Annotated in this window: 51 protein-coding genes and 1 other annotated feature (1 of these 52 cut by a window edge); of the genes, 18 read left to right on the top strand and 33 right to left on the bottom strand. The window is 52.2% G+C overall.

Annotation, left to right across the window (positions count from 1 at the left end):
* Positions 1-257 precede the first annotated feature (257 nt).
* Entirely contained in the window at positions 258-2,858 is a 2,601-nt protein-coding gene (locus tag NNO08_RS10305) for an autotransporter domain-containing protein (protein WP_271456666.1), read from the top strand.
* A 165-nt stretch (positions 2,859-3,023) separates the two neighbouring features.
* On the opposite strand, the gene misL is transcribed toward NNO08_RS10305, so the two are convergent.
* Positions 3,024-5,804, bottom strand: coding sequence for an intestinal colonization autotransporter adhesin MisL (gene misL / locus NNO08_RS10300; protein WP_271456665.1), 2,781 nt, complete (start codon positions 5,802-5,804; stop codon positions 3,024-3,026).
* Positions 5,805-5,878: 74 nt separating this feature from the next.
* Positions 5,879-6,496, bottom strand: a complete 618-nt coding sequence (locus NNO08_RS10295; protein ID WP_271456664.1) for a helix-turn-helix transcriptional regulator — start codon at positions 6,494-6,496, stop codon at positions 5,879-5,881.
* Positions 6,497-7,071: 575 nt separating this feature from the next.
* Between NNO08_RS10295 and NNO08_RS10290 the strand changes: the two genes are divergently transcribed.
* From NNO08_RS10290 to NNO08_RS10280, 3 genes are all read left to right on the top strand, one after another.
* Positions 7,072-7,860, top strand: a complete 789-nt coding sequence (locus tag NNO08_RS10290; protein WP_271456663.1) for a winged helix-turn-helix domain-containing protein — start codon at positions 7,072-7,074, stop codon at positions 7,858-7,860.
* Positions 7,844-8,308 (top strand): hypothetical protein, encoded by a 465-nt coding sequence (locus NNO08_RS10285; RefSeq protein WP_271442793.1) that lies wholly within the window; start codon positions 7,844-7,846, stop codon positions 8,306-8,308. Before NNO08_RS10290 ends, NNO08_RS10285 begins: the two co-directional genes overlap by 17 nt.
* Before the next feature lie 344 nt (positions 8,309-8,652).
* The gene (locus NNO08_RS10280) at positions 8,653-10,149 is read left to right on the top strand and encodes a C69 family dipeptidase (RefSeq protein WP_271455775.1); all 1,497 of its coding nucleotides are present in this window, start codon (positions 8,653-8,655) and stop codon (positions 10,147-10,149) included.
* A 36-nt stretch (positions 10,150-10,185) separates the two neighbouring features.
* Here NNO08_RS10280 and NNO08_RS10275 read toward each other — a convergent pair whose 3' ends face one another.
* Positions 10,186-11,088, bottom strand: coding sequence for a LysR family transcriptional regulator (locus NNO08_RS10275; RefSeq protein WP_271456662.1), 903 nt, complete (start codon positions 11,086-11,088; stop codon positions 10,186-10,188).
* A 104-nt stretch (positions 11,089-11,192) separates the two neighbouring features.
* On the opposite strand from NNO08_RS10275, the gene NNO08_RS10270 reads away from it, so the two are divergent.
* The 3 genes from NNO08_RS10270 (at position 11,193) to NNO08_RS10260 (ending at position 13,682) form a co-directional block, all read left to right on the top strand.
* A complete protein-coding gene (locus NNO08_RS10270) occupies positions 11,193-12,200 on the top strand; it encodes a zinc-binding alcohol dehydrogenase family protein (RefSeq protein WP_271449767.1) in 1,008 nt (335 codons plus the stop codon).
* A 16-nt stretch (positions 12,201-12,216) separates the two neighbouring features.
* A complete protein-coding gene (locus NNO08_RS10265) occupies positions 12,217-12,507 on the top strand; it encodes a putative quinol monooxygenase (RefSeq protein WP_271449771.1) in 291 nt (96 codons plus the stop codon).
* 494 nt (positions 12,508-13,001) lie between these two features.
* Entirely contained in the window at positions 13,002-13,682 is a 681-nt protein-coding gene (locus NNO08_RS10260) for a hydrolase (protein ID WP_202037376.1), read from the top strand.
* Positions 13,683-13,752: 70 nt separating this feature from the next.
* Here NNO08_RS10260 and NNO08_RS10255 read toward each other — a convergent pair whose 3' ends face one another.
* Positions 13,753-14,529, bottom strand: coding sequence for an SDR family NAD(P)-dependent oxidoreductase (locus NNO08_RS10255; protein ID WP_271456661.1), 777 nt, complete (start codon positions 14,527-14,529; stop codon positions 13,753-13,755).
* A 147-nt stretch (positions 14,530-14,676) separates the two neighbouring features.
* On the opposite strand from NNO08_RS10255, the gene NNO08_RS10250 reads away from it, so the two are divergent.
* Positions 14,677-15,621: a LysR substrate-binding domain-containing protein gene (locus tag NNO08_RS10250; RefSeq protein ID WP_271454467.1), complete on the top strand. Its 945-nt coding sequence runs from the start codon at positions 14,677-14,679 to the stop codon at positions 15,619-15,621.
* A gap of 25 nt (positions 15,622-15,646) precedes the next feature.
* Positions 15,647-16,549, top strand: coding sequence for a carboxylate/amino acid/amine transporter (locus NNO08_RS10245; RefSeq protein ID WP_271441409.1), 903 nt, complete (start codon positions 15,647-15,649; stop codon positions 16,547-16,549).
* Positions 16,550-16,577: 28 nt separating this feature from the next.
* Here the strand turns inward: NNO08_RS10245 and nlpA are convergent, their stop codons facing one another.
* The 10 genes from nlpA to NNO08_RS10195 form a co-directional block, all read right to left on the bottom strand.
* Positions 16,578-17,396: a lipoprotein NlpA gene (gene nlpA / locus NNO08_RS10240; protein ID WP_271456660.1), complete on the bottom strand. Its 819-nt coding sequence runs from the start codon at positions 17,394-17,396 to the stop codon at positions 16,578-16,580.
* Positions 17,397-17,519: 123 nt separating this feature from the next.
* Entirely contained in the window at positions 17,520-18,458 is a 939-nt protein-coding gene (locus NNO08_RS10235; RefSeq protein WP_271456659.1) for an Rpn family recombination-promoting nuclease/putative transposase, read from the bottom strand.
* 210 nt (positions 18,459-18,668) lie between these two features.
* Positions 18,669-19,412, bottom strand: coding sequence for a 2-dehydro-3-deoxy-phosphogluconate aldolase (gene dagF, locus NNO08_RS10230; protein ID WP_271456658.1), 744 nt, complete (start codon positions 19,410-19,412; stop codon positions 18,669-18,671).
* A complete protein-coding gene (gene dgaE, locus NNO08_RS10225) occupies positions 19,399-20,508 on the bottom strand; it encodes a D-glucosaminate-6-phosphate ammonia lyase (RefSeq protein ID WP_271456657.1) in 1,110 nt (369 codons plus the stop codon). Before dgaE ends, dagF begins: the two co-directional genes overlap by 14 nt.
* Before the next feature lie 3 nt (positions 20,509-20,511).
* Positions 20,512-21,372 carry a PTS system mannose/fructose/sorbose family transporter subunit IID gene (locus NNO08_RS10220; RefSeq protein WP_005121522.1) on the bottom strand — a complete coding sequence of 287 codons (861 nt, stop codon included), beginning with the start codon at positions 21,370-21,372 and terminating at the stop codon, positions 20,512-20,514.
* A complete protein-coding gene (locus NNO08_RS10215) occupies positions 21,369-22,118 on the bottom strand; it encodes a PTS mannose/fructose/sorbose/N-acetylgalactosamine transporter subunit IIC (protein ID WP_003023960.1) in 750 nt (249 codons plus the stop codon). The genes NNO08_RS10220 and NNO08_RS10215 overlap by 4 nt, the downstream gene beginning before the upstream one ends.
* A gap of 25 nt (positions 22,119-22,143) precedes the next feature.
* The gene (locus NNO08_RS10210; protein ID WP_202037369.1) at positions 22,144-22,629 is read right to left on the bottom strand and encodes a PTS system mannose/fructose/N-acetylgalactosamine-transporter subunit IIB; all 486 of its coding nucleotides are present in this window, start codon (positions 22,627-22,629) and stop codon (positions 22,144-22,146) included.
* Positions 22,630-22,641: 12 nt separating this feature from the next.
* A complete protein-coding gene (locus NNO08_RS10205) occupies positions 22,642-23,067 on the bottom strand; it encodes a PTS sugar transporter subunit IIA (protein WP_202037368.1) in 426 nt (141 codons plus the stop codon).
* A gap of 120 nt (positions 23,068-23,187) precedes the next feature.
* Positions 23,188-25,986: a transcriptional regulator DagR gene (dagR, locus tag NNO08_RS10200; protein WP_271441415.1), complete on the bottom strand. Its 2,799-nt coding sequence runs from the start codon at positions 25,984-25,986 to the stop codon at positions 23,188-23,190.
* A 90-nt stretch (positions 25,987-26,076) separates the two neighbouring features.
* On the bottom strand, positions 26,077-26,493 hold the full coding sequence (locus NNO08_RS10195) for a GNAT family N-acetyltransferase (protein WP_271456656.1): 417 nt from the start codon (positions 26,491-26,493) through the stop codon (positions 26,077-26,079).
* A 129-nt stretch (positions 26,494-26,622) separates the two neighbouring features.
* Between NNO08_RS10195 and NNO08_RS10190 the strand changes: the two genes are divergently transcribed.
* Together NNO08_RS10190 and NNO08_RS10185 are read left to right on the top strand one after the other, a co-directional pair.
* Positions 26,623-26,916: a YicS family protein gene (locus tag NNO08_RS10190; protein WP_202037365.1), complete on the top strand. Its 294-nt coding sequence runs from the start codon at positions 26,623-26,625 to the stop codon at positions 26,914-26,916.
* A 94-nt stretch (positions 26,917-27,010) separates the two neighbouring features.
* Positions 27,011-28,393 carry a glycoside hydrolase family 1 protein gene (locus tag NNO08_RS10185; RefSeq protein WP_271456655.1) on the top strand — a complete coding sequence of 461 codons (1,383 nt, stop codon included), beginning with the start codon at positions 27,011-27,013 and terminating at the stop codon, positions 28,391-28,393.
* Between the two features lie 46 nt (positions 28,394-28,439).
* On the opposite strand, the gene nepI is transcribed toward NNO08_RS10185, so the two are convergent.
* The 3 genes from nepI to NNO08_RS10170 all read right to left on the bottom strand — a co-directional run bounded on the left by nepI (position 28,440) and on the right by NNO08_RS10170 (position 30,854).
* Positions 28,440-29,633 carry a purine ribonucleoside efflux pump NepI gene (nepI, locus tag NNO08_RS10180; RefSeq protein WP_271449761.1) on the bottom strand — a complete coding sequence of 398 codons (1,194 nt, stop codon included), beginning with the start codon at positions 29,631-29,633 and terminating at the stop codon, positions 28,440-28,442.
* Between the two features lie 144 nt (positions 29,634-29,777).
* Positions 29,778-30,302 (bottom strand): SRPBCC domain-containing protein, encoded by a 525-nt coding sequence (locus tag NNO08_RS10175; RefSeq protein WP_271456654.1) that lies wholly within the window; start codon positions 30,300-30,302, stop codon positions 29,778-29,780.
* A gap of 99 nt (positions 30,303-30,401) precedes the next feature.
* Positions 30,402-30,854 carry a DUF1198 family protein gene (locus tag NNO08_RS10170; protein WP_271441420.1) on the bottom strand — a complete coding sequence of 151 codons (453 nt, stop codon included), beginning with the start codon at positions 30,852-30,854 and terminating at the stop codon, positions 30,402-30,404.
* Positions 30,855-30,959: 105 nt separating this feature from the next.
* Here NNO08_RS10170 and NNO08_RS10165 point away from each other — a divergent pair, with 105 nt between their 5' ends.
* Positions 30,960-31,865 carry a LysR family transcriptional regulator gene (locus tag NNO08_RS10165; RefSeq protein WP_271449759.1) on the top strand — a complete coding sequence of 302 codons (906 nt, stop codon included), beginning with the start codon at positions 30,960-30,962 and terminating at the stop codon, positions 31,863-31,865.
* A gap of 42 nt (positions 31,866-31,907) precedes the next feature.
* Here the strand turns inward: NNO08_RS10165 and uhpT are convergent, their stop codons facing one another.
* The 7 genes from uhpT to ivbL form a co-directional block, all read right to left on the bottom strand.
* On the bottom strand, positions 31,908-33,299 hold the full coding sequence (gene uhpT, locus NNO08_RS10160) for a hexose-6-phosphate:phosphate antiporter (RefSeq protein ID WP_271441422.1): 1,392 nt from the start codon (positions 33,297-33,299) through the stop codon (positions 31,908-31,910).
* Positions 33,300-33,440: 141 nt separating this feature from the next.
* Positions 33,441-34,769: an MFS transporter gene (locus NNO08_RS10155; RefSeq protein ID WP_271449758.1), complete on the bottom strand. Its 1,329-nt coding sequence runs from the start codon at positions 34,767-34,769 to the stop codon at positions 33,441-33,443.
* A gap of 9 nt (positions 34,770-34,778) precedes the next feature.
* On the bottom strand, positions 34,779-36,281 hold the full coding sequence (uhpB, locus tag NNO08_RS10150) for a signal transduction histidine-protein kinase/phosphatase UhpB (protein ID WP_271456653.1): 1,503 nt from the start codon (positions 36,279-36,281) through the stop codon (positions 34,779-34,781).
* Positions 36,278-36,871, bottom strand: a complete 594-nt coding sequence (gene uhpA / locus NNO08_RS10145; RefSeq protein ID WP_005121502.1) for a transcriptional regulator UhpA — start codon at positions 36,869-36,871, stop codon at positions 36,278-36,280. The genes uhpB and uhpA overlap by 4 nt, the downstream gene beginning before the upstream one ends.
* A 156-nt stretch (positions 36,872-37,027) precedes the next feature.
* The gene (gene ilvN, locus NNO08_RS10140) at positions 37,028-37,318 is read right to left on the bottom strand and encodes an acetolactate synthase small subunit (RefSeq protein WP_003023914.1); all 291 of its coding nucleotides are present in this window, start codon (positions 37,316-37,318) and stop codon (positions 37,028-37,030) included.
* A 3-nt stretch (positions 37,319-37,321) separates the two neighbouring features.
* Positions 37,322-39,010, bottom strand: coding sequence for an acetolactate synthase large subunit (ilvB, locus tag NNO08_RS10135; protein WP_271456652.1), 1,689 nt, complete (start codon positions 39,008-39,010; stop codon positions 37,322-37,324).
* Between the two features lie 107 nt (positions 39,011-39,117).
* A complete protein-coding gene (gene ivbL / locus NNO08_RS10130) occupies positions 39,118-39,216 on the bottom strand; it encodes an ilvB operon leader peptide IvbL (RefSeq protein ID WP_003827118.1) in 99 nt (32 codons plus the stop codon).
* A 520-nt stretch (positions 39,217-39,736) separates the two neighbouring features.
* Between ivbL and tisB the strand changes: the two genes are divergently transcribed.
* The 3 genes from tisB to emrD all read left to right on the top strand — a co-directional run bounded on the left by tisB (position 39,737) and on the right by emrD (position 42,161).
* A complete protein-coding gene (gene tisB, locus NNO08_RS10125) occupies positions 39,737-39,826 on the top strand; it encodes a type I toxin-antitoxin system toxin TisB (RefSeq protein ID WP_003840643.1) in 90 nt (29 codons plus the stop codon).
* A gap of 123 nt (positions 39,827-39,949) precedes the next feature.
* Complete coding sequence (locus tag NNO08_RS10120; protein ID WP_271441426.1) at positions 39,950-40,783, top strand: DMT family transporter; 834 nt, start codon at positions 39,950-39,952, stop codon at positions 40,781-40,783.
* Positions 40,784-40,976: 193 nt separating this feature from the next.
* Positions 40,977-42,161, top strand: a complete 1,185-nt coding sequence (emrD, locus tag NNO08_RS10115; RefSeq protein WP_271441427.1) for a multidrug efflux MFS transporter EmrD — start codon at positions 40,977-40,979, stop codon at positions 42,159-42,161.
* On the opposite strand, the gene NNO08_RS10110 is transcribed toward emrD, so the two are convergent.
* Both NNO08_RS10110 and dsdC read right to left on the bottom strand, forming a co-directional pair.
* Entirely contained in the window at positions 42,088-43,170 is a 1,083-nt protein-coding gene (locus NNO08_RS10110; RefSeq protein WP_271456651.1) for a cellulase family glycosylhydrolase, read from the bottom strand. The genes emrD and NNO08_RS10110 overlap by 74 nt on opposite strands.
* A gap of 78 nt (positions 43,171-43,248) precedes the next feature.
* A complete protein-coding gene (gene dsdC / locus NNO08_RS10105) occupies positions 43,249-44,175 on the bottom strand; it encodes a DNA-binding transcriptional regulator DsdC (RefSeq protein WP_271456668.1) in 927 nt (308 codons plus the stop codon).
* Positions 44,176-44,403: 228 nt separating this feature from the next.
* Between dsdC and dsdX the strand changes: the two genes are divergently transcribed.
* Both dsdX and dsdA read left to right on the top strand, forming a co-directional pair.
* Positions 44,404-45,741 (top strand): D-serine transporter DsdX, encoded by a 1,338-nt coding sequence (gene dsdX / locus NNO08_RS10100; protein WP_271456650.1) that lies wholly within the window; start codon positions 44,404-44,406, stop codon positions 45,739-45,741.
* A 17-nt stretch (positions 45,742-45,758) separates the two neighbouring features.
* Positions 45,759-47,081, top strand: a complete 1,323-nt coding sequence (dsdA, locus tag NNO08_RS10095; protein ID WP_271456649.1) for a D-serine ammonia-lyase — start codon at positions 45,759-45,761, stop codon at positions 47,079-47,081.
* 12 nt (positions 47,082-47,093) lie between these two features.
* Here the strand turns inward: dsdA and NNO08_RS10090 are convergent, their stop codons facing one another.
* The 6 genes from NNO08_RS10090 to ibpA all read right to left on the bottom strand — a co-directional run bounded on the left by NNO08_RS10090 (position 47,094) and on the right by ibpA (position 51,272).
* Positions 47,094-47,624, bottom strand: coding sequence for a radical SAM protein (locus NNO08_RS10090; protein ID WP_271456648.1), 531 nt, complete (start codon positions 47,622-47,624; stop codon positions 47,094-47,096).
* A complete protein-coding gene (locus NNO08_RS10085; protein ID WP_137382181.1) occupies positions 47,621-47,983 on the bottom strand; it encodes a DUF202 domain-containing protein in 363 nt (120 codons plus the stop codon). Before NNO08_RS10085 ends, NNO08_RS10090 begins: the two co-directional genes overlap by 4 nt.
* Positions 47,973-48,320: a YidH family protein gene (locus NNO08_RS10080; protein ID WP_005121491.1), complete on the bottom strand. Its 348-nt coding sequence runs from the start codon at positions 48,318-48,320 to the stop codon at positions 47,973-47,975. The genes NNO08_RS10085 and NNO08_RS10080 overlap by 11 nt, the downstream gene beginning before the upstream one ends.
* Before the next feature lie 229 nt (positions 48,321-48,549).
* Positions 48,550-50,211, bottom strand: coding sequence for a putative transporter (locus NNO08_RS10075; protein WP_137382182.1), 1,662 nt, complete (start codon positions 50,209-50,211; stop codon positions 48,550-48,552).
* 124 nt (positions 50,212-50,335) lie between these two features.
* The gene (gene ibpB, locus NNO08_RS10070; RefSeq protein ID WP_005121488.1) at positions 50,336-50,764 is read right to left on the bottom strand and encodes a small heat shock chaperone IbpB; all 429 of its coding nucleotides are present in this window, start codon (positions 50,762-50,764) and stop codon (positions 50,336-50,338) included.
* Positions 50,765-50,858: 94 nt separating this feature from the next.
* Positions 50,859-51,272 (bottom strand): small heat shock chaperone IbpA, encoded by a 414-nt coding sequence (gene ibpA, locus NNO08_RS10065; protein ID WP_040231504.1) that lies wholly within the window; start codon positions 51,270-51,272, stop codon positions 50,859-50,861.
* Positions 51,266-51,338 (bottom strand) — a sequence feature (ROSE (Repression Of Heat Shock gene Expression) occurs in the 5'-region of heat shock genes and acts as an RNA thermometer to modulate expression.). (Overlaps the previous gene by 7 nt.)
* Positions 51,339-51,577: 239 nt before the next feature.
* Between ibpA and NNO08_RS10060 the strand changes: the two genes are divergently transcribed.
* On the top strand, positions 51,578-51,910 hold the full coding sequence (locus tag NNO08_RS10060) for a YceK/YidQ family lipoprotein (protein ID WP_170974358.1): 333 nt from the start codon (positions 51,578-51,580) through the stop codon (positions 51,908-51,910).
* A gap of 1 nt (position 51,911) precedes the next feature.
* Here the strand turns inward: NNO08_RS10060 and NNO08_RS10055 are convergent, their stop codons facing one another.
* Positions 51,912-52,356: the end of a DUF3748 domain-containing protein gene (locus tag NNO08_RS10055; RefSeq protein WP_271456647.1), read on the bottom strand. The gene runs 782 nt beyond the window's last position; 445 of the gene's 1,227 nt are visible here — the last part of the coding sequence; the start codon falls outside the window, past its right edge; its stop codon occupies positions 51,912-51,914.

Raw genomic sequence — 52,356 nt, 5'->3', positions numbered from 1 at the left:
GTTACAGATAGTTTTGATTTATTTGCATGATGAATAATTTCTTTGCTGTTCAAAAAACAGCCACATCAATTTACCTCATCAATGTATATGGCTGAGAATTAACTTTAATTTGTTTGTTTTATGATGAACATCAATTAATTAAGGGTTAATACAATGTTTCAAATCGCATCGTTAAGACTATTCTCAATTCATACTCACTACGAGACTATCTCCTTTATCAATTTATTCATCAGAATAATTATCCTGGAGAGCTTCAAATGCGCCATAAGTCTCGTCGTACCTTGCTATCACAATGTATCATTTTATCCCTGACCTCTATTTCTGGTTATGCGTTAGCTGATTCGTCAATGGCCAGCAGTGGTAGTGATCCTGTGGTTAGTGGTTTGACTCAATATTCAACATCGGGTTATCACTATAACAGCGATACCACTGATGCAGTCATGACCGGAGGGCAAAGTAAGACTAATATTTACCTGACTGATAACTCCAGAAATAGCAACGGCCATCGGGGTGACAATGATACTCAATCATTGACAGTCAATGGTACGAATATGGACGGCTATTACATTCAGGCATATGATGGTGGAACAGCAAATATTACTCTAGAAAATGGTACGACTGCCGATATGATTGAGGCAGGTGGCCACGACGTCAGTACAAACGTTAATATTACCGTTGATAACTCAACATTAGCGGGTGAAAACAACGCCGACGATGCTAATTATATTAAGAACGATAAAAGCTACATGGGTGGCGCATCCATTTTCGCTGACTCTGGTTCAACTGAAGGCTCAAACGATATCGCGGTAGAAAACGGTAGCCAGCTGGGTGGTGCCATTTATAGCGTAACCGGGGGGAACAATACTATTGATGTCTCTGGTGGCAGTACCGTAAACGGTGCAATTTATGCGTTCAATAATACTACTTCTGGTCGCAACAACATTACGGTAGATGGCAGTACTGTTACTGTTGATGCAAACAATAGTACATTGCAGGGCTACTTCGAAGGTACTGCAGAGAATAACTATGCCGACAGCGTTTATGCAGGCAATAAAGACGCAGCAGAGATTAATGCGTCCCTTCAAGGACAGACCATTGCAATGGGTGTTTATGGGACACAGGCCTCCAATATTGCTCTAAATAATAGTACCGTAACCGGTTCTATTGCTGTTATTGGTGATAATTACTCCACAGCCTCCACAGCCCAGATCTCTCTGGATGGTAGCATCCTGAATGGCAGTATCAATTCCGCAGATGAAAACAGCACTACCGTTCAATTGAACGCTTCCACTGTAAACGGCAACATCACTACCGGCGCGGGTGATGATACGGTGACATTAACCAACAAATCGACAGTGACGGGTGATGTTGACGGTGGCGCAGGTACCGATACTCTTTCTATGGATGCTGACAGTTCTATTAACGGGACAATTAGCAATTTCGAAACCATCAATACGACAGACAACAACAATATCGATATTACTAGCACCGATAGCGCCACCTGGAATATTCAGAATGGTTCTACATTACAGTCAGACACCACGGGCAGCAATGTACAGGTCAATATGACTTCTGACAGCCATGTTGATTTTGGTGAAGTTGACGGCACCAATGACAGCCTGACGGTGACCAGTATTGCTCCGTCCAGCGCAAGCCAGCAAGATGAGACGATTGCGACCTTCACGACCACCTCTGGTAACGCTGATAATCCTGACAGTGCCGTTGAAGCCCAGTTCAGCAATGGTAAACAGCAGGTCGAAAGCCGTAGCGGTGCGTACAACTACGACAACTCTCTGACTATTGAGCAAGCAGCACAGCTGAAGAGCGCCCGTCTTACCGCGCCTGCCGGAACGGCCTATAACGTCCAGCTCGACAGCTCTCGTGGGGAACTGGCCAGCGACGTACAGGGCGCGATTGCCGGTCTGGATGCTGCTAAACAAGCGGGCCGCATGGTGACCGACGACCTGGCTAACCGTCTGGATCAGGTACACCTGCAAAGCCTGTACGGCCACGTTGCAGACGGCGCGCAGATCTGGGGCGACTTCCTGTACCAGAATGGCGATTACAGCGATGACGTCGACTACAAAGACATCACCCAGGGCGTACAGGGCGGTGTTGACTGGACGTCTCGAATGGCAAACGGTGACAGCTTGACCGGAGGTATCGCGCTGGCCTGGACCCGCAGTCGCGACCAGAATAACAACGGCAGCTCAAACAGCTTTAACAATACCGTGTACGGCAACTACTACAGCGTGTACGGCGGCTGGCAGCAGGCGTTGCACGACAACCTGTGGAGCATGTTCGTTGATGGTAGCTTCAGCTACGGCGATATGCGCTACAACATGTCTGCCAGCAACGTCAAAGATAACACCAGCGGCATGACCGAAGCGCTGAGCGGCTCTTCTGACGGCAACCTGTACACCACTCAGGTTCGTACTGGTGTGAACGTACTGCTACCGGGCGATACCGTCCTTCAGCCATATGCTACCCTGGGCTGGGATAAGGCCGATGAAAACAGCTTCTCCGATCAGGAAGTCACCTTCGGCGACAACCAGGTTTCCGAATGGAATACCAGCGTCGGTATGCGCGTTACGACAAAACTGGCCGACCTCAACAAAAACGTCGAGCTGTACCCATGGGTGGATGCCCGTTACCAGACTGAGTTCAGCGATAATACCGATATTACTGCAGCGGATTATCACAACAGCGACGGTAACAACATGTCGATGGGGATCTTCGGTGCTGGTATCAACACCACCATCGGTAAAGATTTCTCACTCAACACCGGAGTGTACTTCGGTACGGGTGATGTAGATAACGATGCCAGCGTTCAGGCCGGTATCAGTTACCACTTCTAATCTATCCAGGAGTTTATTGCTCCTTTCGGCGGATGAACGAGTAAGCGTGACTTGCACGTTCACCTTGTGCCGGATGGCGCTTGCGCTTATCCGGCCTACAATTCGCGCAAAAAATAAAGCCGCCGATCGGTTAATCAGCGGCTTTTTCTTTTATCAGCAATGACGTCAGAAGTTATATTTCACACCCAGCATACCGCGGGTATCGCTGTAGCCTTTGTCACCAACCTGTTGGGCCACGTTGCTCCACACGTTGAGGCGCGGGGTGATTTGGCCTTCAACACCCACTTTCAGCTCACCAATGTTCCTGGTACCGCGCATATCGCTGCTCACATCGTCCATTTTCACACTGGTCGTCTGCGTATTATGGATCCAATTGGCTTCCACGAACGGCTGGAACTCACGAGATTTACCGTCATCGATGGCGTTATGGCCGTTGATATAGGCCTTCACACCCAGACGGGTCATCAGGTTACCATTAGTATTGTCCTTCACGCGGGTACCGTTCGCTTCGCGGTGATTGTCGGCCTGCACGTCCATCCACACCACCTGCGCTTTTGGTTGCAGCCAGTAGCTATTGCGCTCACTTTCGCCCAGCTTGAAGCTATAACCGGCCTCGACCGAAGCGGTTATTCCGCTGGATTTATATTTCTCCGTCGCCTGCTCCTGTCCCATCACTTTGTTATCAAACCAGTTGTACAGCGCCCAGGTATCCACATAGGTACCTGACTTGTCAGCCTCATTGGCATACCAGGTACCGTACAGTCCCACACTGTAGCCAGTAACCTGACCACGCGAATAGTAGCCGGTCAGGCTGGACTGCGTACGGCTCTGGCTGTTGGCATAACCGGCCATCGCGCCAATGTGCCAGCGATCAAGACCATCACTACTCCACTGTGCCAGGTCACCCCCCAACTGCATCACATAGCTGTTACTTTGGGTTTTTAGCTGCCCGCTACTCTCTTTGAAACGGGTATGGGCACCAACGTTACGCAGCCACAAACTGGTGACTTTTTTCTCGCCCGTCAGCATGTCGGTGTACTGTGTTTCGCCCAGGCGATCGTGCAATCGGGTCATAAACAGCGTGTTAGCGGCATAGTTGTTCGCCAGATAGCTACCCGCTTCCGGGCGGTACTGCTGCTCTGTAACAGGAGGTGCAACAGGTTCTTCCGGTTCAGGAATAATCGGGTCCACAGGATCGACCGGGTCTGGGTCAACAGGATCAGGGTCATGCGGATCGACGGGGTCCGGGTCTTCCGGCTCCGGCGGAGCAGGAATAAAACTGGTCAGATACCAGTTGTTACCCTTCTGCACCACGTTATAGTCGTATGCGCCAGCAACAATACGACCCGCCTTCTCAAAGGTAGCGTCAGAATTGCCCGCAACGTCGATTATCTCAATACCTTCAACGGTTTGCGCCCCGGCCCCACCAATGTTGTTTACTGCCACAAAAGCATTGCCTGTGGTGTTGCCAAGCACCTTCAACTTATCGGTTTCAGAGGTATCGTCATTCAAAACTGTGTTGAAAACCAGCTTACCGCCGTTCCCGGTGAAATCTTCATTAATAGTAAGCGTCTGCCACGGCTCACCGTCAGCATGGCCAAAGTTCACGACTGCTCCACCGTTCAGCGTCAGGTCAGTAAGCGTTGAGCTGTTGGTCATGTTCCAGGTCGCGTCGCTCATTTTAAGCGAGATAACGCCCGTCCCGGCAGTGGCGCTGGTGATGTATGACGCGCCTTCCCACAGCGAGTTATCGGTCATATTGAGCGTAATGGTACTGTTTTGCTGTGGCAGGCTGCTGGTTGCGGCAGTCGCGCCGGCGGCGTGAATATCGCCGTCGATAAGAAAACGTCCGCCAGCAGAACCATCCACAATGCCACCCGTTTCGGTGCTGATGGCATAGCTTTCGTTGCTGTTGTCGCCCGCCATGGTAATGGCGGCACCGCCTGCGAGGTTTATCGCGCCGCGTGAAGCTGCATACAGGCCGCGCGGGGCTTTGCTGTATGACGCCGCTTTCGCCGAATTGTTGACGTTGATTGTTGCATTTTCGCCGAGATTCACGGTCGCGTTGGTGGAATAGACCGCGTGTGCACTAACGCCGTTGACCGTAATCGTCGCGTTATTGCCCAGTTCCGTTTTCGACGATGAGGCGGCATAAATCCCAGTGGAGGAAGCACCCGACGTCTCGATGGTGGCGTCATTGCCAAGCAGGATCGAGGAACCGCTCTGCCCGGTGCGAAGACCTTCTGAACTGTCACCTGTCGTCACAATGTGTGCCCGGTCGCCGACCACAATGGTATTTTTGGCCTCCGTTACGTCTTTCATCGCGTTTGCTGTGATACCACGTCCCTGGGAACCGGTGGTTTGAATATACAGATCGTCGCCGACGTAAATGCTGGCCGAGCCTTTCCACCCCTGACTATAGGAGTTGTAACCGGCGTTAATACCGTCACCATCCTGACCGTCGACATAAATGCTGGTACGATCCCCGGTGATGATAAAGACCGGGTTATCCGGCGTATTGGCCCCGTGTGTGCGGATACCGTCAACTTCTTTACCATTATTGGCGGCATTCTTCGACTGCGTGCGAATCGTCAGGTCGTCACCGAAAATAACGCCCGGACTACCCGTTGTACTGTTCTGAATAACGGTAATAGAGTGCTCAAAAGCTTCAGCGCCGGGTCCATTAATCGTTAATCCATTGCCATAAACGGGAATAGTGCCCGCACTCCATTGATAAACATAATTCGGCATGGCGCTGGTTTTTGCGAAATTCACATTTGCCTGAGCTGGGATTATAGCCTGCAATTCCGGGGGTAGACTGCTCACCAGCCCGCTAGAAGGAAGACTATCAACGTCAACCCAGGCGGCATGGGTTGAAAATATCATTGAGGCCAACGCGGCTGATACCGATATGGCAATACGTGAGTAATTCCTGGGGTTTAGCATAATAGCCTCCTGCTTTTGGGCGTAGAGCGTCCGTCACATCGCCATGATGTGAAAATAATAAAATGAAAATAGATTTATAAAATATTAGAAAGAATTTTATGAATACTTAGACCGAGCTTATCTTCAAGCCGAAGTTTATATACATATATTCTTTTAACATCTATATTGTCTATCTTGGTTATTTGCTGAATACTAATACCTGAAACAAATCGCTTGAGTAATATCATTTCCGTGTAGTTTAGTGAGCGTCCGCGTTTGCTATTGGCGAGATGGCCAGTGAACAGTCGGCGGATTTTCTGGTTCTGGACATCCTCATCATCGTCAGAATAAATAATACCTTGTATTTTATTACTTTTTGCAAGCCAGTAATTGGCTAGCGGCGTCAGGATCCTGTCAGATATCAGAACGATATGCATACCACTTTGCGTCAGGCGATCCACCCAGTGCGGATCGGCAAACAGGCGCAAATTCGGGAATGAAAAATCAATAAAAATAAACCCATGAGATAAATAGTTCTGATTATTAAGCAGGAGTTTTTCGATAATTCCTGTTTTCAGAAAACGATTTCCCTCTGGCCAGATTGCAAAGGCGGCACGGTGACAGTACTGTGCCCGTACCGCAGCATCCGGAAATAATTGACAGGATAATTCACAGCTTATGCAACGAACACTCTGTAGCGGTTTTATCTTCATCAACGATGACCCCTGCTATTTTTCCCTAAATATTTCATTGGTAAATAAATGTGTCAATCCAACACATTGTGAGTTCCATGTCAGTTAATAACAGTGAGTCATTAGAAATGTTATAAACTCCTGATGAGTAAATTAACATTGGCTATAAATAACATGATACAGCGTAGTATTCCGACGTTTTATATCGGATTATTCGCCAGTTCATTAGGATTTTTATGCATAAACCCGGACTATAGGATAAATCCGAATATAGCACTATTTGCTAAAATACAACCTTAATGAACGATACTTATTAATAACACAATTCTGATAACTCAATCACCCATGTGATGCTGGGGATAAATATAATTGTCATTCAGATAAAACTGTAATGAATTCTTATTATTTCACCTTAGCTAATTCTCACCTAAGAAATAATATCGATAACTATTTGTATTTAAAGGGTTTTAATGATTAACAAAAAATTCTTATCCTCGATCATGTACAAAGATAGAGGCGCGCTATCAATTTGCATGTAGTATTAAAAGGTGCACTACAGCACCCCGTGGTACGTTACGTGACAGAGGGCCGGGCAATTGTACCTTATCAATCAGTTGGTCGAATTCAATCCTGATAACAAAAGTCTGGTCAACCGGCAGACCGGGCATGCAATTCAACTGCAACTTCCTGCCTCGCTGTGTTTTCTCTATTTAATTACTCACGCGAGTGACATTGTTTCTCAGAACACGCTGATAAAAGTAGGCTGGGGAGAGAGAAATAATGTCACGACGACCAATACCCTCTACCAGGCTATTCTGACACTACGTAATGCATTGGCGGATGTCGGGTTGCCCCGTGATACGGTGAAAACTATTTCCCGCCGCGGACTTACATTGAATGAAAATACGCAGGTAGAGACAATTACGCTTTCTCCTGGTGATGTTTCTTTGTCAGCCAGTATTCCAGGACATAACGACCCTGAGGTAATACTCCCCCCGGCACAAACAACGCTGGTCGCCTGGTGGAATCTTTTATTTACCGCCAGCGCGGTTATCGTCATCCTGATTATCTGGCTGGTGTGGTATCAGACGCGCCCGGCCATGCCGTTTAACAATTTTGTGTCCATCTCTATGCAGATTCCATCGCGTCAGAACTGCAAAATTTATTATTCACCAAATGAGCAAGATCACGAGGGCTATTTCAGCCTGATGCAGTTACATCCCGAGCTCTGTGAAAAAAACAAACATGTGTTTCTTACCGGTTACCGTAAAACAGAAAGAGTAGTGGCATTTGTATGCGATAAAGATGCGCGGGTAGATGCTCGCGCATTTTGTACCACCCATTACTACTGGATGCACGAGACAAGAAATGAAAAAAACACGTAATCGGACCCTGCTCGTAGCCGTGCTGGTCGTGATGTTCGGTTCAGGTGCCTGGTTATGGCATTCGCGGTATGCTGACCAGCCACTGAATTGTGTGGGAAACGTTGAATGGAATATTGGCAACAAGCGTTTTACCGGCACAGTATCGTTTCGCATGCGCAATGATGAAGGGCTGGCGACCATCACCGGAAAGTTATATGGGCATAACACCACGGATATCAGCAGAAACATTTATTTTAGCTATACCCGGCAGCACGATGCGCGATTACTGCAGGCGATGCAGGTCGTAAAAACCTTCGCTGACACAGCAGATGAGGCCGATATCAACAATACTCTGCCAGGGTTTTATCGCCAGACCGGACGGAGTCTGAGCCTGGTGATGGAGGAGTATAAAGGCGCATGGATTTTTGCAAGTTCAAGTGTTCCCTCACTGTACTGCCGCAAAAAGTAACATCAGATTCAGATACAAAAAATACAGTTTCTCCGTGGTGATGCATATTTGTCATCATTGACTTACGAGACATGTGTCACTGAATCCACCAATAACCCATTGCTATTCTTTCCCCCGAATCAGGAAACCTCCTGAATACCTTGATATTCATTGCGTAATAATTAAGCGAAATGGACGCGTTATTTCGTCCCGAAGACTTCAACAGACCAATGGATATTTGGAGAAAACGTGGGCAGGGACGTTTATCTCTCCGGCGAGCAATGTCTGACCATTCAGACGTTATCGCATTTCAGGAAACAATGTGTTTCCGATGTATTTATGGCGCACTTATTGAGGGATATTTAATGTTTACGTTTAAAAAGTGCCTGATTGCACTTTCTATTAACCTGGCCGTCGTTTCATCGGGTTTTGCCTGTACAACCCTGCTGGTTGGCAATGAAGCATCAGCAGATGGATCGATGTTGGTTGCCCGTAGTGCCGACAGTGATGCCCTGAAAGCTCAACATTTTGTCATTCATCCGGCCAAAAAGAATCAGACCGGTGTTTACAGCACCAAAGCGCATAATGGCGCAAATGATTTTACCTGGCCCCTGCCGAAAAACTCCCTGCGTTATACCACCGTTCCTAACTGGAAAACCCAACTGCACGGCGCAACCGGGTTTAACGAACTGGGTGTTGGCGTAAGCGGTACAGAATCTATTTTTGCCTCGCCAAAAGCACTGGCAGTCGATCCGTACGTTGAGGATAAAGGGATCACCGAAGACGATATCCCGGACATTCTGCTGTCACAGAGTAAAACCGCACGGGAAGCCGTAGCACTGCTCGGCCATATCGTTGAAACCGCCGGTGCAGGTGAAGGCTTTGGGGTCGCCGTCGTGGATGATAACGAAATCTGGTATCTGGAGACCGGTAGCGGCCACCAGTGGATGGCGCAGCGTCTGCCCAACAATCAGTACTTTGCTACCGGTAATCAGGGACGTTTACAGGATTATGATCCTAAAAACCCGGACATGATGGCATCGAAAAACCTGGTTGAGTTCGCCACTGAAAAAGGTCTTTACGATCAGGCAAAAGATGGCAAATTCAACTTCTCCAAAGTCTATACCCGTGATGATGAACGCGACCGTAACTATAACGATCCCCGTGTCTGGACCATCCAGAAAGAGTTCAATCCTTCTGTAAAACAGGATATGGCTAACGGTCGTGAATTCCCGGTCTTCATGACGCCAGAGAAGAAAATGACGCTGGATGATGTGAAGGCGGTACTGCGTAATCACTATGAAGGCACCAGCCATGACCCCTACACCAACGGCCTGAACGGTAAAGAGCCGTGGCGCCCTGTCAGCGTGTTCCGTACCTACGAGGCACACGTCATGCAGGTACGTCCGTGGTTGCCAAAAGAGATTGGTGAAACGACTTATATCGGTTTGGGTATGGCCGATCTCACCGCTTTCGTTCCGTACTACAGCGGTCTGAAAGCCTATCCGGCCAACTATACGATGGGTACAGATAAGGCGGACGATCAGTCTATTTACTGGAAATATCGTAAATTGCAGACGCTGACGATGACCGATTATCCGAAGCTCGCGCCAATCGTTAAAAAAGCCTACAAAGCGTGGGAAGATAAAGTTGCGAAGGAGCAAAAAGAGGTCGAAGCAGAATATTTGAAGATGGCGAAAACTGATAAGCCTGCTGCGGATAAGATGCTGAATGACTTCAACTTGCGCATCATGGCCGATGCTGAGAAGCTGACGGAAGACCTGACCAATCAGCTGTTCACCCTCCGCACCAAAGACATTCAGTCTGATATTTTCTTTGCTAACGCCGCGAAGAAAGACTGAGTCACGACGCGATAATAGGCTGGCGCAAAGCGCGTATTAGCGTTGCGCCAGCATTTCACACCGCGCCTTTACCGCCTCGTGCAACAGGCGCACCGCCGTTGAAAGCTGCTTCCGATGCGGGCATATCATATTCAGTGGGACTTTTTCTCCCTGATAATCCGGCATCAGCAGTTGTAATCGACCGTCACGCACATCTTCACTCACATCCAGCCACGACTTGTACGCTATCCCCTCGCCGGCAATCGCCAGTCGGCGGATCACTTCAGCATCGTCGCTCATAATGGTGCCGTTGACTTGCACACTGCTCACCTCACCGTTGCGCGTAAACGTCCAGCGATCATGCAGCCGCCCACGCAATACAAAGGTCATGGCATTCAGTTGTGCTAAATCATCCGGACATTGCGGCTCACCGTTTTGCAAAACCCACTCCGGAGAAGCCACCAGCACACGTCGGTTGCCCGATGCAACGGGCAGCGCGATGTAAGACGCATCTTCTGTATTGCCGTAGCGAAACGCGACATCGACGGGGTCTTTAAAGACATCCGTGACCTGGTCGGAGAAAAAGATCCGCAGACGCAGCGCAGGATAACGGCGTCGAAATGACTGAAAAACCGGCAGCAACAAATTCCGCCCGAGATCGGAAGGAACGGCTATTTGCAGCGTGCCTGAAATTTCATCTTCCGGCGTCTGGATTTTTTGTAACCCGGCATGCATCACATCCAACATCTGGCGGGCATAGGGCAACCAAACCTCGCCTTCCGGCGTCAGCCGCAGACTGCGTGTGGAACGGGCAAACAAGCGGATGGTGAGCGTGGATTCCAGACGCTTGATGGCAGAACTGACCTGAGCGGGCTGGACGCCAGCTTCGCGTGCGGCATCGCTAAAACTATTCAGCGCCGCGGCGCGGACAAACAACGTGAGATCTTCAAGCCGGAACATTTTCACTCCCCGAGTATAAGTCCTGTCGCCGTAGGGCTATTTTTCCCGTTCTGTTGCCGGTTTACCATCGAATTATTCAACTGATTCCTGTAACCGGAGAGACCATGAAAGCCATCGCCATTACCCGCGCCGCAACCCACGGCAACAACATTGAATTTTTACACGAGATAGAGCTGCCTGTTCCGGTCGCCACTGGGCATGACCTGCTGGTTGAAGTGAAAGCAATTTCCGTCAATCCAGTCGATACCAAAGTTCGCGAAGGTTTCAATGCGGACGTGCCGCGCGTGCTGGGCTGGGACGCTGTGGGTGTCGTGAAATCCGTCGGTGAAGCGGTGACATTATTCTCACCAGGTGATGAAGTCTGGTATGCCGGTGCGCTGGGTCGCGCCGGGAGTAACAGCGAATTTCAACTGGTTGATGAGCGCATTACCGCGCTGAAGCCGCAATCACTGGATAACGCATCTGCCGCAGCCCTGCCGCTGACCGCGATTACCGCATGGGAAATGCTGTTCGATCGCCTCGGCGTAGAGGAAGGTGGCAATGAGAATGATGTTTTATTGATTGTTGGCGCTGCTGGCGGCGTCGGCTCCATTTTGACTCAACTGGCCAGTAAGCTGACGAAAATGACCGTGATCGGCACAGCATCACGCGCGGAAAGCCAGAAATGGGTCCGTGAAGCGGGTGCGCACCATGTGATTGATCACAGTAAACCGTTAACGGATGAGCTGGCGCGGATAGGAATCAAGGAGGTAACACACGTTGCCAGCCTGAATAATACCGAGCAGCACTACCAGCAAATCATTGATGCACTGGCTCCGCAGGGAAAACTGGCGTTGATCGATGATCCGCAAACGCTGGATGCACGTCCGCTAAAAGCCAAAAGTATTTCGCTGCACTGGGAATTTATGTTCACCCGTTCGATGTTCACCACCCACGACATCATTGCACAGCACCAGTTATTAACGCGTGTAGCAAAGCTTATCGACAGCAACGTGATCCGCACGACACTGGGCAAACATTTTGGCGCTATCACGGCGGAAAATGTGCAAAAAGCGCATGCACAAATTGAAACGGGTCGTTCAGTTGGCAAGATTGTGTTGGAGGGGTTTTAGAATGTCAGATGCTGAAATTATTTCCATTATTGCGGTACTGAAAGCCAAACCAGGGAAAACCAACGCACTAAAACAGGCGTTAAAAGCGCTGTTACTCCCCACTCGTCGGGAGCCGGGAAATATTGAGTATGACCTGTTCCAGTTGCGCGACACACCGGATGTTTTTTACGTGCGTGAGTCCTGGCGCGGTCAGGCCGGTTTGGACGACCATATCGCCCTGCCACACTTTCAATCATTCATTCTGCAAATGAATGACCTTCTGGCTGAACCGTTACGGCTGGATTATCTGACCCCGATTGAGCCGTAATATTAATACCGTGCTCCCCTGCGGTTCGGGGAGCACAACAAACACCAACCTGAGGATTTACTTAACACAAGAATAACAGGACAAAAAATAGATATGCTCATTAGCCTCTAAAAAACAGTGGCTTTCATCACAAAGTTAACATTGAATGTATATCGTTAATATTCATTCTATTTCACAATAATAATGATCATATAAAGATATATCAATCAGAAACATCCGCCAAATTCTCGCCCTTTACTTCCGGTGCATACCATAAAAAAAGATGAATACAGAAATATTATTTCATAATAACAAGCATTGTTATTTTAATGGGGTGGGAGGAAATTAAGTTCACTAAGGAAATTCTGATAAAGATAACTTTAGCCCCCTGAAATTAACCATGATGATGTCAATAATGGTTAATTAGCTGTAGAGCAAAATGGATATCGCCCAGGCGATTATAGACTTTACTGCGGGTTAGATAACCCGCAAAAAGCAACAACAAGGAATGGATCATGTCTACACCCGCGAATTTTAATGGCCAACGCCCAGTGATTGATGTCAATGACGCAGTTATGTTGCTTATCGATCATCAAAGCGGCCTGTTCCAGACCGTTGGCGATATGCCAATGACTGAACTGCGTGCAAGGGCAACGGCTCTGGCAAAAATCGCCACCTTATGCAAAATGCCGGTGATCACCACCGCTTCTGTGCCGCAGGGGCCAAATGGTCCGCTTATTCCGGAAATTCATGAAAACGCACCTCATGCTCATTATGTCGCGCGCAAAGGTGAAATTAACGCCTGGGATAACAAAGAGTTTGTTGCGGCGGTAAAAGCGACAGGTCGTAAAACACTGATTATTGCCGGTACCATCACCAGTGTATGCATGGCATTCCCGGCCATTAGTGCGGTAGCTGAAGGTTTTAAAGTCTTTGCAGTCATCGATGCTTCCGGCACTTACAGCAAAATGGCGCAGGAGATCACCATGGCCCGCGTCGTACAGGCTGGCGTTGTGCCGATGGATACTGCCGCGGTTGCGTCCGAACTACAGAAAACCTGGAATCGGGAAGATGCAGCGGAATGGGCTGAAGTCTATACCAAAATCTTCCCGGCTTATCAGTTGCTGATTGAAAGCTATACCAAAGCCCAGGATGTCGTGAAAAATAACGAACTGCTGGACTCTCAGCGCGCTTAACTTTTTCCTTCTTTCACAAACGCCTGTTTAGTATAAGCAGGCGTTTTGTCATATGCGGCATCAACCCCTGTCAGCCATTACGTCCAGCCATAACACCCCCATCGACATCCCAGATGGCGCCAGTCACCCATTGCGTTTTGTCTGACAACAGGAACGCGACGGATTCAGCCACATCACGCGGCGTACCGACCCGACCAATCGGATGGAAGCTGTCAAAGCTACTCATCACACCTTGTACGTCTTCTTTCGGGATAAATCCTTCGTAGATAGGTGTATGCACGACGGCTGGCGAAACGGCGTTGACGCGAATACCGTGAGAGCCCAGTTCGATAGCCAGATTTTTGGTCAGAGCATGCAGACCCGCTTTTGCCATTGAGTACGCTGAAGAAGGCGTTGCGCCAATCGCCTGTTGTGCCCACATCGAACCAATATTCACGATGGCCCCCTGGATGTTAGCCGCCACCATATTTCGCACGACATCGCGGGTGATAAAAAATGTCGCACGGTTGAGGCTCATGTACAGTTCATAATCTTCAATGTCATGCTCAGTAAACGGTTTGGGGAAGAAGACCCCGGCCGCATTCACCAGCAGGTTAATGTCTTTGTGCTCGGCGTTCACCGTTGCCATTACCTGCTTCATTCCGGCGTCTGACATCAGATCCGCCACAATGACCGCCACATCACCCAGCGCCGCCAGTGCCTGACGGGCCCGTTCCGCTTTCTCGGCACGATTGCCAACCAGTACCACGCGGCCACCCCCCTGAAGGATCAGCTTCGCGGTTTCAAATCCGATACCACTGGTGCCACCCACCACTAACAGTTTTTTTCCGGCAAATAATGCGTTCATCGCTAACCTCATTTAAAGAGTGTGTTGATGCACTAAAGATGCCAGCTGGCGGCGGTACTGACGAATGAGAAGAAATAGCGTATCAAGAAAGAAAATCTATCTTGCTGGCGTATACTCAGAACATTCAACGAGAAGGGAAAATGGCAAATGCGTTCACTCAACCGGCTAAAATGGTTACATGCTTTTGAAGCCACCGCCCGTCATGGCAGCTTTACCGGCGCAGCGCAGGAATTGGGTGTGACGCCTGCGGCCGTTGGTCAATTGGTTCGCGCGCTGGAAGATTGGGTAGGCCATCCGCTGCTGCATCGTACCCGTTCAGGCAAAGAACGTCTTACGTTGGTCAGCGAAGCACAGGAGGCGTTGCGCGAGATAACACAGGGACTGGATAACCTGGAATCCGGATTAAATAAACTTCGCGGTCGGCGGTCGCGTTCTGTGGTGATCATCACAGCCTCTCAGGTACTGGTGATGAACTGGCTGATGAGCCGTCTCAACCGTTTTTCACAGGCACATGAAAATATTGAGCTACGCCTGAACGTGACGGAAAAGCTGATGGATGTCGCCCACGGCGAAGCCGATCTGGGGGTACGCTGCGGAAAGGGTGACTGGCCGGGGGTGAACAAAACCTGGCTCATGGATGAAGAAGCCGTTCTGGTCTGCAGTCCACGAATGGTTCCGGCAGATAAAATATCCTGTGGTGAATGGCTGGCGGCACAGAAGCTGATCCATGATGATACTCCCCATCCCGGTGCCAATTTCCCCGCCTGGAGCGATGTCCTGTCTGCCACCCATGCCCCCGCCGTTCGCGATAACGGGCTGCATATCAACTCTACCTCAGCAGTTATTCTGGCAGCGCTCAGCGGCCAGGGTGTGGCTATCGTGCGCCGTGCTCTGGTGCAACAACTGCTCACTGACGGGCAACTGGTTCAGCTTCATCCCAACACCCGCTGGCCCCTGGCGTGGTCTTACTACATCGTCACTCCACAGCACACAACCATGCGCCCGGAGGTGAAAGTATTTAATGACTGGCTGATTGCGGATGTGCTGGCGGAGATCAATCCCTTCTCTGCTATGATACCTGCACACAAATAAGACAAAACAACATGCAGAGGAAAAGATGAGCTCCACCAGAAGAGGGATGATGAACGTCCTGATTGCCGCCGTATTGTGGGGAAGTTCAGGCGTTTGTGCACAGTACATCATGGAGCAAAGCCAGATGTCGTCACAGTTTCTGACCATGACGCGCCTGATTTTTGCCGGACTCATTCTACTGATGCTCTCTTTTGTGCACGGCGACAAAGTCTTCTCCATTATCAAAAACCGCAAAGATGCCATCAGCCTGCTGATTTTTTCCGTGGTTGGCGCACTCACTGTACAGCTAACCTTCCTGCTGACCATTGAAAAATCCAACGCCGCGACCGCGACAGTGCTGCAGTTTTTGTCACCAACCATTATCGTGGCGTGGTTTTCTGTGGTGCGAAAAGCGCGACCGGGGATCTTAGTGCTCACAGCAATATTCACCTCGCTGGTTGGCACATTCCTGCTGGTCACCCACGGTAACCCGACGTCGCTGTCCATTTCACCTGCCGCACTGTTCTGGGGTATCGCTTCTGCATTCGCCGCGGCTTTTTATACCACCTATCCTTCAACGCTTATCGCACGCTACGGAACGTTGCCGGTCGTCGGCTGGAGTATGTTGATCGGCGGCATGATCCTGCTCCCGTTCTATGCCGGGCAGGGAACAAACTTTGTGGTAAATGGCAGTTTGATTCTGGCGTTTTTCTATCTGGTGGTTATCGGCACGTCGCTGACGTTTAGCCTGTACCTGAAAGGTGCGCAGATGATTGGCGGCCCGAAAGCAAGCATTTTGAGCTGTGCAGAACCGCTGAGTAGCGCGTTGCTGTCTCTGTTGCTGCTGGGCATTACATTCACCCTACCTGACTGGCTGGGCACACTGCTGATCCTCTCTTCCGTGGTGCTGATCTCAATGGACTCCCGCCGCCGCGCCAAAGCGGTTTAATACCCACCGGCGCGGCAACGGGCTACGATTACCAGCCCGGAACCGCGCCGCCGTTAAAGATGGTTTCCGCTGCCCTGGCCACTTCCGGTGACTGATAAGATTGCAGGAATTCTTTTACATTCTCTGCATCTTTATTGTCTTCTCGCGCCACCAGGATATTCACGTACGGTGAATTTTTGTCTTCTATAAACACGCTGTCATGCACCGGAGAAAGCCCGGTTTGCTGAATATAAGTGGTACTGATAATCGCCACATCCACTTTCTGATCGTCCAGCACACGCGGTAACTGCGCACCTTCCAGCTCCATAATTTTCAGATGCCGTGGATTATCGGTGATATCCAGCGCCGTTGGCAGCAGGCCAGTATCCGCTTTCAGAGTGATTAATTTCTCTTTTTGCAGCAGTAACAGCGCCCGCCCGAGGTTAGTCGGATCATTAGGAATGGCAATCGTCGCACCGTCTTTCAGCTCAGCAATGGTTTTGATTTTTTTCGAATAGCCGGCCATTGGGAAAACGAAGGTATTGCCCACCGCCACCAGCTTATAGCCGTGCGCTTTATTATCTTGTTCAAGGAACGGACGGTGCTGGAAGACGTTGGCATCCAGTTCGCCATGATTGGTTGCATCGTTGGGGAGCAGTGAACCACTAAATCCAACCAGTTCGACATCCAGGCCGTACTTCTCTTTAGCCACTTTCTTCGCAACTTCCGCGACATCCTGCTCTGCCCCGTTAATTACGCCGACTTTGATATGTTTCGCATCGCTGCTCTGCTGATCGCAGCCAGCCAGCAGTAATCCCGCCAGCAATACTGCCGCCCCGGCCCCGAAATGAGGTATCTTCAGTTTCACGTTTTATCCTTTTGAAATAACCGCCTGATGGGTAATGAAATGACTATAACGGGAAGGCCGCTGCGGTTTAAAAAACGAAAAAGCATCAGCAAGAAGAAAAAAGCATAACGGGAAAAAGATAAGTTAGTCGGAAGATGCCGTTAGTTCATCACTTGAAAGCCCGGTGATAATTAGCACCAGTTCACGATCGATTCCCTTCTCAATCATGGCATGGGCTATCCGCAACGCTTCGTCCTTTTTACCTTCGCGTTTGCCTTCGCGTTTGCCTTCGAGTTTGCCTTCTAGCACCCCTGTCCTTCGCCCCGACTCACGTAAGCATTCTGCAATTGTCATTAATCTCTCCTTATGTTGGGGAACGCGCAGGGCAACTTCTCGAATAAACGCCTCAAAGCGCGGTGCACTGCCAGACTGCACCAGGTAATTAAATAGCGTTTCTACCTGACTGTCATTAGCGTGTCCCTTAATCAGCAGAGCAATCAGTTTATCGACCAGCACCATCAAATCGCGTTCGCGTATATGCTTCTGGACAAGTTCCAGTAGCGCCACCCGCCGATGCTGCATAATCTCATCATCAGACACCATCGTGATGTCAACCAGTGGGAAGGGCGCGCCATAAAGCTTCCGCGCAGTTTCTGGATCGTCAAATTCATCCAGCCAACACAGTGAAAAAGGGTACGGGCTGGCGACGCCATGATAAAAAAGTATCGGAACCACCAGCGGCAGCGTTTTGTGGCCGGCATCAAGGTGGTTCTGCATCGCGGCAATGGCGTAACGCATCATCCGGAATGCCATATGAGCATCCGGTGAACTCTGGTGTTCAATCAACGCGTAGATATAGCCTTTTCCGGTCCTCGTTTTTAGCGACCACAGAACATCGGAATAACTGGCACGCAGGTCTTCCTCAATAAAACTCCCTGGCTCCAGTTTCAGTGTGTTCAGATCGCAACGTTCACGTAATGGTGCTGGGAGATAAATATCAAGAAAATCCCGTGCCGTTTCTGGATAGCTTAAGAATTTTTTAAATACGGCATCATGCGGCGTAGAAGTTGTTGGTTTTTTCATGGCGGTCCGTCACCAGAAGAACAAGATGACGGAACCTTACTCGCCAGTCGCACACACAACATCTGGGAACTTTTCTATCTGCGAGGCGGCTTGGCGGATAAATACATGCTTTTGCAATGTATTCATTTTCAGGGAATAGCGTTCGCAAAAATGCCCAGTAAGCGTGATCACTTCGGGGCATTTTTTATAGGCCATCCGGCGATAGCAACATCACACCAGAACTTTCACTATTTCCATTAACCTGACGACATCTTCAGGTCGGGTATTACCGCTATGTGGATCAATAATCGAGCTGTAAACATGCGGCATCACGCGGGGTACTCCCGCCTGCAGACAGGTTTGCAGGATAACGCCGAAGTTATCAAGATCGATTCCACCGGTCGGTTCAATCAATGTCATGCCGTTTCGCGCCGCGGTCGTCGCCAGTGCGTACAGCTCAGGGAGCGACTGTTCACCGCCCATCGGGAAGAACTTCGCCGCGTGAGCCCCTGAATCGAGCATCATACGTACTGCTGCATCGCAGGAAACGCGGGCTGGCGTGCCCTGGATGCTACTGACGCCGGTCGAGATCAACACCTCCCCCGGCGTGCCCGTCGGGCTGACCAACGCGTTGATATGGGTCTGTTCACCGCCCGTTGCCGCCAGCGCTCCGGCAGCAAAACCACAGCCGGTAAAGGTTTGGTTGACGTGTGCCGGATGGACCTGTGAGGCAATCATCGCCGCTTTGTAATACTGCGCCGGGTCGCCCGCCCCCAACCCTACAGAGATTGACGGCACATCATCCATCCAGCGTTTAACTTCGCAGACGCCTTCCTCAACCGAAGCAAATTGTGCGGAAAGTATGCCGATCACCGCATGGCCTTCGGCGGCCTCATAGATCTCACGGGCATTAGCGATATCCTTCGCCAGCACGTTAATCGCTACTTTATTACGATAAAAATTAATGTGCTGCATGCTCTGCAATCTCCTTTAATCGTGCCACGATCAGTGCCATTTCCCCTTCGGCAAGCGTACGCGGGTCAAGGCTAAAAACCCCCTGATGAAGGTTGTAACGGCGAGCGTAAATGGCGATATCGCCACCGCGCAACTGCGCTTCCACGGCATATGCATCCAGCCCCAGCGCTTGCGCGTTCACCCGAATACGAATCCGCCAGATAGCGCGACCGGCCTCGTCCTGCTCGATATCCGCATTCAATCCGCGAATGTCTGAAATCGCCTGTGCCACAGGTTGAAGTTCCTCGGCAGTCACCACAGTCTGTCCCTGATGGTAGTTTTCCAGTGCATAGACCAGCCCGACCATATTCTCCTTGCCGATTTTCATCGCTCTGGCAATTCCGTGATGCTGGGCTTTACAGGCCGCAATCCACTGTTTCTTCCCAGTGATAAACCCAGACGTCGGCGCGTTAAAAGCTTTTGCGCCGCTGTAGACCACCATATCCGCCCCGCTTGCCACCCAGGCGTGCAAATCTTCCTCTGCGGCGGCATCGACAATCAGCGGCAGGTTATAGACCTGCGCCACCTGCACAAAATCGGCAATACTCAACATACCTTTCTGCACGCAGTGGTGCGATTTCACGTACAGCAGCGCGGCAGTATTGTCGTTAATCGCGCTCTCCAGCTGCCAGCGGGCCGCCAGATTACTTGAACCGACTTCCACCACCCGTCCGCCGCCTAAGCGGATGGCGCTGGTGATGGGCGCACCGTAGTCAACGTTATGCCCACGCAGCATAACCACTTCATTGGACATACCCGCGCTGTCCGGCATCAGCGTGACTCGCGCCTGGTCACCACGGGTAATGACTGCCGCAACGGCGATAGCAATACCCGCCGACGCACAGGAGGTGACATAGCTGTCTTCAGCGCCGGTGTAGCGGGAAACCAGCTCGCCGGTACGGTCCACCAGCCGATCAATTTCAACAAAGGCTGAGGCCGCTCGTGCGGTGGCTTGCATCACTTCCGGCGCCACGCTGGAAACACCCAAAATGGTCATCTTGCCGCAGGCGTTAATGACCTGTTTTAGGCCGAGTTGTTGATAGATATTCTGTGTCATGGCTTACAGTACTCCCAGCAGCGAACAGACCACGCTGAGCGCAACAATCGACAGCAAAATGGTGGTGTAACGCGGTCCTTTCTTCACCAGATAGAAGTAGATGGCGAACACCGCCGCCAGTGGTAACAGGCCGGGTGCAATAGAGTCGAGGATCTGTTGAACCACCACTTCAGAGCCTTTCAGGGCACTGAGTTTTAGCGGCGTGGTGATCTTGACGTAGCTTGCAGAAAGCGCCCCCATCATGATCAGACCCAACACGTTCGCGCCGTAGATCAGTTCTTTAATTCGCCCCCCTTGCAGCAGACCGATAATCGAATCACGTCCCAGCGTATAGCCTTTGTGAACCATGCCGTAGCTGATTGCCAACGTGATAGCGGGATAGAGAATGAGCGGCACAATACCGCCCATCGCACTGCCATTGGCGGCAAACGGGATGAAAATCGCAATTAACAGCGGCATGACGGCGGCCCAGATGATGGAATCACCCATCCCGGCCAGCGGTCCCATTAAACCCGTTTTAATGCCGGTAATTGAGGCATCGCTGATCGGCTCACCGCGGGTTTTCTGCTCCTCCATCGCAATGGAGATCCCCTGAATCACCGCCCCGAACGTCTGCTCTGAGTTGAAGAAGTTCAAATGGCGTTTCAGCGCTTCCACCTGCTCCTCTTTTTGCGGGTAGAGCTTTTTGATGATCGGCGTCATCGAGGCGCAGAAAATCAGGCTTTGCAAACGCTCATAGGAGCTGGACACTTCCGCACCCAGCCAATAAATAAACCAGGCTTTGGTGATGTCGGCTTTGGTCAGCGTGCCGCTTTCACGCGCGCGCTCTACCAATTCATGCTGCATTACGTCGCTGCTCATCATGCTGCTCCTTCATTTTTTGCCAGACCTTTAATCAGGAAGGCCACGCAGGTACCAAAGATTGCCATCGCCATGATGTCTACCTTCAGGTACAGCACCGCAAAGAAACCGCCGATAAACCACGGCAGCAGGCTCTTTTTACCGATCACCATAATGGTGATGGCGAAGCCCAGCGCCGGCAGAATGCCGCCCATAATTTCAAAGGAGTGCGTCAGCCAGTGCGGCATCAGCTTCAGGAAGCTTTCCACAACGTCCTGACCAAAATAGTTGGCGGCAAAGACCACCGGGAAACGCAGTACCAGCCCAAGCAGCGCCGGGTAGAGGAACGCACAGCGCATAATGCCTGCCATGTTTGCCGTTTCCGCATGCTTGTCGGCCATATGTACCCACGCCGCGTTTAACGTACGGCGCAACTGGTCGAGGAACACGCCGATGACGCCAAACGGGATCGCCAGTGCGATAGCCAGGTTCGGGTCCATTCCGGCCTTCACGGCGATAGGAATTGAAATGCAGGCAGCCAGCGCCGGATCCGACGGGACGTTGCCGCCTGGCGTGGAGGTCACGCCGAGATAAACCAGCTGCATACCTGCGCCGATGATCATCGCCGTTTCCATGTTGCCTAACAGCAGGCCAACGAATACGGCAATCACCACTGGCTGTAGCAGCATGGCGGAGAAGGTGTAGCCAAGGCGTAATCGGGCAAACCAGTAATACAACCCCATCAGGCTTGCGAAGACTAAAGTATCCATAATTAAGTACCCTGTTATCAAAGAATTAGAATTTTTTCAGGATATCGTCCAGCGACTGCGGCTTATCTTCCGGGATAGTCTGGAAGAACACCTGAATCCCATGATTTTTCAGGTCGCTCAGGATGCCGACGTCTTTTTCATCCAGCGTAATGTTCTGGAATACTGCTTTGCGGTTTGGCCCACCGCCCAGCCCACCGACCTGAATGGTGGTGACATCAAATCCCAACTGAACCGCTTCCTGAACCGCCGCCAGGGAGGGGAACAGCACCAGAACCTTGCCGTCACCCAGTTGATTCTCTTTCCAGGCAGCGGCAAAACTTTGGTTACCGAAACAATCCACTTTGATGTTCGGCGGCGCGGCCATCAGGTAGATATTTTTCATAAATGGATCGGCATCCAGCTCATCGCTGACCACCGCAATCCGGTTTGCCTGAGATTGCCCAACCCATTTGGTCACCACTTGTCCATGAATCAGACGGCTATCGATACGACATAAGACGATGTTTGCCATGATATTTATTCCTTATTGTGATTGTTGTAATTGACGTACGTGGGCAACAACGTCCAGGCAGCTGCTACGCCCGGCCTCGACCAGTTCGGCCACGCAGGCGGTCAGTTGGCCATGCTCGCGTTTGTCGAGCGCCTCCAGTAACAAAGAGGCGTTGAGCCCGGAAATCACTGCCACCGGGTAATCGGCGCTCAGCCGTGCCGCCACGTTAGACGTGGTGCCGCCAATAAAATCGGTCAGGATCAGTGAGCCTTCCGGCATAGCTTTCACTACGGCTTCGACGCGCTGATAAAACTCGCCAAGCGTATCAACAGGCATCAGCGCAATTTCCGTCACGCCTTTGATTTCACCCATCACCATGCGCAGGCTGTTGCAAAGCTGTTGCCCCCAGCCGCCATGGGTCAGCAGCAGGATCTGGGGCAAGGATTCAGTGGTAGTCAAAATGGCCTCCTGGCTCGATTACATAGACATAGGTAAACAGAGCAAAGGCTGTGCCAGAATTTGTGTCACGCGGGGGAGGTGTGGGTGCCGACGGGGCGCAAAGCCCCATCAGGCAAGGGATTAGCTATATAACAGTTCGTAGATATAAATATATTCCGCATCCGATAAGCGAATGGCATAGGCCTCTTCAATCGGCAGGAAAGCAGATTTAATGACACTAAACGCGCGAACATCCAGATCCGGCTTGTTCTCCAGCGCCATCTGTAACGGTTTGCGGTTAATCACGATACGCTCGACCATACAGCAGCAGTGGATCAGGAAGCGCAGTGTCACCTGGCGGCTCGGTTTCAGCGAAAGCGCGGTGGTCAGATGATTCAGCACGCCTTCCATTTCTTTCAGAATCCGCTGTGGGTTAAGCACTGAAATATGGTTAATGATACTTTCCATGGTCAACGCACTGATAAAACGCATCGCGCTGCGCTCCATCTCCAGACGACGTTCACTGCTTGAAAGATCCGGCGTCAACAGACTGAGCACCAGTTCAGGCCCCTGCTCGGAGAACAACTCTTCAAGCGAGATAAACGGGATATCCGGCAGTCCCGGCTGGAAGGTACCGACAATGCCTGCCAGACGTTCACTGGCGTTAATCGCCTGTTGAACGCGCTCCAGGCTGCGGACTTCGTTGTAATCGAGGATCACCATCCGCGTATCCTGCGACATTAACTCACCAAAACTCTCTTCCAGCACCTTTTTGATTTTTTCCGCCGTGCCCATTCCGGTGATGCAGGAGATAACCAGCACTTTGCCGTTATTTTCTTGCTGTGGCGTACAGAGCTGGCAGGGTATATTTTTACTCTGCATCAACGCCGCCAGCTGCGGTAACTCACTGGTTTCATAGCTTAAATCCAGCCCTATCTCCAGCAGGCTGGTGAGAGTAATGTTGGGCATCAGCAGAACGTCTATCTGGAATAATTTGCTGATCGTACTGCCAAAATGGACCAGCGAGCCAATATCCACCATCAGGATCAATCGGCGATATTGCCGGGTCTGGATCATCTGCGTCAGGGCTTCCAGCGTGTCATGCACCGACTGCTCAAAAGGCATATCGATAGCGCTGAACACCTCGCGTTCCAGCACACGATTCACGTACTGCGCCTGGCTTGTGGCGGTCGTCGCGCCGTGGGCAATCAAAATCACCCCGCAGTCCGGACTGGCGTCAATCCGTTGGCGGTAATGACGGCACTCTTTGAGGAACAGGCACAGCCAGACCACTTCCGTCGCCGGACACTGAATATGCAGCAGTTCATTGATTTTTCGGCATAACAGCGTGGCGTTTTCATATTCATCTTTGCAGCGATCGAGGATCAGGCTGGAAGAATAAAGTTGCGGAATAAGGCCGCGCTGCACGTAGCCAATCAGCGCCAGAAAGTGTTTACGCAGCGGGTTAACCAGATTTTCCGGCAGCGTAAAACCAAGCACCTGCTCAACGCAGCCAATCAGCAGCGTGACCCGCTCTTCAATCTGATCGCCATAGCGCGGGGGATGCGCCACGCTGTCGCGGCTGTAGAGACCATATTCAAAAATCGAGCTGAGCTTGTTTTTGAGGATTGCCAGCGTTTCGGCTGGCGGTACGTTGCTGTTACGCAGGTTGATGTATTCCCGGGTCAGGAAGCTGTAAAAGAGATCACTCTCCTCAATTTCAGCTCCGGTGGCCAGCGAATTTTTCAGTGCCGGCAACGTGCGGGCATCAATGCTCAGGTGTTCTTTGCCTTCGAACAGCGCCCCAACCAGCAGACGTTGTTCCGGCGTGGCGTTAAAGGGGATCTCGGTCAGACGTTTATCCAGCTGTAGCGTATCGCTGTGCTCCGTCATCCCCGAGGCCCAGGCCTGGGCGCAGAGAAACTGAATATCGCTCTTGAGTTGACCAATATTGCCTTCCAGCGGCTTGTTCAGCAGCCAGAGCAGCAGGGTACGGTCGATGCTTACCGTACGCTCGATTTTGCGGCTCTCACGCTGTAAGAAACCAACAATCAGTTCAACCTGCTCTTCCACCGAACGCTGGCGGATACCGGGGAGATCGATACATACCTGAATACGTCGCTGAAAGGTGCGTAGCAACGCCGAGCTTACCGGTTCGGTGGTCGCACATATCAGGCGAACTGAAATAGACCGCGCCACAGCGCTTGAACCCAGCGGCCGGTATTCACCTTTGTCGAGAATAGAAAACAGTTTTTCCTGACCTTCATACGGCAGGCGATGCACTTCATCAAGCAGCAGATAGCCGCCATCAGCCTGTTCGACCAAACCGGGTTTATTCTCGTTTGCGCCGGTAAACGCCCCCTGTCGATGACCAAACAGGTGCGAAGAGAGCAGTTCCGGGTTATGCGCGTATTCCGCGCAGTTAAAATAGACCAACGGTGGAGGCGTTCCCGCTGCACGTTCACAGGCGAAACGGTGCATCAGTTCGGCAAAAAAGGTTTTACCAACGCCGGAGGGACCGGTCAGCAGAACATGCAGTCCGTGGGGATACAGCACCGCCGCGCGGCCTTTTTCCACCGCATCACGCAGGCTGCGATCGTAACCAATCAGGCCGGAAAAGGGATCGTCTGTTGCCTGGTTTTCCTGAACAGGCAACAGGTCAGCAACGGTTTGCACTTCACGCTCGGACTCATCCAGTTTGCGCCCCAGCAGCGTTTCAATTGCCTGACGATGCAGAAAGAATACCGGACGCCCGCGGCTTTTAATCGCCAGGCCGTCGTTCCAGAGCTGATTGAGATCTTTACTGACTGAGTTGCGCGCCAGCCCGAGGTTAAAGCCGATGGCCTCCGCTGTGAACGCCGTTTCCTGCGCCAGATGGGCAAGATTCAGTCCTCGCGTCAGCCGTTCCAGCTCTCCCAGTATTATCTCAATCCGTCTCATCTCTTTACCGCTTAAGAAATAAATGATTGTTCAGAACATACACTATTCTGCTACGCAAGAAAGTGAGGCGGCATCCAGACCTTCCGGTCATCAAAACGTTTTCGACAAATAATGGCGTGCGGAACCGGTTTCCGGGAAGTTATCGAGGGTCATTTGCAGCTGATAGCCGTTTTTCTGATAAAACGGCAGCGCCTGGAAACTCATGGTATCAACCAGCGCATGCAGACATCCTCGCTCACGTGCCGTCTGTTCTGCCGCCTGCATCAATTGTGTGCCATAACCGCCTTTGCGCAGAACGTCATCCATCCATAAGAACTCAATGCACAACCATTCGCCTTTGATTTTGCCGATCAGCCCACCCCGAATCTTATTGTGTTCATCACGCCAGTAGACCGCCAAATCGCCAAAATTGGTCGTTTTCAGGAACTGGAAATTGTAAGCACGCAGCCCGGTAAGCAGCGCATTTTGATCGTCTTCTGTAACGGTATCAGTAATCTGTATCTGCATCCTATCCTCCTGAAACACTACAACTTCTGGCTGATTTATTTTTAAACGTTAACACAGGCTGATGAGTGAGCCGTATGCCGTCTACACTTACCCTTGAGATGATGCGCATCAACAACAAGGATTATTATCATGAAATTAGCCGTTTTTCCGATTATTGCCGTCCTTTTCACGCTACCGGGCCTGGCGCAGGCTGACTCGGCTTACGGCGGGTTACAGTCGGTTCACGAAAAGAACACCGTACTCAAGGATTTGCGCAAACTTTGCACCCCACAGGGGTCGCCATCGGATGAAGTGTGGGAAAAAACAATTATGTCTGATACGCGCAATCAGCAGCATATTCGCGAAGCCATTGTGGCAATAGAAAGAAATAATCAGAACAACTACTGGGAAGCGCTTGGCAAAGTTGAGTGCCCTGATTTATAGCCATTATGTTGGAAAATGAGCACTGTAACCGGTTTCTGTATCGCAAAAACACGTATTGTTGCCACAACGAATAAAGAGTAAGGGAGCAACAATAATGCGATACCGTTTTCCTGCGAACTTCTGGTGGGGCAGTGCCTGCTCCGCGCTGCAAACGGAAGGTGATAGCCTCAACGGCGGCAAAAGCCAGACCACATGGGATGTGTGGTTCGACCGCCAACCGGGTCGCTTCCATCAGGGAATTGGTCCGGCGAACACATCCACGTTTTATCAGCATTGGAAACAGGACATCGCCCTACTCAACCAGCTGAAACATAACAGCTTTCGTACATCGCTGAGCTGGTCACGCCTGATCCCAAACGGCACGGGTGAGGTGAATCCAGAGGCTGTTGATTTTTATAACAACGTTATCGACGAGCTGCTGGCTCAAGGTATTACGCCCTTTATCACCCTGTTCCATTTTGACATGCCGATGGTGATGCAGGAGAAAGGCGGCTGGGAAAACCGTGAAGTGGTCGAGGCATTTGGCCACTATGCACAGACCTGCTTTAACTTGTTCGGCAATCGGGTGAAGCACTGGTTCACCTTTAACGAACCGATTGTCCCGGTAGAAGGCGGTTATCTGTATGATTTCCACTACCCTAACGTGGTGGATTTCAAACGCGCCGCGACGGTGGCGTACCACACCATTCTGGCACATTCGATGGCGGTTCGGGCGTATCGCGCTGCAAACCTTGACGGTGAAATCGGTGTAGTGTTGAATTTAACGCCTTCTTATCCACGCTCGCAAAACCCGGCAGATGTAAAAGCCGCACACCATGCAGACCTGCTCTTTAACCGTAGTTTCCTCGATCCAGTGCTGAAAGGTGAGTACCCGGAAGACCTGGTAGAACTGTTGAAAGAGTACGATCAACTGCCAGCATGTCTCCCCGGCGACAGCCAGCTGATAGCTGATGGCAAAATTGATCTGCTGGGCATCAACTATTATCAGCCGCGCCGCGTGAAATGTCGTGATAGCGCAGTCAATCCGAACGCGCCGTTTATGCCGGAATGGTTATTTGATTACTACGAAATGCCGGGACGTAAAATGAACCCTTACCGTGGCTGGGAAATATATGAGCCGGGTATTTACGATATTATTACCAACCTGCGTGATAATTACGGCAATCCACGCTGTTTTATTTCTGAAAACGGTATGGGTGTCGAAAATGAGCAGCGTTTCATCCAGCAGGATCAGATAAACGACAGCTATCGTATTGAATTTGTATCTGAACATCTGAAATGGCTACATAAAGGCATTAGCGAAGGCTGCAATTGTCTTGGCTACCATATGTGGACCTTTATTGATAACTGGTCATGGCTGAACGGATACAAAAACCGCTACGGTTTTGTCCAGCTCGATCTGGAAACGCAAAAACGCACGGTGAAAAAGAGTGGCGAATGGTTTGCTCATACCGCCGAAAACAATGGTTTTGATTAAAACCAACCTGGATGCCGGATAGCGATCCGGCATACCGAGCTTTAGTTTATTGCATACCTTTTATGCGAACTTTCGCCGCCACCAGAAGCGCCGTCAGCAGCATCAGAGCACCTGAGAGCATCAAGGGAGACAGCAAACCAAGGTTATCGAGCGCATAGCCTCCCACCGCTGCCCCGCAGGTATTGGCAAGCTGGATCACGGCGACCTGAACGGACCCGGCTTTCTCTGCCTGATCGGCCAAAGAACGGGTGATCCACGTCGACCAGCCGACCGGTACCAGCGCAAACGACAGCCCCCAGATAATCGCAATTGCGGCCGCCACCACTTTGTCACTCCCCCACAAAATCAGCACCAGCGCGCTGAGCGCCAGCACCAGCGGTGCTCCGGCTAATGCCAGTTTGACCGAACGTTTCAGGATTACCGACGAGAGCGACGTCCCGACAAAACTGGCAATACCAAAGCTCAGCAGCACCAGCGTCAAACCATCCACATCAAATCCCGCCAAATTCATGTACACCGGGCGGATGTAGGTAAAGAAGGCAAACTGCCCGGCAAAGGACATGAAGATAGCCATCATGCCAGCCATTACCCCCGGTCGTTGCAGCAGGCTAAACATGTTTTGTTTCTGATGTGATGGCTCACCGGGCAGCGAAGGCAGCGATCTCACCACCCAGATGGTGCACAGCACGCCCATCACCGCCGCGGCATTAAAGACGTTGCGCCAGCCAATGATGCCGCCTAAAAAACTCCCCAGCGGGGCGGCAATGACCAGTGCGATAGAGACTGCGCCAAAGATCACTGATAACGCTTTCGGCACCGTCCGTGCAGGAACCAGACGCATGGTCAGCGATGCCGACATCGCCCAGAACCCTCCGAGCGCCAGACCGAGGCAGGCACGACCAATCAACAACAGGGTAAAAGAGTTGGCAAAGGAAACCAGCAGGCAGGAGATTGTCAGCAGTACCGAAAAGAGGATCACGACATAGCGACGATCGGTTGCCTGAATAATTTGTGTCACAAACAGGCTGGCAAACATGGCGACAAACGCCGTTACGGTCACCGATTGCCCGGCAACACCTTCCGAAATACCGAGGTCCTGCGCCATTGGCGTCAACAAACTGACGGGCAGAAATTCAACGGTTATCAGGCAGGCAACACAGAACGCCACGGCGAATACCGCCGACCAGTTCGGTCGGGTATTTGCCTCAGCGCGGGATTTTTGTTCAATAGCGTCACTCATTTTGTTACCTGCGTGGGGTTATTGTAGAAAAGTTACGCAGTGTAACATTAAATTTGTGACGTATTTAACGTTTCAGCAACTGTTTATCGCCGGATGGCGACGTCGTCTTATCCGGCCTACAACAGAGGGTCCTTGCTGACCCAATTAAGCGTCACGTGCAGCCCTTGCCAGCCCGACTATCCACTCCTGATGACCGTTAATCATCGGATTAGGCAGCGTGCGTGCCAGCTCCTGTGCCGGAACACCACGCTGCGACTCCTGGGTCAGAATACGTACGCGCCCGCCAGGTAAATCTTCAAACAGCCAGGCATGGACAACATCCAGACGCGAATCAGCATCCCCTTCCGCCCAACCGTGCCAGGCAATACGCGCAGCCTGACCATCGACCGGTGGCGCATATTCGATGACTTGCGCTTCAATTGGGAAGCCAAAGGTTGTGAAACGGAAACGGGCGTTCATGCTCAGTAACGGTCCAGAGCCATCGTGAAACCGGATATCCGCCACATTGCTGTAATACGTCGGCCAGCGCGTTGTGTCGTTGAGCTGAGCCCAGACAGCGCGGATGCTCAGTCCGGCAACAATGATTTCATTGGAGGCAAAGTTATCGGTCGTCCCTGGCAAATACGCCTGCGGCCAGATAATTGCGCTTTGTTGAGTCGCTTGTTTCATGATGAACCTCGTCGTGTAAGTTAACGAGGTTCATCATGCGCGGGAGAGAGATATAAATATAATGACGATTAAAAATATCCGTCATCATATATTTTGATATCAGTGCAACCAGTGCACTCCATCTTCAGGTTGAAAAAAGGCGTTATAGCGCATCTGAAACGCATTTATCTCCTGCATATCCGGCTCCATTTCGCGCAGAAAACCCAGCGCCAGGCGTACCTGTGCGTCGGTAATCGGCGCGGCCAGCCGGGCTTTTTGCAACACCCGGTGCCACTGCAGCAGATTCTGTTCACTACCGTCTACAATGACGATTTGCCAGATCAGCAGCACCTGGGCAGCATTTTGCAGATGCGATTCGTCAGGTCGATGGAGGTACTGTAAAAACGCCTCTCCCTGCACTTTCCCCATCTGATCGATCATCGATTCTACCGGCACGACATCAATACTCAGACGTTCGCTCAGACGGCGAATCGCGCGCCGTGACCCGGACGTCAGTACCCGAAAACCCACAACAAAAACAACAACCAGCGTGGCCAGCATTATCCAAATCATGCGCACATCCATTACCCGACAGGACGCCCATCATAGCGGCAAATTCACCTGTGTCGACGACTGAACGTGTCATAATGTGACTTATCGAACCCATGAGCAGACATCATGAAATCTGATATCAGAACCCTCGATCTTAATCTGTTGAAAACGCTGGATGCCCTGCTGGATGAACGCAACGTCACCCGGGCGGCGCAACGACTCTCGCTCACCCAACCGGCGGTTAGCGGCATGCTAAACCGTCTGCGTGATTATTTTGACGATCCGCTGTTTGTCCGCACACCGCACGGTATTGTCCCGACATTACGGGCTCGCGAAATGGCTGCGCCCATCAAACAGATCCTCAGCGACATTGATATCCTGCTTAAGCCCGCACAGTTCGACCCACTCACCGCGGTACTCACCTTTACCGTCGCCGCGACCGATTACGCCCTTAAAGCGGTGATCGTGCCGTTTATCGCCGCGCTTCGCGCACGTGCGCCAGGTATTCGTGTGCGGGTCGTTCCCGTTGAGCCGGAGCAGCTAACAACACAGTTTGAGCAGGGTAAAATTGACCTGGCGCTGCTGACGCCGGATTCAACACCGGATAATCTGCACAACCGCCCGTTATATAACGAAGAGTATGTTTGTCTCATGCGTCATGATCATCCCGATGCCCATCAGGCGTTAACACTCGATCGCTTCTGCGCGCTGGAGCATGTGCTGGTTTCTTATAAGGGGGAAAGTTTCTGGGGGGTCACCGATGATGCGCTGGCAGATGTTGGACGAAAACGACAGATTGGTTTGTCAGTCAGCAGTTTTCTGGTTCTGCCGGATATCCTCGCGATTAGCGAGATGATTGCCGTCGTCCCTGCCCGGCTGGCCTATACCGATCCCCGGATGCACGTTGTGCCACCGCCGCTGCCCATTGCTGGTTTTACTAAAAGTATGGCCTGGCACGAACGCACGCACCGCGATGCGGCGCATCAGTGGCTACGCAATCTGGTGCATGAAACCAGTCAGTCTAAACCATAAAAAAACCCGCCATGAAGGCGGGTAAAAGTTACCACTACACACTTAAGCGACTTTCAATTGCTGGATCTTTTTCTCGCGGCGAATTTTACGTTCTTCAAACACGGCCACGATAGCCATCAGGCAGATACAACCGATAGCGGCGGTATCCAGCGCGGCGAAGGTACCTGCCCAGCCAGTCAGACCGAAAACCGGTGTACCATCAGCAATCATCCCCAGACCCAGCTTGGCGAAGCTGTCACCGATCAGATAGGCAAATGTCCCTTTAATCCCATCGGCAGCGCCGATCGCTTTTTTCGGTACGAAACCAACGGCTGCGACACCGATTAACAGCTGCGGGCCAAACACCAGGAAGCCGAGGGCAAACAGCGAAGCCAGATAGACATACTGGTTGCTGGCATGCTGGTAAACACCCAGTGTCGCAATGATTAATGCCAGTGCCACACAGGCCACCAGCGCCCGGCGACCGTTTGCCAGGTCAGAGAGCCAGCCCCACAGCAACGTACCGACCAGCGCACCCACTTCAAACAGAGTAAAGCCCTGAATCGCCACTTCTTTGGAGAGCTTCAGTTCCTGGAACGCGTACACGGTAGACCACTGGTCGATACCAATACGGACCACGTACAGGAAGATGTTGGAGAAGCACAGCAGCCAGATCACTTTGTTTTTCAGCACATACTCAACAAAGATCTGCCACTTGGTCATGTCATTTTCTTCGGTCTCTTTGTCTTCTTCACTGATCTCTTCACCGAACAGTTCTTCAGCTTTTCCCAGACCATAAGATTCCGGGGAGTCGCTGCCATAGCGCAGGCCGATAAAGCCAACAATCAGGGCGATAATCGATGGGAAGATAAACATACCAATGACGTGACCGTCGAACAGGTAGTTGGCACCAAACAACGCCACACCCGCCGCACCGGCACCACCGAGGTTGTGGGAAATGTTCCACATACCGAGGTAAGAACCACGTTTACGGCGAGGTGTCCATTTGGTGATGGTGGAATAACTACACGAACCGCCAGTACTCTGGAAGAAACCGCTCAGCGCGTAGAAGGTAATCATCAGGAACAGGCTGGTTGAACCTGCGCCCATGCTGGCGCTGAAGCCGAGCATACAGATAGCAGAGAGGATCAACATAAACGGCAGGAACTGCTTGGTGTTTTTGCCATCCGCGTAATAAGAAACCAGCGTTTTACCCACGCCGTAGGTGATGGAGAAGCCCAGGCCAATCATCCCCAACTGCGTCATGCTCAGCCCGTAGGTGGAGATCATGTCGTTCTGCGCGATGTTGAAGTTTTTGCGGATCAGGTACATGGTCAGGTAGCCAATAAAGACCACCAGATAGGACTGCATGAACGGTTTGAACCACATTTTACGCCGCACATCGAGCGGCAGATCCAGGGTTGGCTTGCGCACCTGGTTTAAGAAGGCCAGCATAGGACTCTCCGAGCTAATTTTTATACCTGCGAATAGCAGGCATTGTAAAAATCAGCCCGGGATCACGCCTGAGACAGCGTCCAGGTGAAACCGGGAAAATTTCTTAGTTTTACCCCACTCGGGGAAAAAAGGTGAGGTGCATCACGCTTCGTTGAGATCGCGCGGGGCCTGGGCGTTTAAAAACGGCAGCAGCAGCAGCGCGGAAATTCCCGCCGCAATAGCGATCACCACAAAGAATCCTGTCCAGTGCCAAACCTCCATCACCTTCGCCAGCGGCCAGCCGGAGAGTGAAGCGCCCAGATAAGCAAATAGCCCGACAAACCCGGTTGCCGCACCCGCCGCCTCTTTGTGCGAGCACTCCGCCGCCGCCATACCAATCAGCATTTGCGGGCCAAAAACGAAGAATCCGGTGGTGAAAAAGCACGCCGCTTGCATCACGTAGCTGGCGAATGGCATCAGCCACAACGAACCGACGGAGAGCAAAATCCCGGCGGCAAAAATCAGGTTCATTGGCCCACGATTACCGTTAAACAGCTTGTCCGAGCCCCAACCCGCCACCAGCGCGCCGACAAATCCGCCCAGCTCAAACATGGTCACCGCGGTGTTGGCGGTTACCAAATCGACCCCCAGCGTTTCTGACATGTACAGATTACCCCAGTCGTTGATCGCTGCACGTACCACGTACACCAGCACATAACACAACGACAGCAGCCAGATGTAGGGATTCAGCAATACATAGCGGGTGAGAATTTCTTTGCGGGTTAAGCCTGCGCCCTCCTGCTGCTGGGCAATTTCTAACTCATCGTGCCGCCAGTCGCCAACCGGAGGTAAGCCAATCGCCTGCGGCCTGTCGCGCAATCGCCAGCACAGGAAAAATCCCACCACAATCGCCAGTATTCCGGCAATCATCATTCCTGCACGCCAGCCATAATGCAGCGCCGTCGCCGCCATCACCATCGGGATCAGCGCCCCGCCGACGTTATGTGCGGTGTTCCATAGCGCCCACCAGCCACCACGCTCGGTACGCGAGTACCAGGCAGTCAGCAAACGGGCGCATACCGGCGATCCCCAGCCCTGAAAGAACGCATTCAGTGCCCACAGTAGCGCAAAGGCCCAAAGCGAGGTCGAGAAACCAAACAGGATGTTTACCACGCCGGTTGCAATCAAGCCAATGCCCATAAAATAGCGGGCGTTGGAACGATCGCTGACGATACCAGAGACAAACTTCGACAGGCCGTAAGTGATGTAAAACAGCGTTGCCAACAGACCAATATCGCTGCGGGTCAGCACACCGCTGGTCAGGATATCCGGCACCGCCGCGTTGAAGCTTTTGCGCGTGAAATAAAACAGCGCATAGCCAAGCCAGATGGTGGTCAGAATATGCCGCCGCCAGTAGCGATAACGGGCATCTACTTCACTTTTATTGGTAATGAGTGGCGCATTAGCCGGGGCTTTTAGAAACTGAAACATTGCCATTCCTTACACATAACGCTGAGGCAAAGAGACGCTGACCCGCGTACCGTGCGTACAGGATATCGAAAGCTTACCGCCGAGGGCCGTAATGCGCTCGCGCATCCCGGTGAGGCCAAATCCTTGCTGATTCGAACCCGGCGGCAGGCCGCTGCCATCGTCCTCAATCACCAGCATCAACCGCTCATCCTGTAGCCAGCCCTGCAACGTCACCGCGCTGGCATTGGCATGCTTAACAATATTGTTCAGTCCTTCCTGGCAGACGCGAAACAGCGTCACCCGCTGACTCTCGCTGAGTTCTGATTCATCAATATGCCAGTCGAGGTGGCTGACGATACCGCGACTTTCCAGCTCCATTTCCCGCATCAACGAACGGATAGCCTGCTCCAGGGTTAAATCATCTAACTGGCGCGGGCGTAAACGCCCCAACAGACGACGTACCGAATCGTATACCCCGAGTGAAAGCTGCTCAATATGCGCCCCACTGCGCTTCACGCCCACGTTCTCCGGAGCCAGCCGCTGAACGATACCGGCCTGAGTACGAATCGCGGTAATGGTCTGCCCAATGTCATCATGCAGTTCACGCGCCACGTCGCGCCGCACGCTTTCTTCGGTTTCCAACAAACGCTCCGCCAAACGATGATTGCGTGCCAGCTCGTTTTGCAGCGACTGGTTGAGTTCACGCAGGCGCTGAATACCCGCACCGAGCAGCAGACCGGTCAGGCTCTGCGCCAGCAAGGAGAGCAGCAAGTCGACGGGATGGTCGTGCCAGGTCTGGCTGGCAATCAGCGCGATGGCATTCATCAACGTGGCGATCAGCGCCCCCTGCCAGCCATAGTGCCAGGCAAGTGCAATAATCGGCAGCGCGAGGCAAAACGGCGTAAAGCGTGACAGCTCATTCGGCAGGCCCAACTGCAACCACAGGCTGACACTGAACAACAGCAGATACCAGACCAGATGTCGTCCGCGCCAGTTCACAGGTTGAGAAACCACCGCCGGTCCCAGCGGCAGCCAGGTGGTGCTGGTCAGATAGTGCCAGAACACCAGGCAGATCGGCGCCAGCGTCAGTCCACCAGTGAGTGTTAGCAGCAGCACGGTCCACGCCTCTTCACCTTGCCCAAGCCATGGTAGCGATTGCAGCAATGCCGCCGCGGTCAGTGCTGCCCCCTGTAATAACAATGTGCGCCAGTCACGCTGATGGCGGAAACGTGAGGTCAGTGCGACGGGAAGTAAGGTGAGAAAGCTACCGATCACCAAAAGTGGCAGATGGGACAGTGCCACTTCCTGTGCCAGCCAAAACAGAAGCAGCCATTCCGCTCCCAACAGTACCGGCCAGTAGCCGCGCGGGCATTGCAGCATCAACCCCAGGCGCAGGCCGAATGGAAACAGCAGCACTGCCAGCTCAGGGCGTTCAACCAGATGCAGGCTGATGCTCCACAGGCAAAACCATGCGGCAGAGAAGATAAAAAAGCAGGCAACAATGGTGACTAACCGGGAAAAGAACGTGTTCATTGCCAGCCGTCAAACATCCGCCGTGCCAACTCAACATCGTTGCTTACGCCCAACTTTTCCATCAGGTTGGCGCGGTGCACGTGTACCGTTTTTGGTGACAAGCCCAGTTCAGCCGCAATCTCTTTGACTGCCATCCCTTGCGCCAGTTTTTCTGCCACCTGACGTTCGCGTTTGGTTAGCGGGTCCTGACGCCCGGCCGCCAGTTTGACGGCGATGTCCGGCGTTAAATAGCAGCCGCCAGTTGCCACGGTACGCACCGCGGCAATCAGCTCATCGGGGCTACAGCGTTTTGAGAGGAAGCCTCGCGCCCCTGCGTTCAACGCCTGCTCCACCAGCGCCGGGCTGTCGTGGACGGAGAGCATGATAATCGCCATGCCTTTTGGCAACTGGCTTAACAGTTCGAGGCCGGAAATGTCAGGCATGGAGATGTCGCAGATACAGACCTGCACGCCGCGCCCTGGCAATCCTGCCAGCGCCTCGCTACCTGAGCCAAACTCAGCCACAACCTGCAAATCGGGTTCCAGCCCCAACAGTTGGGCAAACCCGGAACGGACGATAAGGTGGTCGTCGATAAGGGCAACGGTAATCATGGGTTATGTCCTGGTGCTGGAAAACGCCTGATGGCGCTGCGCTTATCTGGCCTACAAGAAGGTAGGCCGGACAAGGCATGAATGCCGCCATCCGGCAAAGGCGATTACCTTAACGATATACACGTCATCCTTCAAGCGGCCTCTGCCTTGAGCGGATTACTCGAAGAAGACGGTAATTTTGTTAAACATTGAGGGATCAGACTGGTTGCGCGCCACTTTCACCACATCTTCCAGTTTGTCGATCTGGCTTATCATCTGCTCCAGACGTTGGTCGTCATTCACCAATAGCCAGATACGGCTCTTATCACTGTCCTGAATCGGTAGACAGAGGATACCTTCCACGTTGAACGCACGGCGGGCAAACAGTCCACAAACGTGGGTCATTACACCCGGGTGATTGCGTACGGTGAGTTCCAGGATTACGTTGTCATGAGTCTGCTGTTGCATGGCTTATTCCCCCACCATTTCAGTGTTTGCCGCACCCGGCGGTACCATCGGGTACACTTTTTCTTCTGCATCAATACGTACGTGGATCAGCGCAGGTCCTGGACGATTAATTATCTCCTGCAGCGCCGCCTGTGGATCCGCTTCATGATTTAAATCGCAGGTTTCGAGACCAAAACCGGCGGCAATCTGCATAAAGTTAATCATCCCCGGATAGGTCGCAGCAAACACGCCTTGTTTATAGAACAGGCTCTGCTGCTGATACACCAGACCCAGCGCTTCGTTATTCATCAGGATGATCTTAATATCCAGCTGATTTTCACTGGCAGTCGCCATTTCCTGAATATTCATCATCAGGCTGCCGTCACCAGAGAAGCACAGCACTTTCTTGTCCGGGTTCGCCAGCGCTGCACCAATCGCGGCAGGCAGACCGAAGCCCATGGTCCCCAGACCACCAGACGTCAGCCACTGACGTGGGCGATTCAGCGGGTAGGCCTGCGCCGCCCACATCTGATGCTGACCCACGTCGGTAGTGATGATGGCGCTGTCATCCACGCAAGCCGCAACGGCGTTAATCAGCCCATAATGGCTGAGCGGATCGCTTTCCTGTGGAATGGTACACGGGAATTCACGCTGCAAATCCGCCACCATGTGATGCCACACGCCGCGCGACTGCGCCTCAATCAATGGGATCAGCTGTTCCAGCACCTCATTCACATCCGCCTGAATGGCTACGTGCGGCTGTTTGATTTTACCCAGCTCGGCACGATCGATATCCACGTGGATAATCTTTGCATTCGGGCAGAACTGCTCGGTTTTACCAATCGCCCGGTCATCAAAACGTGCGCCAAGAACAATTAATAAATCAGCTTCTTGCAGAATAAAGTTGGTGCTGCGTGCGCCGTGCATGCCCAGCATACCTAACGACAGCGGATGCGCTTTTGGCAACATGCCCAGCGCCATTAAGGTCATGGTGGTGGGCAGCATCGCTTTTTCCGCCAGCTCACGTACGCGCTCAGGTGCGTTAATCACGCCGCCGCCGAGATACAACACCGGACGTTGTGCCGCATTGATCATGGCGGCAGCATCGCGAACGCTGTCCGCGCTAAAGGTTGGCGCAGGGGCTTTTTCTGCAGGCTCCGGCATCTCTTCAATGTCAAATACGGCTGTTTGAATGTCCTTAGGTATGTCTATCCACACCGGGCCTGGGCGTCCTGACTGCGCAATGCGGAAGGCATCGCTCATGACCTGCGGTAATTCATTGATATGGCGAACCAGATAATTGTGTTTGGTGATGGGGATAGAGATGCCGTAGGTGTCAACTTCCTGGAAGGCGTCAGTGCCGATCATAGAGGCCGGAACCTGCCCGGTGATACACACCAACGGAATAGAGTCCAGGCGCGCATCGGCGATAGCAGTAACCAGGTTAGTTGCCCCCGGCCCGCTACAGGCCATACACACCGCAGGTTTACCCTCGGTTCGTGCCATCCCCTGGGCGATAAACCCCGCACCCTGCTCGTGGCGCGCCAGGATATGACGGATTTGCGTGCTTTGGCTTAAGGCGTCGTAGACGGGGAGAATTGAGCCACCAGGAATACCGGTGACGACTTTAATTCCCTGACGTTCCAGGAAATGAACGATGAATTCTGCGCCCGTAAAGCGCGTACGCTTGGATGTGATGCCCGAACTTGCCATGCTCCAGTCCTTTTATTCTGGGCCTTTGCTCCGGGCAGGTCTCTTATACGAAAAACCCCGCCCGGTTTGCGCCGGCGGGGTTTTGGAATCGTGTGTTGTTCCGGACCCTACGGCGCATTGCCGACGACCACCACCACACGCACGACGACCGCTGCGCGAGATGGCGCAGTTTTTAGTAGGGTCGCAGTCAGCATGGAAGGGTTCATTAGGGACCTTGTCTGTTTGTTGGTTAACAGGATTTATACAAACACAGGTTTTTCAGCGTGACAATGGAAAATTTTTCATCTGCGCAAAAATGCGTCAAAGATCACGTTTAGCTGTACGCAATGTAAAAACAAAAAACCCCGCCGGGGCGAGGTTTTTTTCAGGGTTTGCGGCTGGTAACCGCAGAACACACTGTGTTACGTCAACGCAAGAAGTATACGCGATCGGGAACGAACGCGCAATTTAAGGCACGGATTTTGAGGTTTCTGAGTATGGATCGCTTTGCGGATTTTGTCCATAAAATACTGTTCATACATACAGTATTTATCTATACTGTGAATGTTCGCAGTGCGCGAGGGGGCCGCTGTTTTACCGGCGCATCAAAGTCCTGGCTGAAACGGGTGGTGCCGTCAGCGCCTTAACCCCCGAAGTGAGCACACTGTGTTACGTCAACAAAGGTGCTGGCAACAGGCAGCGGCGAGGTACGCCAGCACCGTGCTCCTTGTACCAAAAGGAGAGCGTATGAGCCTCGTGGATATCGCTATTCTTATCCTCAAACTCATCGTTGCAGCACTGCAACTGCTTGATGCTGTTCTGAAGTATATAAAATAGTTCAGATTCAAGTCGCACTTAAGGGGAGCGGGTTATCACCTGCTCCCCTTTCACCTTCTCCCAGGTGCTTGTGTCGCGCCAATATGTTACGTTTTTATGACATTCTCAGGGAAGAATACCGCTATGACTCTTTCTGTTTTCTGCATTTTACTGTTCGCCGCGCTGCTTCATGCCAGCTGGAACGCCATTGTTAAAGCAGGAAATGACAAACTGTACTCGGCTATCAGCGTGAGCGGCTCGGCTGCGATTATGGCTCTGATTCTCTTACCCTTCGCCCCCCAACCCTCTGCCGCCAGCCTGCCATTTTTGGCGATTTCAACCGCATTACAGGTGGTGTACACCGTCCTGGTTGCCAAAACCTATCAGGTTTCGGACATGAGCCAGACCTATCCCATCATGCGCGGCACCGCCCCATTGTTGGTCGCTATCATCAGCGTCCTGTTTCTCGGCGATAGTCTGTCAATGCTGGCCTGGGTGGGGATTGCCACAATCTGCCTTGCGATCCTCGGCATGGCATTTAACGGACGCAGCAGTTCACAACGAGGGATCGTTCTGGCGCTCATCAATGCCTGTTTTATTGCCGGCTATACGCTGGTTGATGGCACCGGTGTTCGGCTTTCAGAGACTGCTCTGGGCTACACGCTCTGGACCTTCTTCCTGAACGGCTCCTGCTTGTTGAGCTGGGCGATGATTGCCAGACGCCGCGAAGCCTCCCGCTATCTGGCGCACCAGTGGAAGAAAGGTATTCTTGGTGGTATTGGCACCATGGGCTCTTACGGGCTGGCACTGTGGGCGATGACTCAGGCCCCGCTGGCGGTGGTAGCCGCACTGCGTGAAACATCCATTCTGTTTGGCGCACTGCTCGCCTGGTTGCTGCTAAAAGAGAAAGTCGCCGGAGTACGCCTTATCGCGGCCGCAGGTATTGCCGCCGGCGCAGTATTGCTACGTTTGTCATAATCGCGCTGTCGACCTGATGCAATCCGGCAACATTTGTTGCCGCTATTTGTTTACATTTCCTGCCGTTCATCGTTTAAACATTCCAGTCCACTATCTGGCCTTCTTTTTCTGTTGTGGTAGATTCCACGCGCATTTATGGGAAAGTTCAGCACCTTATTCTTATTTTTTCTTCATTTGAAAAGTAATCAGCGAAATGAAAAGGCATAGAAGCGTCAATTTGTTGTTGATGTTGGTATTACTGGTGGCGGTGGGTCAGATGGCGCAAACCATTTATATCCCTGCGATTGCTGATATGGCGCGTGAACTGAACGTTCGCGAAGGCGCGGTGCAAAGCGTAATGGCTGCCTACCTGCTGACCTACGGCGTGTCACAACTGTTTTACGGCCCGCTTTCCGACCGCGTAGGTCGTCGCCCGGTGATCCTCGCCGGGATGTCTATTTTTATGCTGGCTACGCTGGTCGCCATTACTACCCATAGTCTGACGGTATTGATTATCGCCAGTGCCATTCAGGGTATGGGGACAGGCGTCGGCGGTGTGATGGCGCGAACCCTACCGCGAGACCTGTATGAGGGTACTCAGCTGCGCCACGCGAATAGTTTGTTAAATATGGGTATCCTGGTCAGTCCGCTGCTGGCACCGCTGATTGGCGGTATGCTGGATACGCTGTGGAACTGGCGCGCCTGCTATATTTTTCTGCTGATTCTGTGCGCGGGTGTCACGTTTAGCATGGCGCGCTGGATGCCGGAAACACGGCCTGCTGGCGCGCCACGTCCACGGCTGATTGCCAGCTACAAAACCCTGTTTGGCAACGGCGCATTTACCTGTTACGTGCTGATGTTGATCGGCGGCCTGGCAGGCGTTGCCGTCTTCGAAGCCTGCTCTGGGGTATTGATGGGCGCGGTGCTGGGTTTAAGCAGCATGGCGGTCAGTATCCTGTTTATTCTGCCTATTCCGGCGGCGTTTTTCGGCGCATGGTTCGCCGGTCGCCCTAACAAGCGATTTTCAACGCTAATGTGGCAGTCGGTTACCTGCTGTCTGGTTGCCGGGTTGATGATGTGGATCCCAGGTTTGTTTGATGTGATGAACGTCTGGACACTGCTGGTTCCTGCCGCGTTGTTCTTCTTCGGTGCGGGGATGTTGTTCCCACTGGCAACCAGCGGCGCAATGGAACCTTTCCCGTTCCTGGCAGGTACTGCCGGCGCGCTGGTTGGTGGCTTACAGAACATTGGCTCTGGCGTGCTGGCGTGGCTCTCCGCGATGCTACCGCAGACCGGACAAGCCAGCCTCGGGCTGCTGATGACCCTTATGGGGCTGCTGATTTTTGTATGCTGGCTGCCGCTGGCGTCACGCGTGTCACATCAGGGACAGGCGGTTTAAGCGCATGATGGCCCGGCTTATCGCCGGGCTTTTCACATTCAGGCGCAATCATTGTGTTAATCAACGGCTCCAGTGCGGGACGCCAGGCACCTTCTTCACCATCATAAAACTGCGTATCAGCATTGATTGCATAGGGGATTTTTGCCTTGCGCAGTTCACATGCCATAAACCGTGCAAATGCAGTTTGCGCGGCAGAAGGCGTATTTTTGATGGTTTCTCCCGGTGACCACCCCCCCACCCAACTGACGTGCCCCGTTTTCTGTTGCCAGTGAATAGCCGTATTAATACGGGCGCGAATGGCGGCTTTTTCTGCCGCAGTCCCCGACGTCCAGGGGTACTTACCGTTATTTTTTAGCGGCCCCCACGGGAAGATATGCCATTCAGCCAGAACGGTATTCTGGCTTTGCGGCGGTAATTTCAGATTAGGCAAATCTTCCGGTGCCGCGCGCAGGCGCGGCGCAATGAAAATCATCCGCTGCGGGTCGATGGCATGGATTGTACGAATGGTTTTGTCATACACCCGATTGAGCGAAGTCTGATTGTGATTAAGCTTATCGGCAGGCTCATAAATCAGGTCAAAGCCCAGCAACGGCGAACTTTGACCAAAGTAATGCGCCACCGCTACCCACCAGTTAACCACCTCTTTTTCATTGCCGCTATTGGGGTCTTTTTTATATTCATCAGCCTGATAAGCAATAATCGGGATCACGCCGTATTGCTCGCAAGCCTCTACCAGCTTGCGCAAATGGATGAGTCTGGCTTCTGTTGGCTCACCCGCCACACGAATACGCACATGAGAGATCCCCTTCGCCTTGAAATCCCGTACCACCAGCGGATCGAACTCGCGGATACCGCGATCGGTGCGAGCCCAATCTACGTCCATTCCAACCCCAAGCTGCTGTGCATACAGCGCCGCCGTCAGCGCAGGGGGCGCGGCATACACAGTGGCACTGGCTAACAGTAAGAGGGAAACAATCGGCTTTAACACGGTCGTCCTTACGCAAATCATCAGGTGTGATATCACGTATTTAGCATGATTTTTGATACCTGGTGTAGAGAGAAAGCGTAAAAAATATTCGCGGCCCGTTTATTTAACCTGCTCCTGCAGCCAGCCAATAAATGCCTCGATTTTTGGCCACTGCCTGCCGGGTAACGTGGTGACGTAATAGTGTTGATGGCATTTCAGCGCCATATCACCGAAAGGCGCGACCAGTTCCCCGCTGTCGAGGCGCTTTTGTACCAGTCTCTTTCGTCCCATCGCTACGCCGATATGGTTCATCGCCGCAATGACCGCTAAATCAGAACGATCGAAGCCGATACCTGATGATGTCGGCAAATTCACGGCAAAATGCTGCGCCCAACTGTGCCATTCATCGGTCCCGGAGTCGTTGCTCCATGCCTGTCTATCGTGCAACAACGTGCAGTGCGGCAGATTCACTAACGACCCCGTAAGGTCATAACGACGGGCATAGTCCGGGCTGCATACCGGCAGGATCTCTTCATCCATCAGGAAATGGTGCGTGAGCTGTGCAGAGGGGGCATCGTCAAAATAAATGGCCAGATCAACCCCGGCACGTTGCAAATTGACGTTGTCATTCCCGGTCAGCATGGTCAGAGAAATCGACGGATAGCGACGGGTAAAGTCACCGAGCGCCGGAACCAGCCAGCACTGTGCGATGGAGGGACGTGAGTACACAGTGAGCGTCCCGGACAGCTCCTGGTTTTTGATATCGAGGATTTCCTGATTCAGCGTATCCAGCGACGATTTCAACGCCCAGAACACCCGTTTACCTTCGTGAGTGAGCTCCACTTTGCGGTGAGAGCGAACAAACAGCTGAATCCCCAACTCTTCTTCAAGCTGATTAATACGGTGGCTGACGGCGCTAGGGCTTAAGGAAAGTTCTTCTGCCGCCAGCGCAAACGACTGATGTCTGGCCGCCACTTCAAAGGTATACAGTTTTGAGAGTTGCCAACCATTGAGCAGCCGATTTCTGACTTCACGAAGGGGGTCCATATTCACCTCTTTCATCCTGAATTATTCGCCGGAGTGTAAAAAAAATCGCTGTAAAAATCAGCATAAAGATGAATCAAGGTGAACCATATCGCATAAATAATGCGTAATTAGATGTAAATCACTCATTTGATTTAATCTGGCTCATGTGAAAGGGGATTTTTATCGTTTGTCAGACTGTGCCTTATTTTTGTCCAATACCCCTATATTAATCACAGGGCAAGGTGAGTTATGCACTCTCAAATCTGGGTTGTGAGTACGCTGCTGATAAGCATCGTATTAATCGTTTTGACCATCGTGAAGTTCAAATTCCACCCGTTTCTGGCACTGCTGTTAGCCAGCTTCTTCGTGGGTACGATGATGGGCATGGGACCGCTGGATATGGTCAACGCCATTGAGAGTGGCATAGGCGGTACGCTGGGCTTTCTCGCTGCCGTTATCGGTCTTGGTACCATTCTCGGCAAAATGATGGAAGTATCCGGCGCGGCGGAACGCATCGGTCTGACGTTGCAGCGTTGTCGCTGGCTTTCGGCTGACGTCATTATGGTACTGGTCGGGTTGATTTGCGGCATCACGCTGTTTGTCGAAGTCGGCGTGGTGCTGTTGATCCCACTGGCTTTTTCTATTGCTAAAAAAACCAACACCTCACTGCTGAAACTGGCGATCCCGCTGTGTACTGCGCTGATGGCTGTACATTGCGTGGTACCGCCACATCCTGCCGCCCTGTTCGTGGCCAACAAGCTGGGTGCCGATATTGGTACAGTGATCGTTTACGGTTTACTGGTTGGCTTGATGGCCTCGCTAATCGGCGGGCCGCTATACCTGAAATTTCTCGGCAACCGTCTGCCATTTAAACCCGTCCCGACTGAGTTTTCCGATCTCAAGGTACGCGATGAAGGTACGCTGCCCTCGCTGGGCGCCACGCTGTTTACCGTACTGCTGCCGATTGGCCTGATGCTGGTAAAAACCGTTGCTGAGCTGAACATGGCAAAAGGCAGCACGGTATATACGCTACTGGAGTTTATTGGTAACCCAATCACCGCGATGTTTATCGCCGTTTTCGTGGCCTATTACATCCTCGGTTTGCGTCAGCATATCGGCATGGGCGCGCTACTGACTCATACCGAAAATGGTTTTGGCTCCATAGCCAATATTCTGTTGATTATCGGCGCAGGCGGCGCATTCAACGCTATCCTGAAAAGCAGTGGGCTGGCGGATACCCTCGCGCTGATCCTCTCGAATATGCACATGCACCCGATTCTGCTGGCATGGCTGGTAGCACTGATCCTGCATGCTGCAGTGGGTTCAGCCACCGTTGCCATGATGGGTGCGACAGCGATTGTGGCCCCTATGCTACCGCTTTACCCGAACGTCAGCCCGGAGATCATCGCTATTGCCATCGGTTCTGGTGCAATTGGCTGCACAATCGTTACAGATTCCCTCTTCTGGCTGGTAAAGCAGTACTGCGGAGCCACTCTGAATGAGACGTTCAAATACTATACGACCGCGACATTTATCGCGTCCGTTATTGCACTGGCGTGCACATTCCTGCTTTCCTTTATTATCTAAGCGCAACGAGACTGACTATGGAAAACATTCAAACACTTATCGCCCAGTATCCTTTAGTGGAAGATCTGGTCGCTCTCAAGGAAACGACCTGGTTTAACCCTGGCACCACCTCTCTTGCGGAAGGTTTACCGTATGTTGGCCTGACTGAGCACGACGTTCAGGACGCCCACGCCCGTCTGACGCGCTTCGCGCCGTACCTGGCAAAAGCCTTCCCGGAAACCGAGGCCACTGGCGGCATTATTGAATCTGAGCTGGCCACCATCCCGGCGATGCAAAAACGGCTGGAACAAGAGTACGAGCAGCCTATCCACGGCGAGCTGCTGCTGAAAAAAGACAGCCATCTGCCAATTTCTGGCTCAATCAAAGCCCGTGGCGGTATTTATGAAGTACTGACACACGCCGAAAAACTGGCACTGAAAGCAGGTCTGCTGACGACAAATGATGATTACAGCATTCTGCTTTCTCCTGAGTTCAAACAGTTCTTTAGCCAGTACAGCATCGCGGTAGGTTCAACCGGCAACCTGGGGATGTCTATCGGCATCATGAGCGCCCGCATCGGCTTTAAGGTGACGGTACACATGTCTGCCGACGCGCGCGCATGGAAAAAGGCTAAGCTGCGCAGCCACGGCGTTACCGTTGTGGAGTACGAAGAAGATTACGGTGTGGCAGTTGAACAAGGGCGTAAGGCGGCAGAGTCCGATCCGAACTGTTTCTTTATCGACGATGAAAACTCTCGCACGCTGTTTTTAGGTTATGCGGTTGCCGGACAGCGCCTGAAGGCCCAGTTTGCCCAGCAGGGACGTGTGGTAGATGCTGACCATCCACTGTTTGTTTACTTGCCGTGCGGTGTGGGTGGTGGCCCTGGCGGGGTGGCATTTGGTCTGAAGCTGGCATTCGGTGACAACGTTCATTGCTTCTTCGCAGAGCCGACTCATTCACCGTGCATGCTGTTGGGGATTTACACCGGACTGCACGACACGATTTCCGTACAGGAGATTGGTATCGACAACATGACGGCGGCAGATGGGCTGGCAGTCGGTCGCGCATCGGGCTTTGTAGGCCGGGCGATGGAACGTCTGCTCGACGGTCTGTACACGCTGGAAGACCAGACCATGTACGATATGCTGGGCTGGCTGGCACAGGAGGAAGGTATTCGTCTTGAGCCGTCAGCACTGGCTGGCATGGCTGGCCCGCAGCACGTTTGTGCCTCCACGGATTACCAGCAGATGCATGGATTCAGTGCAGAACAGCTCAAAAACGCCACTCATCTGGTATGGGCGACCGGCGGCGGTATGGTTCCTGAGGCCGAAATGGCGCAATACCTGGCAAAAGGACGCTAACCCCCGCTGATCTCAACGCAGCATCGCCATCAGCTCCATCGGTGAGCGATGCTGTTTAATCAGATCGCGCATGACGCGCATATGGGGTGATGAGTGTTCAAAGAAGGCCTGATATCCCGCACACAGCACGTTTTCCCCGTGAATATCCCCATGCACCGGGCAATCACCACGGTAAAATTGCGATAAGGAACATGACCGGCAGCGCGCGCTCTGCGGTGAGGTCGATTGCCGTTCCATTTGTACCGCCAGTCCACACCATCGACGCAGCGTTTTATCAAAAAGCTGAATAGATACCCGATTAATATCTTCACGAACCCAGATATCAAATATCGTATTTAAAAACTGCCCCCACCCTTCTGGTGTGACAGATTCAGCCGTCAGGTTGCCTGCTTCATCGCGCTTAATCAGAGGGATAAACTGTATGAGACGAACATCTCCTTGTCGTAAATCACGGTACAGTTCAATAGGTTGTAAACTCTTCTGGTGATCAATCACCACCTTTAAAATACCCTCACTAACATCCATGTCCTCACATACTGTCATGCAAAATTCCCGATATATACGATAAGTTGGCGAACGTGTGTTACAGCAAACAGTATTGCAAGGGATAACACCGCGAGGGAGATCATAAATTTGTCACGCACCGCGCGAGATTCAGAAAAATCGCTATGCGTAACATCCATCAGGTTACGGCTGCGGGTGTAGCGCCAGAGAATAATCGCCACAATTGCCAGCACAGCTATCGAAACCCAGAATAACGCTCCCGCCTGATGCCAGTTATGCTTAATCGCCAGCGCCATCAGTGCACCATAGCCTAGCAACGTACGAAACCAGGCCAGCGATGTCCGTTCCGGTTGTAGACCAGGATCGGACTGGCGACGAGCCTTACGACTATCCGGCATACAGCACCAGCGCCATAACAATCACCGCCACAAGCGTCAACATAACGCTGATAATCAGCAGGCTGTTGGTGTACGGCATGTCCTCTTTCAGACGCATCGCCTTTTCATTTCGCAACCAGCGCAGATAACCGTAGATCGCCAGCCCCCCTGCAAACAGACACAGCAACAAAGCAAGTGCCTCACGGATGACCGGCGTAGCAAAGTCCGGGGCCAGTTGATCAAGACCAACGCCCGCCGCCAGAAAACCCAGCGCAGTGCGGATCCACGCCAGAAACGTACGCTCATTTGCCAGTGAGAAGCGGTAATCCGGCGCTTCCCCAAGGCGGGAAATCTTCATGACGACTCCTTCAATATTGTAGTCTGGTCGTTATACCGGAACAGTGAAGGAGTATGAACCTGATTCGCAAACGAAAGGGAGCGTAATGTGATGAGACAATGGAAAAGAGAGATGTGCTTTGTAATGCCGGATGGCGACTGGCGTCTTATCCGGCCTACAGTGAACGATGTAGGTCGGATAAGCGCAGCGCATCAGGCATTCCTGGATATGCTGGCTGGATAGGTCAGTTTTAACCTAATCCCCAGAAGAGCACCGCCAGCAGTTGCGGAGTAATAATGCGCAGGAACATCACCAACGGGTAAACGGTGGCGTAGGAGAGCGCTGCTGCGCCACTGGTGGCGTGCAGGTTGTTAGCGAATGCCAGCGCAGGAGGGTCCGTCATCGACCCTGCCAGCATGCCGCACAGCGTCAGATAGTTCATTTTGGCAAAGATACGTGCCAGTAAACCGACAGTAATCAGTGGAATGGCGGTAATGAAAATACCGTAGCCCACCCAGCTCAGACCGTCGCCCTGCGTCAGCGTATTCACAAAATCGCCGCCGGATTTCAGACCAACCACCGCGAGAAAGAGCACAATACCTAGCTCACGCAACGCCAGGTTCGCGCTGGGAGGCATAAACCAGTACAGCTTACCGATACTGCCAATACGCCCCAAAATCAGCGCCATAATCAGTGGTCCACCGGCCAACCCCAGTTTTAATGCCACCGGGAAACCGGGGATAAACAGCGGGATTGAACCCAACAAAACCCCAAGCCCGATCCCGATAAACACCGGCAACATCTGCACCTGCTGCAGTTTTTGCTGTGCGTTACCCACAACATTGGCAACGGCATCAATCGACGAAGGTCGCCCCACCAGATTCAGGATATCGCCAAATTGCAGGCTGGCATCGCTGCTGGCGACCAGTTCAACGCCCGCGCGGTTCAGACGGGAAATCACCACGTCGTAACGTTCTTTAAAGTGCAGGTCGCGGATCCGCTTGCCAAGCACCTGTTCGTTGGTCACAACGACACGTTCAACGCGCAAATCCGTGCCCCGCGTTGACAGTGAAGTGTCCACTTCCTGCCCAATCACCACCTTCGCATTATGCAGATCGCCTGGCTGTCCGACCAGGTGGAGCAGATCGCCCATCTGGATAATCGTCCCCGGCGACGGCACCATTAACGTTTCATCTCGCTTCAGGCGTGAACAGATGATTTTGTCGCTGTTCAGAATAGGGACATCCTGAATCGCCATATTATTGAGGTTCGGGTTTTCAACACGAATGTTCATCGTCTGAATCAGCGTATGACCGTTGGTCAGGGTTGATTCATGCTGCTGAGCCTCGGACTCCACGTTCACGCGGAAAATGAGGCGCATCAGCCACATCGTGAGCAAAATACCGCAAATACCGAAAGGATAAGCCATGGCATAGCTCATCCCCATCTGATCGACCACATCCCCCGGCGTACCCAGATCGCGCAGAATTTGCTGCCCGGCACCCAGTGCGGGCGTATTAGTGACCGCGCCGGAGAAGATCCCCAGCACCACGGGCAGCGGAATAGCGAAGATCTTATGCAGAAGCGCGGTGACCAGCCCCCCGATAATCACGATCAGCACTGCAAACAGGTTCAGACGCAGTCCCGAAACACGCAGTGAAGCAAAGAAACCCGGCCCGACCTGGATGCCGATGGTATAGACGAAGAGTATCAGGCCAAATTCCTGAATAAAATGCAGCATATCGCCGCTCAGGGTCATCCCTGCCTGATCGACAAAGTGTCCGACGATAATACCGCCAAACAGCACGCCTCCGATGCCAAAACCAACGCCCCGTACTTTTATGTTGCCGATCCATAACCCGACAACCGCCACCAATGCCAGAACGCTGACCGTCAATGCTATATCACTCATTCTTCTGTTCCCTGTGAATAACATCATTAAGTAAATGGATTCTCGCAGAGTACAGGCGCAATGTATGGGTGGTAAAGCACAAAAAAGCCCCGTCATTTCTGGCGGGGCAAAGGCTTGGAGCTATTTAGCTATTTAATGCGGGACGTTCGCTGATGGCGATACGTTGTGGAGCAATGGTTTCAGGCTCATTACGGGTCAAATCAATATGCAGCAAGCCATTGGTGAAGCTTGCGCCGGAGACTTCCATATTTTCAGCCAGCGTAAAGCTCAGGCTGAATGATTGAGTGACCAGCCCCTGATGCAACCATTTGGTCTCTTTTTCCGGCTGCTGCGGCGTACCTTTTACGGTCAGACGCGTGCCTTCCAGTTGAATATCCAAATCTTCCTGGCGGAAACCGGCTAACGCAAGGGTAATGCGGTAGTGGTTATCATCGCTCTTTTCGATGTTATAGGGTGGGAAGCTTTGGCTTTCACCGGCGTTTTGTAATGCATTGGCCAGTTTGTCAAAACCGATCCATTGACGCAGCAGTGGGGATAAATCGTAGTTACGCATAATATTCTCCTTCTAAGAAGCGAGTAAGTACCTTTCGGCTCCCTGACGGCAAGCCTGTGCTTAGCGGGGCCGCGCAAGCGGCCCGACAGATAAATTAGTTGATTTCGATGCGGCGCGGTTTGTTCGCTTCAGGAATCACGCGCTCAAGCTCGATATACAGCAGACCGTTTACCAGGTTTGCGCCGCGAACGTGGATGTTCTCCGCTAACTGGAACTTGCGTTCGAAGTTGCGTTCGGCAATACCCTGGTACAGGTAAGTACGTTCTTTTTGCTCGTCCGCATGCGCGCCTTTCACCACCAGCAAATTATCCTGAGCGGTAATTTCCAGCTCGCTTTCAGCAAAGCCCGCAACGGCAATTGCAATGCGGTAATGGTTTTCGTCTACCAGCTCAACGTTGTACGGAGGGTAGCCACCATTGCTTTGGCCCTGGTTGTTTTCCAACAGGTTAAACAGACGATCAAATCCAATAGCAGAACGGTATAGCGGGGATAAATCAAAGTTACGCATAATCAATAGCTCCTGAAATCAGCGAGAATGTTGGACCTTCCATCTTGGACAGGTCAGGTAGCCAGGACACCCATCAGGCATGCCCTTCATTTGTCTACACCCTAAAAATGGGTCTTAATACAAACTTTTCAAGCGTACTCCTCTGACTTTTTTTGCAGTTTGTTGTCTATTGCATACACTGGGGGGAGCAGTCGTTATCGTTAAATCGCGATTGCCGCCACATTGCGACAAGATGGTGATGTTATTTTCGCAACGGATCGCTTTAACTCACCATGCAAACACGATGATTAGCAGATGAAATAATGATGATAAAAAAAATGGTGTTAACACTGATGATGTGCAGCGGGATGGTTTTTATAAGCGGCTGCTCCAGCGTGATGTCACATACCGGAGGGAAAGAAGGGACCTATCCAGGCACCCGTGCCAGCGCCACAATGATTGGCGATAGCGATACGAACTGGGGAACAAAGTCGTTGGCTATTCTGGATATGCCTTTTACTGCGGTTCTGGATACGGTACTGCTCCCGTGGGATCTCTTTCGCAAAGATAACTCGGTCCGATCCCGCGTAGAAAAGAGCGAGGAAAAAACGCAAGCCACCAACGCCGTTATCCCCCCAGCTCAAATGCCTGCGCCTTAAGTTAACGTCCGGTTTCTGTCACCCATAGCTGGCGGAAACCGTCGACATCTTCCATCCAGGCAATCTGTCGGCCATCAGGAGAGAAGACAATCGCATCTGCTGAAGGTGGGTTGCCATGGCTGGTCGTTAAAAATTCAATCTCTCCCGTCTGCGCATCGCAGCAGGCAATTCGGTTTTCCAGCACAAATCCCAACCATCGCCCCGACGGATGCCAGTTGAATGCCGACTGAATATCCGTGGCGCTACGGGTTAGTTGACGCGGCTCCCCCCCTTGCACGGTAATGAGCCATAACTGCACGATACCGTTGTCATCGCGCATCAGAAACGCAATTTCGGATGCCTTTGGATTGCTGCGTACCCAATGGCGCGGTTGATTCACCAGCCCCGGGAAGGCGCGATCGTGAGTAAACGTCAGGCGTCGTTGAACGATGCCGGCTGGTGGCGCA

The organism is Citrobacter sp. Igbk 17 (assembly GCF_028069775.1).
Lineage (GTDB): Bacteria > Pseudomonadota > Gammaproteobacteria > Enterobacterales > Enterobacteriaceae > Citrobacter.
This window is presented reverse-complemented; position numbering and strand designations above follow the sequence as displayed.

Bases quoted from the DNA above. Each gene is read 5' to 3' on its own strand.
- NNO08_RS10270 (WP_271449767.1), top strand. From the start codon at position 11,193: ATGAAAGCCATCGCCATTACCCGCGCCGCAACCCACGGCAACAACATT.
- NNO08_RS10120 (WP_271441426.1), top strand. From the start codon at position 39,950: ATGACTCTTTCTGTTTTCTGCATTTTACTGTTCGCCGCGCTGCTTCAT.
- NNO08_RS10175 (WP_271456654.1), bottom strand. From the start codon at position 30,302: ATGAAACAAGCGACTCAACAAAGCGCAATTATCTGGCCGCAGGCGTAT.
- NNO08_RS10280 (WP_271455775.1), top strand. From the start codon at position 8,653: ATGTTTACGTTTAAAAAGTGCCTGATTGCACTTTCTATTAACCTGGCC.
- ilvN (WP_003023914.1), bottom strand. From the start codon at position 37,318: ATGCAACAGCAGACTCATGACAACGTAATCCTGGAACTCACCGTACGC.
- dsdA (WP_271456649.1), top strand. From the start codon at position 45,759: ATGGAAAACATTCAAACACTTATCGCCCAGTATCCTTTAGTGGAAGAT.
- NNO08_RS10235 (WP_271456659.1), bottom strand. From the start codon at position 18,458: ATGAAAAAACCAACAACTTCTACGCCGCATGATGCCGTATTTAAAAAA.
- dagR (WP_271441415.1), bottom strand. From the start codon at position 25,986: ATGAGACGGATTGAGATAATACTGGGAGAGCTGGAACGGCTGACGCGA.
- NNO08_RS10195 (WP_271456656.1), bottom strand. From the start codon at position 26,493: ATGCAGATACAGATTACTGATACCGTTACAGAAGACGATCAAAATGCG.
- dsdC (WP_271456668.1), bottom strand. From the start codon at position 44,175: ATGGACCCCCTTCGTGAAGTCAGAAATCGGCTGCTCAATGGTTGGCAA.
- NNO08_RS10295 (WP_271456664.1), bottom strand. From the start codon at position 6,496: ATGAAGATAAAACCGCTACAGAGTGTTCGTTGCATAAGCTGTGAATTA.
- NNO08_RS10085 (WP_137382181.1), bottom strand. From the start codon at position 47,983: ATGCCGGATAGTCGTAAGGCTCGTCGCCAGTCCGATCCTGGTCTACAA.
- NNO08_RS10185 (WP_271456655.1), top strand. From the start codon at position 27,011: ATGCGATACCGTTTTCCTGCGAACTTCTGGTGGGGCAGTGCCTGCTCC.
- tisB (WP_003840643.1), top strand. From the start codon at position 39,737: ATGAGCCTCGTGGATATCGCTATTCTTATCCTCAAACTCATCGTTGCA.
- NNO08_RS10250 (WP_271454467.1), top strand. From the start codon at position 14,677: ATGCGTTCACTCAACCGGCTAAAATGGTTACATGCTTTTGAAGCCACC.
- NNO08_RS10275 (WP_271456662.1), bottom strand. From the start codon at position 11,088: ATGTTCCGGCTTGAAGATCTCACGTTGTTTGTCCGCGCCGCGGCGCTG.
- ibpA (WP_040231504.1), bottom strand. From the start codon at position 51,272: ATGCGTAACTTTGATTTATCCCCGCTATACCGTTCTGCTATTGGATTT.
- NNO08_RS10260 (WP_202037376.1), top strand. From the start codon at position 13,002: ATGTCTACACCCGCGAATTTTAATGGCCAACGCCCAGTGATTGATGTC.
- NNO08_RS10170 (WP_271441420.1), bottom strand. From the start codon at position 30,854: ATGATTTGGATAATGCTGGCCACGCTGGTTGTTGTTTTTGTTGTGGGT.
- uhpB (WP_271456653.1), bottom strand. From the start codon at position 36,281: ATGAACACGTTCTTTTCCCGGTTAGTCACCATTGTTGCCTGCTTTTTT.
- NNO08_RS10090 (WP_271456648.1), bottom strand. From the start codon at position 47,624: ATGACAGTATGTGAGGACATGGATGTTAGTGAGGGTATTTTAAAGGTG.
- NNO08_RS10210 (WP_202037369.1), bottom strand. From the start codon at position 22,629: ATGGCAAACATCGTCTTATGTCGTATCGATAGCCGTCTGATTCATGGA.
- dsdX (WP_271456650.1), top strand. From the start codon at position 44,404: ATGCACTCTCAAATCTGGGTTGTGAGTACGCTGCTGATAAGCATCGTA.
- NNO08_RS10110 (WP_271456651.1), bottom strand. From the start codon at position 43,170: ATGATTTGCGTAAGGACGACCGTGTTAAAGCCGATTGTTTCCCTCTTA.
- dagF (WP_271456658.1), bottom strand. From the start codon at position 19,412: ATGCAGCACATTAATTTTTATCGTAATAAAGTAGCGATTAACGTGCTG.
- NNO08_RS10220 (WP_005121522.1), bottom strand. From the start codon at position 21,372: ATGATGAGCAGCGACGTAATGCAGCATGAATTGGTAGAGCGCGCGCGT.
- NNO08_RS10285 (WP_271442793.1), top strand. From the start codon at position 7,844: ATGAAAAAAACACGTAATCGGACCCTGCTCGTAGCCGTGCTGGTCGTG.
- NNO08_RS10165 (WP_271449759.1), top strand. From the start codon at position 30,960: ATGAAATCTGATATCAGAACCCTCGATCTTAATCTGTTGAAAACGCTG.
- ibpB (WP_005121488.1), bottom strand. From the start codon at position 50,764: ATGCGTAACTACGATTTATCCCCACTGCTGCGTCAATGGATCGGTTTT.
- NNO08_RS10190 (WP_202037365.1), top strand. From the start codon at position 26,623: ATGAAATTAGCCGTTTTTCCGATTATTGCCGTCCTTTTCACGCTACCG.
- NNO08_RS10255 (WP_271456661.1), bottom strand. From the start codon at position 14,529: ATGAACGCATTATTTGCCGGAAAAAAACTGTTAGTGGTGGGTGGCACC.
- uhpT (WP_271441422.1), bottom strand. From the start codon at position 33,299: ATGCTGGCCTTCTTAAACCAGGTGCGCAAGCCAACCCTGGATCTGCCG.
- NNO08_RS10245 (WP_271441409.1), top strand. From the start codon at position 15,647: ATGAGCTCCACCAGAAGAGGGATGATGAACGTCCTGATTGCCGCCGTA.
- misL (WP_271456665.1), bottom strand. From the start codon at position 5,804: ATGCTAAACCCCAGGAATTACTCACGTATTGCCATATCGGTATCAGCC.
- NNO08_RS10075 (WP_137382182.1), bottom strand. From the start codon at position 50,211: ATGAGTGATATAGCATTGACGGTCAGCGTTCTGGCATTGGTGGCGGTT.
- emrD (WP_271441427.1), top strand. From the start codon at position 40,977: ATGAAAAGGCATAGAAGCGTCAATTTGTTGTTGATGTTGGTATTACTG.
- dgaE (WP_271456657.1), bottom strand. From the start codon at position 20,508: ATGACACAGAATATCTATCAACAACTCGGCCTAAAACAGGTCATTAAC.
- NNO08_RS10155 (WP_271449758.1), bottom strand. From the start codon at position 34,769: ATGTTTCAGTTTCTAAAAGCCCCGGCTAATGCGCCACTCATTACCAAT.
- ilvB (WP_271456652.1), bottom strand. From the start codon at position 39,010: ATGGCAAGTTCGGGCATCACATCCAAGCGTACGCGCTTTACGGGCGCA.
- NNO08_RS10080 (WP_005121491.1), bottom strand. From the start codon at position 48,320: ATGAAGATTTCCCGCCTTGGGGAAGCGCCGGATTACCGCTTCTCACTG.
- nepI (WP_271449761.1), bottom strand. From the start codon at position 29,633: ATGAGTGACGCTATTGAACAAAAATCCCGCGCTGAGGCAAATACCCGA.
- NNO08_RS10215 (WP_003023960.1), bottom strand. From the start codon at position 22,118: ATGGATACTTTAGTCTTCGCAAGCCTGATGGGGTTGTATTACTGGTTT.
- ivbL (WP_003827118.1), bottom strand. From the start codon at position 39,216: ATGAACCCTTCCATGCTGACTGCGACCCTACTAAAAACTGCGCCATCT.
- uhpA (WP_005121502.1), bottom strand. From the start codon at position 36,871: ATGATTACCGTTGCCCTTATCGACGACCACCTTATCGTCCGTTCCGGG.
- NNO08_RS10060 (WP_170974358.1), top strand. From the start codon at position 51,578: ATGATAAAAAAAATGGTGTTAACACTGATGATGTGCAGCGGGATGGTT.
- NNO08_RS10305 (WP_271456666.1), top strand. From the start codon at position 258: ATGCGCCATAAGTCTCGTCGTACCTTGCTATCACAATGTATCATTTTA.